A 57,671-nucleotide genomic window follows, 5' to 3' on the forward strand; every position below is an offset into this window, starting at 1 on the left:
TTATGGAGGCGAACCCGGGGAACTGAAACATCTAAGTACCCGGAGGAAAAGAAATCAACCGAGATTCCCTGAGTAGCGGCGAGCGAAAGGGGATTAGCCCTTAAGCTCTTTATGTTTTAGTGGAAGGTTCTGGAAAGTACCGCGATACAGGGTGATAGCCCCGTACACGAAAAGGCATTTAGAGTGAAATCGAGTAGGTCGGGACACGTGTTATCTTGACTGAATATGGGGGGACCATCCTCCAAGGCTAAATACTCCCAGCTGACCGATAGTGAACCAGTACCGTGAGGGAAAGGCGAAAAGAACCCCGGAGAGGGGAGTGAAATAGAACCTGAAACCGTATACGTACAAGCAGTAGGAGCCCTTCGGGGTGACTGCGTACCTTTTGTATAATGGGTCAGCGACTTATTGTCTGTAGCAAGGTTAACCGCTTAGGGGAGCCGTAGAGAAATCGAGTCTTAATAGGGCGTTTAGTTGCAGGCAATAGACCCGAAACCCGGCGATCTATCCATGGGCAGGTTGAAGGTTGAGTAACATCAACTGGAGGACCGAACCCACTAATGTTGAAAAATTAGGGGATGACCTGTGGATCGGAGTGAAAGGCTAATCAAGCCGGGAGATAGCTGGTTCTCCTCGAAAGCTATTTAGGTAGCGCCTCGCGTCTCACCCTCGGGGGTAGAGCACTGTTTGGGCTAGGGGGTCATCCCGACTTACCAACCCCATGCAAACTCCGAATACCGAGGAGTGCAATCGCGGGAGACACACGGCGGGTGCTAACGTCCGTCGTGGAAAGGGAAACAACCCAGACCGCCAGCTAAGGTCCCAAATACCAGTTAAGTGGGAAACGATGTGGGAAGGCCCAGACAGCTAGGAGGTTGGCTTAGAAGCAGCCATCCTTTAAAGAAAGCGTAATAGCTCACTAGTCGAGTCGGCCTGCGCGGAAGATATACCGGGGCTAAAACTGGTAACCGAAGCTGCGGATGCTCTTAGGAGCATGGTAGAGGAGCGTTGTGTAAGCCGTTGAAGGTGGATCGGGAGGTCTGCTGGAGGTATCACAAGTGCGAATGCTGACATGAGTAACGACAAGGGAGGTGAAAAACCTCCCCGCCGGAAGACCAAGGGTTCCTGTCCAACGCTAATCGGGACAGGGTTAGTCGACCCCTAAGGCGAGGGCGAAAGCCGTAGTCGATGGGAAACAGGTTAATATTCCTGTACTCGCTATTGCTGCGACGGAGTGACGGAGAAGGCTAGGCCGGCATGGCGATTGGTTGTCCATGTTTAAGGTTGTAGGCTGGGGACTTAGGCAAATCCGGGTCCCTAAGGCTGAGAACTGATGACGAAGCCCACTTGTGGGTGAAGTGGTTGATGCCCTGCTTCCAGGAAAAACTTCTAAGCTTCAGGCAATAGTGAATCGTACTCTAAACCGACACAGGTGGTCAGGTAGAGAATACCAAGGCGCTTGAGAGAACTCTGGTGAAGGAACTAGGCAAAATGGTACCGTAACTTCGGGAGAAGGTACGCCGGTTTTGGTGATGGGACTTGCTCCCTAAGCTGAGGCCGGTCGAAGTGACCAGGTGGCTGCGACTGTTTATTAAAAACATAGCACTCTGCAAACTCGTAAGAGGACGTATAGGGTGTGACGCCTGCCCGGTGCCGGAAGGTTAATTGATGGGGTTAGCTTCGGCGAAGCTCTTGATCGAAGCCCCGGTAAACGGCGGCCGTAACTATAACGGTCCTAAGGTAGCGAAATTCCTTGTCGGGTAAGTTCCGACCTGCACGAATGGCGTAACGATGGCCACGCTGTCTCCACCAGAGACTCAGTGAAATTGAAATCGCTGTTAAGATGCAGTGTACCCGCGGCTAGACGGAAAGACCCCGTGAACCTTTACTACAGCTTTGCACTGAACTTTGAGCCTACTTGTGTAGGATAGGTGGGAGGCTTTGAAGCAGTAACGCTAGTTACTGTGGAGCCGTCCTTGAAATACCACCCTGGTATGTTTGAGGTTCTAACTCTGGTCCGTTATCCGGATCGAGGACAGTGTATGGTGGGTAGTTTGACTGGGGCGGTCTCCTCCCAAAGAGTAACGGAGGAGTACGAAGGTGCACTCAGCATGGTCGGAAATCATGCAATGAGCATAATGGTATAAGTGCGCTTGACTGCGAGACAGACATGTCGAGCAGGTACGAAAGTAGGTCATAGTGATCCGGTGGTTCTGTATGGAAGGGCCATCGCTCAACGGATAAAAGGTACTCCGGGGATAACAGGCTGATACCGCCCAAGAGTTCACATCGACGGCGGTGTTTGGCACCTCGATGTCGGCTCATCACATCCTGGGGCTGAAGCCGGTCCCAAGGGTATGGCTGTTCGCCATTTAAAGTGGTACGCGAGCTGGGTTTAGAACGTCGTGAGACAGTTCGGTCCCTATCTGCCGTGGGCGTTGGAAATTTGAGAAGAGTTGCTCCTAGTACGAGAGGACCGGAGTGAACGAACCTCTGGTGTTCGGGTTGTCACGCCAGTGGCATTGCCCGGTAGCTATGTTCGGACGGGATAACCGCTGAAAGCATCTAAGCGGGAAGCCTCCTTCAAGATTAGATTTCCCTGACTCCTTGAGAGTCCTAAAGGGCCGTGGAAGACTACCACGTTGATAGGCTGGGTGTGGAAGCGTTGTGAGGCGTTGAGCTAACCAGTACTAATTGCCCGTGCGGCTTGACCATACAACAGAGATGGTTACTAACGACTAGCTAAGCTAGCGGATTGTGGAATGAAAGACACACAATGATCGCTTGCGGTGTATTACTACAGATTGTTTTACCGACTTATTTGGGGTTATCGCCGGTCAGCAGACCGAGGCAAACAGCGATAACGCGGCAGGCTAAGCAAAATTGCTTATAAGACCAACGCCAACCCAAGCCAGTTTGCCTGACGACAATAGAGTTGTGGAACCACCTGATCCCTTGCCGAACTCAGAAGTGAAACGCAACATCGCCGATGGTAGTGTGGGGCTTCCCCATGTGAGAGTAGGTCATCGTCAGGCTTCTAATCCGAAAAGGGCCACCCAATAGGGTGGCCCTTTTTTTATGTACAAAAATATTGAATGCATAAAAAAATAAAAACAGAGAATAAAAAATAAAATTCAAAATACAGAAAAATAAAAAGCCCAATCGAATTTTTACTCGCAACACTCCCGCCGAAAAATCCAACTCGGAGAAATCCAATTAAAAAAAGCGCAGGCTCTAAAAAGCTCCGAAGAGCCTTCCCTCCTATAAATAAAGCACTTTCTTAAATTTTTTCTGTAAGGAAAAAATGGAAATACAAAAAAATAACGCGCTTTAGTTAATCTGCACCTCAAGCACCACCAAAAAAACACCTGAAATTAAAAAGTGCTCTTTAACCTAGAAAAATCATTGCGTTGAAAAAAACGGCGCAGAAATACTAATAAAAATACCGGTGATTTTTTGCACGTTTTAATGAACCTGTGCAACCACGGGGCCTGGCGCGGATATACCGCAGTTATGCACAAGTCTATCCAGACTTTCTGTTAATAACGCCAAGCGCTGGAAAGTGGATAAATGGCTGGTGTTTTTTTGCCCGTTGAAAAGAGCCCCGCGGAAACAGGGGCCTGAGCGTGGATATCCCTGAGTTATACACAGCTCTATCCATGGATTCTGTTAGTAATTAGCTCAAATAACACTAGATCTTATAAAACTATACAGTCAGAGCCTGTTTCTAGGCCCTAGCCAGAGGGTGTCTTGCACTTTTAACTATACTGACAGGTCATAGGCGCCTAAATAGTTGTGCCGTGTGAATAACTTGCAGTTGGGACCAAGTGGTGAGGTGCTCTAATGCGCTGGTCGATTCTTTCTAGCTTGATTCTCCTGAGCCTGTTTCTGGGTAGTTTCACTTTTGCGAGTACCCTAATAGTGGGCAATAAATATGAAGGGACAGTCAGCTTTATTGACTTGGAAAATGGGAAGGAAATCAAGCGAACGGAAACTGGTGGCTCTCCACATGAACTTATTTTGTCCCCGGATAAATCAAAGGTTGTGGTGGTTTCCTATTTGGAAGATGGCTACGTTGGCGAAGAGTTAAATGTCTTTGATGTGGCTACGGGCAAACGCTTGAGCATTATCGATATTAGCCCGCATATGGGCCCTCATGGAATTGCTTGGCTGGGAAGCGGTGATGACCTTATCGTGACCACGGAAGAAACTCATGATGTGATTAAAGTTGATACTGTCACGGGCAAGGTGCTCGGTTCTGTATCAACAGACCAGATAGGAAGTCACCTGCTGGCTTTATCTCCGGATACTAAAATTGCATATGTTACCAGTCGTGGTTCGGATACTTTCAGCGTGATCGATACGGACACTATGACCTTAAAAAAGACTCTTCCGGCTGGTGATGGTCCTGAGGCGGTATGGGTCAGTCCCGATGGGAAAGAGCTATGGATAGGTAATAATCGCTCAAAAAATATTTTTATCTTTGACACGGCTAGTTTAAAAAAGAAGGATGTCATTGATGTTGGTTACCTTCCCATTCGCATCAGTTTCCATCCAGAAGGGAAGCTGGTTGCAGTTGCGGATCTACAGGGAAACCGGGTGGTGATTTACGATGCGGCAACCCGCAAAGAGCTTAAGAGTATTGACTTAGGCGCTGCCTCTGCACGGGAACCGGCTTCACTACTCTTTACCCCCGATGGTAAGTATCTATATGCAGGATCACAGAGAGACGGGAAGGTGGTCGAAATAGATACCGGCAAATGGGAAATCAAGAGAATTTTTAAGGCTGGTCAGGGGGCTGATGGCTTGGAGTGGAGTCCGGTAACGATTCAGCCCGAGTAAATTCGATATAATATTTTTTAATGGTGGATGTTGTTAGAGGGCGACGGTGTAGATCATTAGATCCTGGGACTTTCCATCGATCGTAAGGTATGCGGGGATGGTGCTACTGTGGATTCCACCGGCCCGTCTTGCAACCGCAATGCTAGCGGTATTTTCAGAAAGGCAGTGTATTTTTATCTGGGCTACACCAGCTTGTCTTTTTAGTTCTTCGCAAATCCTCGCCACAACTTTCGCCATTACACCTTTGCCCTGGCAGTGAGCCGAGAGCCAGTAGCCAATTTCGGCACTCTTTTTTTTCTGATCAATTTCTTTGACACCGATTATTCCGGAGAGTTGGTCATTAAAAATGATCTTGTACCAGGCAGAGCCATTGTGTTTGCTATAAATACGCTGGCAAATATATTGTTTGGTCGACTCCATATCCTGTACAGACTTTGCCCAGTACAAATATTTTTCCAAAAGTGGGCGGTTATCTTCTATTAGATAAAAAAGCTCCTGGGAATCTTTCTCCTGTAGAAATTCCAGATAAATATCTTCTGTTACCGTTAACCGCATGCGGTTTTTCTCCTTGGTGGTGGAATCTCTCAAGTGAGACGATTTTATAAAAATGTAGTTTTTACTTAATAAGTTTACGAGGATTTGCCCCGGCACTTCAGACTTAGCGAATGAAACTCTTAAGGACTTTAGGTTTCCAGCATAAAGGTAACCGGGCCGTCATTGAGAAGAGACACCTGCATATCTGCGGCGAAGATTCCGCTGGCTACCGGTGTAAATTCGGCATTAGCACGCTCAAGAAAATAATCGTACAGGCCCTCGGCATGTTGTGGGCTGGCGCCGCGACTGAAGCTGGGTCGAAGGCCGCGTTCAGTTTCAGCGACTAGGGTAAACTGGCTTACGACAAGGAGCCCACCAGCGGCCTGTTGCACATTGTGGTTCATACGGCCGTTTTCATCGGGAAAAATCCGATAATTCAGTACCTTATGCAGTAATTTGTCTGCGCTTTCACGGTTGTCTTTAGACTCCACTCCCAACAGCAAGAGTATACCGTGCTCAATAGCACCCACCGACTGGCCAGACACGTCTACGCGGGCGTGGCTGACCCGTTGGATTAATCCTTTCATCTCAGACCTCTCTGTCTCTCTGGAACCCTGCGAGTAAATCGCCTAGATTAGCGGACTGATTCATGCAGAGAAACCGAGAATACCGTATGAAGAAACAGTTAATGGCACTCCTGGTTGGGGCTCTGGCCACAGCCGCTGTGCAGGCGGTGGAAACCTACCCCAAGAGTCAGACTATTGAGCACATAGATGAATACTTCGGTGTTGAGGTATCCGACCCCTTTCGTTGGATGGAGGATATGTCTAATGAAGAGGTTAAGGAGTGGGTCAAGGCACAGAACAAGCATGCGTTACCTCGCCTGAAGGATCTGCCAGGCTGGCAGAAGATCAACGATCGCCTCACTGAATTGTGGCGCTACGAGCGCTATGGCGTGCCCTATAAGAAAGGCGATAACTACTACTACGATTACAACAACGGCGACTGGGATCAGAACATTTTCTACCGTGCCGGGGAGCTTGCCCAGGATGGCAAGCCTATGCTGGACCCACGCAGCTTGAGTGAGGATGGCACCATCGCAGCGAAACGACTTAAGGTCAGCCCCAAGGGGCGTTACCTGGCCTATGGAATTTCGGATGGTGGCACGGACTGGACAGACTACCGTATTCGCGACTTAAAGACCGGCAAGGACCTAAAGGAGCAACTGACTGGGATCAAGTTCAGTGATGCCAGCTGGGCCCCAGATGAATCGGGCTTCTATTACAGTCGTTACCCATTCAACAAGGATGGCAGTGCCGATGATAGCAAGCAGGTCGCTGTCTATTTCCACCGCCTGGGAGACTCCCAGGAGCGCGACCAATTGGTATACCGTATTACCGATCATCCCACTCGTAACCCTGATGCCGAGGTAAGCGATGATGGCAATTATCTGCTGTTCACCATTTTCGATGGTTATGATTCCAACGGCTTTTACTATCGAGATTTACGCGATGACAGCGGCAAAGTCATCAAGCTGCTGGATGACTGGGATGGCCTCTATCAGTTTCTCGGTAATAAGGGCAGTACCTTCTTCTTCGAGACCAGTGCGGGCGCACCGCTGGGTCGGATAATTGCGATCGACCTGGAGAAGCCACAACGGAAATACTGGCGTGACCTAGTGCCGCAGGCAGGCAGCGCTCTGCAGAGTGCCAGCTATATTGGCGACCGATTCGTGCTGCACTATTTAAAAGATGCTAAGTCGCGAGTGCTGGTGACTGACACCAATGGTAAGAAGCAGTACGAGCTGAAATTGCCCGGCGTGGGCTCTGTGAAGGGTTTTTACGGTGAGCCGGATGAAGTGGAGACCTTTTATTCTTTCTCCAATTTCATTACCCCACCGAGTATTTATCACCTGAATGTGCAGACCGGTGAAAGCAAAATATTTAAGCAGCCGAAATACGCTGCAGACTTCTCTGACTTAACCGTGAGCCAGCACTTCTATAAGAGCAAAGACGGCACCCGTGTACCTTTATTCTTGGTGCATAAGAAGGGTATGAAGCGCGATGGCTCCAACCCCACACTGCTGTATGGTTATGGTGGTTTCAACTCCGCTCAGTTGCCGCGCTTTTACAACCGCTTTGTGGGTTGGTTGGATATGGGCGGTACCCTGGCGCTGGCCAACCTGCGTGGGGGTAGCGAGTACGGTGATGCCTGGCATCAGGCGGGTACCAAGACCCAGAAGCAGAATGTCTTCGATGACTTTATCGCCGCAGCCGAGTGGCTAATCGCGGAGAAAGTTACCTCTCCAGAGAAGCTGGGTATCAGTGGGCGCTCCAATGGTGGATTACTCGCCGGCGCGACCCTGGTGCAGCGTCCGGACTTGTTTGCCGCGGCACTGCCGGTAGTGGGTGTGCTCGATATGCTGCGTTACCACACCGCTTCCGCCAACGCACGCCAGTGGTCCAGTGACTACGGTCTGAGCGAAAACCGCGAGGAATTTAAGGCGTTGCATGCATACTCCCCGGTTCATAATACCCGTGAGGGCTCTTGCTACCCTGCCACCCTGATCACCACCGCCGATCGCGATGATCGTGTAGTGCCCTGGCACAGCTACAAGTTTGCGGCCGCCCTGCAGCGGGACCAGGGCTGTGAAAAGCCGATATGGCTCGCGGTGGAGACCCGGGCTGGCCACGGTGCCGGCAAGCCGGTGTGGATGCAGGTGGAGGATTTCGCCAACCAGTGGAGCTTCCTCGCCCACCAGCTGGGAATGAAAATCGAGTAACCTTTCCCATCGACTCAATGTGTAGATAGTGGGGGCCGTGTTGGTGCCCCCGTTCAGACACTGCGGATTGGGTTTAACCCTGGGGCTGCATCAGCAACAGTGTTGGTGCACAGCCCACCTTGTCGAGATTGTAGTACTGCCTGCGGTTTACCCTCCCGGGGTGCGGAAGTCTTGGCAGAGGCTATCACTGGGTATGAATAACAAAAAATAATCATCCGGTGGATCTATGAAACATGCATTTGTGACCGGGGGCAGCGGCTTCCTCGGTACCAACCTTGTCGAGCAACTGAAAGCCGATGGCTGGCGGGTAACCGCCATGCATCGCAAGACCTCCAACACAGAGAGGCTGCGCAACATGGAGGTGGAGCTGGTTGAGGCCTCCCTGAACGATTCAGACTCACTGCGCTCAGCTATTCCTGACGATGTCGATGCCCTTTTCCATATGGCGGCCAATACCAGTATGTGGCGCGGTGGCAATGCACAGCAGTGGAAGGACAATGTGGAGGGGGCGGCGAATATTGCAAAGGTTGCGAGGGAGAAAAATGTTGGCCGTATGATCGTGACCAGTTCGATCTCCGCCTACGGTTACCACAGGGATACGATCACCGAAGAAAGTGAAAAGCGTGCAGACGATCCCCGCCATCATTATCTGTATACCAAAAAGCGTGAAGAAATAGCGGTGCGCAAAGAGATTGACAAGGGATTGGATGCGGTATTTCTCAATCCTTGTGCAATCGTGGGGAAATTCGACACCAGTAGTTGGGCGCAGACATTTTTTCTAATCGATAAAAACCAATTGCCTGGCGTGCCGCCGGGTTGGGGGTCTTTCTGTCATGCCGGGGCGGTGGCTCGGGCGCATATTGAGGCGGTCGAAAAGGGTCGCTGTGGAGAGAATTATATCCTCGCCGGCACCGATGCCAGTTTTCTGGAATTTTTTGGCAAGATAGCCGAGCTGCTGCACAAGCCTGTGCCGAAGCGTACAACTCCCGCCTTCGTTATTCAGTCTATCGCCTGGTTCTCTGATGTATGGTCGCGTGTGAGTGGTAAGGAACCGGTAATTACCCCGGAAAAGGCCACCCTGGTGACACGCCGGGTTGTAGCTAGCAGCTCCAAGGCAGAACGCGAACTCGGTTATCAATCAGAGGTGACATTGGATGCCATGTTGTGCGAATGTCGCGATTGGTTAGTAGAGCAAAAATTATTGGAGATAAAGTGAATCGCAGTAATATTATTTTTATCCTGGTTTCCTTGTTGTTGGTTCTGCAGTTGATTCAGCACTATTTCTTTTCCGGAGCTCAATAGCGCTAGTCCTCTCCTTTTTGCTGGCTGTGCTCGGTATTGTTACCGAGCGCCGTCACTGCTTGAGATTAAGGAAAATAAATTTTAGGAACCTATTATGGAAGAGAAACGCTGTGGCTGGTGCCTGTCCACCCCGCTATATCAAAGCTACCACGATGAGGAATGGGGTCGCCCGGTAACCGATGAGGCCACCCTGTTTGAGTTTCTGCTGTTGGAGGGGGCCCAGGCCGGGTTGTCATGGATAACCGTATTAAATAAGCGGGAAAACTATCGCCGTCTTTTCGATAATTTCAATGCAGAAAAAATTGCGCGCTATACGCCGCGTAAGATTGAAAAGTTACTGCAGGACCCGGGGATCATACGCAACCGTCTCAAAGTGGAGTCTGCGGTTAAAAATGCCCGCGCAACTCTGGCACTGCGAGAGAAAGGGCAAACACTCTCTGACTTTCTCTGGCAATTTACCGACGGCAAGGTGATCGTGAATAAACCCCGTTCCCTCAAGCAGGTACCGGCCAGTACAGCGGAATCTGATGTAATGAGTAAAGCGCTTAAAAAAGCTGGCTTTAGTTTTGTTGGCTCTACCATTATGTACGCTCATATGCAGGCCACGGGGATGGTTAATGACCATTTGCACACTTGCCCTGCGCGTCAGCGCTGCCTGGATGAAGCCGAGGCGGCGGGACTACTTTAGAAAGTAAATAACCGCTGTGGTTAGTCGGTTCCGATCTTTATTATCAGCGCGTTTGCCAATGAACAGGAGGCCCCTATGAGTCTTGATGGTATTGGTGAAAGTTACTGGCCCCTTTTCACTGCTGGCTTTTTACGGATTGCGGCCGCAGTGCTGGTTATTGCAGTGACTCTGGGGGTGGGCCACTTGGCGCGAAGCGCTATAAATCGATTAACCAGCCGGCTCGATGCGACACTGGTGCCGGTGCTGCGCAATATTGCGACCTGGGCCATTTATATTGTCGGGGCGCTGGTGGTTCTGGATGTGTTTGGGATCAATACCACGAGTCTGATCGCCTTACTCGGTGCCACCGGTTTGGCGGTGGGACTGGCCTTAAAGGATACCCTGCAAAATATTGCGGCCGGTTTTATTTTGCTGAGTTTGCGCCCCTTTCGTGTCGGCGATGTGATTCAGTTTGGCCAGACCATGGGCACAGTGCGTCAGGTGGGTCTTTTTACCACTGCATTGGATACTAGCGATGGCCTGCGAATTACAGCACCGAACAGCACCATTTGGGGACAGACTCTCACCAATTACAGCCACAATCAGACTCGTCGTGTCGAAATAGTGGCGAGCATCGCCTACGGAGACGATATCGAGGCGGGTATACAAGTATTGCGCCGACTAGTGGCAGATGAACCGCGAATTCTATCGGAGCCGCAGCCGAGCTTCGCGGTTCGCGCACTGGGGGATAGTGCGGTGAACCTGCAAGTTCGGATTTGGACACCGACTGTTGAGTACTGGGATGTCTATTGGACTCTCATGAAGCGCTTGAAACCCGCCCTGGAGGGCGCGGGTTTAACGATCCCCTTCCCCCAGCGGGAGCTGCATATTGTGCAGAAGCCCGAGTGGCCCGATCCCAGCTCCCCCGAGACGAAGACATAACACAGAGTCCCAATGGTCCGCCATCTTAGGCGGAATCCTCACAAGACTGCTCGTCTCGACGCGCAGATATAGCGTTTGAAAGAGCCTGAATCGACAGTTCAAAGATTTCGTGTCAAAGTTAGCGGCGTTTTTTTGTACAACTTTTGACCGAGATAGGAAAATGCCGATTAAGCTGAACAACCCTTTGATCCCCAGCCTGCTGGCTGTCGCTATCCTTGCGGGCTGTCAGGGCGAAAAGAGCGCTCAAGCAGGAGCGAATGCCGACAAAGCTCAAAGTGCCGTTGCCGAGGCCCCTGTAACCGTTGATGCGGTGGCTGAGACCAAGCGTCTGACCGAATGGCTGGATGCGCGTTACGAAGAGCAGCTGCAGTTCAGCCCCATGCAGCTGTCCTATCTCGGCCGCAAGGAGCAGTACGACCAGATCGACGATATGAGCGAAGCCGCTGAGGCGCGCCAGCTGGCCTGGATGGAAAAGGCCGTTGCAGAGCTGAAGAAGAACTTCGACTACGACAAGCTGAGTCAAGAAGGGAAAACGTCCTACGATATCTGGGTTTACCAGTTTGATCAGGCCAAAGCCGCCGAGCCCTTTAAGCGCCATGGCTATATTTTCGAGCAGATGGGCGGCGTGCAGTCGCAACTGCCCAACTTTCTGCTGAACTTCCACAAGGTGGACAATATCGAGGATATGCAGGCGTATATCGCCCGTATCGGCGGTATTTCCCGGGCTATCAATCAGCTGCGCGAGCGCGCTGAGCAGTCTGCCAAAGAGGGCATTCGCCCACCGCGCTTCGCTTACGAGGGCGCGATCGAGCAGTCCAGCAAGCTGATCGACGGTGCTCCCTTCACCGATGGTGAGGACGCCCCCCTATGGGCCGGAGCCAAAGGCAAAGTCGCTGAACTGTTGGAAGCCGGCAAGATTGACCAGAAGCAGGCCGATAAGCTGACCGCAGACGCGCGCAAGGCCCTGGAGATTGAGTTCCTGCCAGCCTATAAGACCCTGATTACCTGGCTGGAGAAAGATGTGCAGAAGGCCTCTGCAGAGCCTCAGGGTGCCAGCAGTCTGCCGAATGGTATGGCCTACTATAACCAGCGCCTGGCAAATACCACCACTACCAGCCTGACCGCCGATGAAATCCACAATATCGGCCTGAAGGAAGTAGCGCGTATTCGCAGCGAGATGGAGACCATCAAGAAGCAGGTGGGCTACGAGGGCAACCTGCAGGAGTTCTTCACCTTTATCCGTGAAGATGGCCAGTTCTACTACCCCAATACTGACGAAGGCCGCCAGGGTTACCTGGATGATTCCACGGCTTTCCTCGACGACATCACCAAGAAACTGCCGGACTACTTCGGCCTGCTGCCCAAGGCGGAGCTGGTGGTTAAGCGGGTGGAATCTTTCCGCGAGCAGGATGGTGGTGCTCAGCACTACTACCCGGGCACTCCAGACGGTTCTCGCCCTGGCATCTACTATGCGCACCTGTCTGACATGAGCGCCTACTCCACGACCGATATGGAAACTGTGGCTTACCACGAGGGCAACCCCGGCCACCATATGCAGATTTCCATCGCGCAGGAACTGGAGGATATCCCACAGTTTCGTACCCAGGCGCACTTCACCGTATATGTCGAAGGCTGGGCCCTGTACTCTGAGAAACTGGCTAAGGAGATGGGTGCATTCGAGGACCCCTACAACCTGTTTGGCCATCTGACCGCAGAAATGTGGCGCGCTATCCGCTTGGTAGTGGATACCGGCATGCATGCCAAGGGTTGGAGCGAGGAGCAGGCGGTAGAATACTTCCTGGAAAACTCCGCGATTCCTGAAACAGCCGTGCGCTCCGAAGTACGCCGCTATCTGGTGTGGCCGGGTCAGGCTACCGCCTACAAGATCGGGATGCTGAAGATTCAGGAGCTGCGCAAGCAGGCCGAGGAGCAGCTGGGCGACAAATTCGATATCCGCGGTTTCCACGACACCGTATTGGGTGGCGGTGCACTGCCGGTACCAGTCTTGGAGAGCCGAGTGACTGCTTGGGTGGACTCAATTAAGAGCGCTTAAAAGCTAACTTGGTTGTTGAATTAAAGCCGGGCAAAGCCCGGCTTTTTTTATGAGGGTGACTCTTACCTTCCCCGTTTTTTAATTTTTTGGCCAAAGAGAAAAAATTAAAGCTCTCATTGTTCATTAAACCTTAAGAGTGCATCGGAACTGCTGGGTAAATTTTCAAGCCAAAACCGTTGGGAAAATTTGATAATAAACTATATGGGGTGGTAGGAGTTAAAGAATTTTTTTCCCATAATTATTAGGTTGACTTAAGATTTTCTCAGCTTTTTAGTTTTTTAAGATAGACGTTAATCCATGCGGCTGAGGTGTCGGATAATGTTTCTTATGCTGCATTTATTCTCGTTAATTAATTTTTCTGAATAATATTTTAGGTGATGCAACAGGTCATAGTCGAATATGCCCACGAAAGGCTGGTCAATATCCACGTTGAGAAAATCGTATTCGATACGCCCCTTTTGGGAAAGAATTTTGGCAATCTCTAGAGTGTAAAGTTGGTTTTTATCCATAGAGCGCTGCATGTTGGTAAAAGCATCATGAGCCCAGTGAATGCGTCCCCATTTTCTCAGCGAGTGGTACTTCATACTTGAGCTTAGTAGTTTTGGATATCCAGAGCACAAGACCAGTATGTAGTATTTTTTTTCTGGGAAGTCATGAATAATGTCTCTCAGAATTAAACTAGACGGGTTGTTTATAGCTATAGCCGCATCTGCAAATACACAACAAATATCCTTTTCTTTATCTGCTGGGTAAATTCTGAAGGAAGATTGAACGTTGGACTTCATCGATTCAAAAGAGACTGGAGGAAAAGCCGTCTCGGCACTAGCAGCAGCTGTAACCAGTTGGTATAGGCTATTAGTGGGTAAATCTAGAGCCGCATCTCCTCGATTTTTGAATAAAAATATTTCTCCGCTATCTATGTTTAACGTTGGAATAATAACGTAGTTATCTAAATCATTAAATTTTAGATCTTTTGTATAGTATTTTTCCATGATCTCATGTAGGCGTCTGCCGAAATAGGCTGGTGAGAAGAGCCCAGCCCCAGTGAGCAGCTTGTGATACCAGGGGGATTTAAAGATATAAGTCGTTTCATCTTTATAAATATTGATTAGGTAGTCTAGGTGAGAAATATTCTTGCCATAGTGGTCTGGAATAGCAGTACCTGGGATGTTGATTCCAGTTGTTATAACGGCTCCAGTGGATACTCCGGCAAAAACATCAAATACTTCATTAATCGGTTTTCCTAGGTTTTTCTCGATATATTGCAGGACATAGAGGGGGATAAGTCCGCGAACGCCCCCACCCGTAATGATTAGTACTTTGATTGTGTCTTTATCTTGTAGATGATCTAAGTTTCTAACAAATCTTTTTGAGATAAATTCTCTGTTAAAGGTGACTGACTGAGGAAAGCATTTGTTATAAATATAGGCCGTAAGGGCGTAAGCTCCAGATAAAGCTGTTAAGGTGAAGAATAGCTTTTTTGTTAGCTGACCGGCTAGTTTCAACATAAAAAGAAACCATGTTTGTTCAGTAACTAGTCCTTAAGCAATGCACCTTTCTCACCGCGAAAACTATTGTAATGTAAAATTTATACCTAATTTGAAAATCGTTTGGTTTTGATTTATATGGCCCCAAAGAGGAGAATGTCTTTTGATATCACCTGTTGGAAGTAAGGTGTCTAGCTTATGGAAGGAATTAGAACTTAAAAAAAGGCTGAGTATGAAAAAAATTATTATTATTTTATGTTTTTTAATTGCCCAATTAGTTGCTGTTCCACTTTGGGCCAAGACGGATACTAAGGTGGTTTCTACCGAAATTACCGTGCGTGCCAAAGCCAAGGATGCCAAATTTATCGGTTCCTCCATTGGGGGTGCCATGGTCATTATCCGTGCGGCAGATACTGGGGAAATTCTCGCACAGGGCCTGACTCAGGGGAGCACCGGCGATACTGGTAAGATCATGAAGACCCCACGTGAGCGCTATGTGCCTATCGCCGAGGGGGCCGCTAAATTCACCGCTAATCTGGATATTAGTGAGCCAGTTTTTCTTACCATTGAGGTGCTGGCCCCCTACATTAAAAAGCAGGCCCGCGTGGTGGCGCAGACCCAGACCTGGTTGGTGCCCGGCAAGCCTATTGGTGGCGAGGGCTTGATTGTGGAAATCCCCGGCATGGTGGTGGACCTGCTCAGTCCTCAGACTCACCTTTACACCGGTTTGGATAAGAGTCCATTCGAGATTCGCGCCAATGTGGTGATGATGTGTGGCTGTTCCTTCACCGATGGTGGCTTATGGGATGGCAGCAAGATTGAAGTCACTGCGATAGTGAAGCGAAATGGAGGCGAATTTGCCACAGTGCCACTGAAAATCCAGGACACTATGAATACCTTTAGTGCGCCCTTCGCCACAGATTTACCCGGTGTCTACGAAATTCTGGTTTACGCTTATGACGCTAAAACCGGAAATACCGGTGTCGATAGGGGCAGTTTTATCGTGAAATAAACTGGATTGGCCGGGGCCAAGGCAATGAGCGGAAATCGGATAGGGGACTATGAGGTGTTTATGCGCGGTATGGATACGCGAGTCCCCGGCTTTTATAGCTCCGCTGTAAACCCCGGTCAGGTGCTCCTGCTGGGCCTCTGCTATGACGGGGCGTGAGCAAAAGGGAGCGATGTCCCGGCGCGAGCTGCTTGAGGAGCACCGCCCAGAGCGGATCCACGCCCGCCTGGGGCGAGAGCCGAAATCTCAACGGGTCTCCGATTTTGTTCTGGGGGCCATCGATGGCTGCGTTACCACCTTTGCCATAGTGGCCGGTGCCTTCGGCGCGGGTTTTTCCGAGTCGGTGGTGTTGGTCATGGGGTTCGCCAACCTGATTGCGGATGGCTTCAGTATGGCGGTGAGCAATTACGAGGCCGTCAGCGTGGAGCGTGAACAAGCTGCGGCGGCCACACGTATCGAACGCGAGCATATCGCACTGGTACCCGAGGGAGAGCGAGAGGAGATTCGCCAGATATTCCATCGCAAGGGATTTCGCGGGCAGGTGCTGGACGAGATCGTCACTACCATTACCGCCAATCGCCAGCTATGGATTGAGACCATGTTGGCGGAGGAATACGGTATCAGCCGCACCAAACGCAAACCTCTGGGCAGTGCTTTGGTGACCTTCTTCGCATTTATTGGCATGGGTACCGTGCCGCTGTTGCCCTACCTTCTCTCGCCACTGAACTCTTCACAACAGTTCTACAGCAGCGTTATTCTGGCGGCTTTAACCTTCTTTGCCATCGGTCTGTGCAAGGGCCTGGTATTCTCCCAAAAGGTTTGGATGGCGGGCTTCAAGACCCTGGTATTTGGTGGCGGTGCCGCCGCGCTGGCATTCGCTGTAGGCTTCTTCCTGCGCGACCTTATCACTTGACCTAGGCGGCTACTACTCGGTTGCGGCCGCTGTTCTTTGCCCGGTACATACGCTTGTCTGCCTCCGCCAGCAGTTGGTTGTGAGGGTTGCCGCTCCCCTCTACCACGCCAAAACTGATGGAAACTTTTACCGGCTGTACGTAGCGGCGGCTCAGGGCCTCGACCTTGCGACGCAGTTTTTCTGCCAGCACCCTGCCGCCGCGCACATCGGTATTGGGCAACAGCAACAGAAATTCCTCTCCGCCCCAGCGTGCAACAACATCCTCTGTGCGGGTGTTTTCCCCGAGGATTTTCGCTACGTCCTGCAAGATGCGGTCGCCAAAGCCGTGGCCGTAGGTATCGTTAATGCTTTTAAAGTTGTCCAGGTCGCCAATCAGTATCACGTAGCGGCCCTGTAACTCCTTGTTGCGCCGTTCCATATCGTGGATAGCCCGGTAGGCCTCTCGGCGGTTCGCCAGCCCGGTGAGAGCATCGGTGGAGGCGCTTTTTTCCAGTTCACCGGTGAGGCGTTCGAGTAGCTGTTGGGTGTGGTGGCGACTGCTGTCGAGTAGTGCGGTGAGAGCGGTAAGAGCGCCAAAGACCGCAATAAAACGTGCGCGATAGGCGGTGTCATATTCCGCCTTCAGGCCGGGGAAATCCGGGTAGAAAAGAGCCGTAGCGGTGACTAGGCCGATGGCGATCAGCGCCACTGTGCCGGTCTTATAGCCGTATAAATTGATAAATCCTGGCACCAACATCACCGCCCACATTAGGCCAGTGTTGTTAACCCCGCCGGATAACAGCAGATAAAAGTAGAGTACCAATAAAAGAATGCCTACCAGTAGCGGTGTTTTTTGGCTGGGGCCCATCACATTGATGGTGACATAGGAGCAGAGTATCACTACTGCGGCGGCGGAAAGGGTCGTGGCCTGCAGAATATCGGCGGCGCTCAGGGCAATAACCGCCATGGCACCGGTTACTGCCATGGCAAAAATTAACATGTAGGAGGAGGCCATGATACGGCGGCGCAGGTCGATGCGCTCCAGCTCCGCCACCGGTGTGCCTAGTGCGGTGTGATGCTTGTTATACCCTGAGTTCATAGTCGTCTCTGTTCCTGTACAGACTCCAACTTCCGTCGGTCGTAAGCGCGATTACTGTCACTTATTTCACCGGCAGAGTGAAGCTGCGCCGAGTATAGGAGGATTCGCCCGATGACCAAAGCCGCGAGCTACAGTATCTGTAAAGCAAACGTTAGAACTGAGAAACCGTGACACAAATTCATCTGACTTGGGGCAATATCCTGACATTACGTGGGGACGCACTGGTGTGCCCCGCGCACAAACATCTTATTCGCGGGCGCGGCCTTTCGGCGCAGATTTATGCACAGGGTGGCGTTGAGCTTGCGACTCAGTGTGGTAGGCAACTTAAATGTGCCGTAGGTGAGGCGCGGCTAACTAATGCCTACCATCTGCCGGTGGATTATCTGCTGCACACGGTTACGCCGCAGTGGAGCAGTGGTGATCAATGGGGCGCTTTGGCCATTGGCCAGCTACGGCGCTGTTATGAGAGTGTATTGTGCCTTGCGAGGGAGAAGGGGTTGAAGCGTATTCTCTTTCCCGCATTGGGTGCGGGTACCAATCGATTTCCCCATGCCATTTCCGCACACCAGGCCCTGGAAGTTCTCAATGAGTATTCCGGTGAATTTGATCAACTGACGGTTTGTTTACATTCTCCCGCCGCTCTTGGAGAGTGGGAGAGGGTTGAGCGGCGTTTCTACACGGTGTGAGATTACCTGATCACAAAAGTGTACTTTCGTGCTTATTTAGTAAGGGCTAATTAGGCCTTTTCACAATGCCCTTGAAGAAGGCTGAAGAAGTTGTTCCTTAACTAGAAGTTAGGCACTTACAAAGCTGAGCGCGAGGAGAGAATAAAGCTTGAAAAATCGCCCCGTGAATTTCAAGCCTCCCTACCCCGCATGGGAGCTAGAGCTTCCCTCTAACCATTGGTATGTCCAGTGCCAGGTTGGCTTACAGTTTGCGAGTGGACAACGTGACGATTCGCTATTCCGATTGTTGGCCAGGTTTTTATCCAGTGCTAAAGGCTTGCTGCACATTGAGCGGGCGGGACACATCGATGTTCAGGGAGCTTATAACGATATTGCTATAGCCTATTGGGACAACGATGAATCAATGGGGAAATGGCTTGGGGAAGAAGCTACTGAGTTACGGGAAATTATTCAGAGTAAGTCGGGATTTTGGTATGAGGCGTTAGCCGCTCCACGCTCACACTTTGAAGTATCTTCCTCCACACCTGTGGCTGACTGGGGGATTTTTCGCCACTTTGATATTTGTGAGCAGCATGAACACGCTTACTGGGGTGCGATGCGGGATCGAATTAGTGCGGCGGAGAATGATGGGCTTCCGGGCCAACTGCAAACCCTGCGGGCAATACCGGTTGGGAAACAGTCAGATACAGAAATATCTCTTCCCGGTAATTTATGTATGATTCGTACAGTTCAAGGGTACTCGGCAGCCAGTTCCGCGGAGCGGCATGCCTACCGGGAATCTCTGTGTTCCGAGTATGAACAGGGGGTGCATTATTTGCAGTTAAACCCAATAGAATCGCGCTGTCTTAGTGCTCGCCTGTTAAATGATGAGCATCCTGCACTGGGCAGGCCGGACACTGAAACTATTGCTTGGTTTGCATCCCTGGCGGATTTGGAAAACTGGGTACATCACCACCCTACCCATAAAGCTATTTATGCGGCTGCGCAGTGTTATGCGAGTCGCTTCGCCTCTGGGATGCAACTTTTGTTGAGTCACGAAGTGGCAGTAGTGCCGCATGGCAAGGGGCGGGCTTTTTATCAGGGCTGCCATCCTGATACAGGGTTGAAGCGTTTTCTCAAGTAAAAGTAAAGTGTATCTGTAGCTCTCAGAAAAGTGATATAGACACCTTAAAATAAAAGCAGTGAAGTTATTTTAATGTGTTATTGCATGGCAATTAAGTCGGTTCCATACGAAATTGATGACATTATTCGCAAGGTATATAAATACTCTGATTTGGGTAATTATCTCGATGAGGAGAATCGTTTTCTAAGAAATCTGGTTTCCGAGGGATCAACGCTTATAGATTTTGGTTGCGGTAATGGTCGTCATCTCAGGCTATTAAACGATCGTCTTGAACTCGGATTGGGAATAGATAATGACCATGGGCATATTGCGAGTGCACGAAATTTGAGTAAAGGAATAAGAAACCTCCAATTTTTACTTGCAGATGCCAAGACATTTACATCGGAGCGTAGGTACTCTATCGCCATATCTATGTATAACACGGTTGGTAATATTTACCCAGCGAGTAGAGTCATCGAAGTAATGCAGAGTGTATGCCAGCGTAAAGGGAAATTGATTGTCAGCGTTTTCTCAGAACAATCTATCGAAGAAAGAGTGGTGTTTTATCAGAAAATTGGTTTTGGTATAAAGCGGGTATCAGAGAATTCCATTCTGACAGACAAAGGTGTGGAGTCCTCTCATTATAGCAGGGTACAACTTTCTAAGTTGATTCCTGAGGCTGAAATTATACCCTGTAGCAAATTTGGATGGCTGGCGGTTAAGTCAGTTTAAATGAATTTGTTGATCGATTATCTCTTGTTAGATATTTCTTGCTACTGGGTTTTTAACCATATAACCGTACACTTTGTTAAAAAGTTTGTGCATCTAAAACTCGAAATTATCAACACCTTCAAGGGATTTATGACTGGCATGGTCTTCAATTGATAAGTCGGTCATATCCCAAAATCCTGTGGCTACTAGGGTGGCTTCCCCAGAGGACTTTATTTCTTTTCTGGATGATACAAGCTCTAGAAGGAGGTCATTTTCGAGTTTTTTAGCATGGTGAATAGCGAGTACCTTTGATTCTTTGTTGCTTTCATTAAATTTAAGTATCTTCATGGGGTTTAGTTTTAATTTATTGTTGTCAGGAAGGCAGCTGCCTCGGAAATTGTAAAAACTACAAGGTATTAATGTTAATGAAGGTAATTGTTGTTTCTGATATTTGGGGGCGGACAGAAGCCTTGGACGCCCTTTGTTTGCGAACTTTTGAGGATTATACAATCCTGGATCCATACTCCGGTAGTGAGATGAACTTTGAGATCGAGGGGGATGCATATAAATATTTTATCAACGAATGCGGCCTGGAAAGGTACTATTCCTATGTAAGCAGTTACATTAAAGAGCAGCGTTATAGTTATAATCTGCTGGGATTTAGTGTGGGAGCAACAGTCGCTTGGATGTTAGCCTGTAGTGATCAAGCTGAATTTATTAAAAAAACAGCCTGCTTCTATGGTTCCAGGGTTCGCTATCTTCTCAATGAGAGGCCAACCCGAAGTGTAGACTTTTTTCTGGCAAATAAAGAGCCCTCCTTTAATGTTTTGGAGTTCTCCCGCGAACTCTCCAATATACCGATGGTGACTTTACATAAAACACGGTTTTCTCATGGATTTATGAATAGTTGTTCTGAAAATTTTAATCCTGAAGCTTACAGGCACTACCGTGATTGGCTGAAAAGCTGGGCTAATGGTGCCTAGGCAACAGAGTGCGGAGAAGAAAAGGGTTGGAAGCTGAGGTCTGAAAAGGGAGGGCTAAGAAAAAAGGTCTGAATATTTTATGTAAAAAATAAAAGGACCCGAAGGCCCTTTTATTTCCTGGAAAAGTAAAATCTTAAAGATATTTACTGACAGGAGCTCGCTTTCCAGTACTGCGGCGCTGCAGCCGGAGACCACCAGTTCGGTCCGAAGGTAGAGACGTATACCTGGCCTTCGAAAGTTACCTTATCGCCAACTTCGTAGCCGGCATCACCCGCGTAGGGCTGCTGGAACACTGGGCAGGAATCTGCCGAGCCCTCATCGCCATTGTCGCCATCAGAATTTCCGTCTGTGTTGTCACCGGAACCGTTATCTGTATTGTCGCCAGATCCATTATCGGTGCCGCTGTTATCGCCTGACCCTGTACCGGAATCGTTGCCAGAGTCGCCGCCGCTTGTTTGACAGGTGGTTTCATTCCACAGCGATGGTGCCGCACTCGGAGACCACCAGTTTGGCGCATGAGTGGATTCGTAGGCGACACCTTCGAAGACAACAACATCACCGACCGCATAGCCTGGATCGCCAGCATAGGGTTGCTCAAACGCTTCGCAGGCAGAGTTTCCGGTGCTGCCGCTATCGCCAGTGTCTCCAGTATTTCCTGTGTTGCCGCTATCGCCGGTGTCACCCGTATCTCCGGTGTCCCCGGTATTACCAGTATCCCCAGTGTCGCCGGTATTTCCAGTATCACCCGTGTCGCCAGTACTTCCAGTGTCTCCGTTGCCATCATTCCCAGAGCTCGATCCGCCTTGCCCGAAGACCTCCAGCGCCGCATCCAGAAGTGGGTACTGGTATTGGTTATTCTCGCGCAGCATACCGCCCCGGAGCTGCCAGATCATTACACCGCCCAGGTCTTGCTCGACCACGTAACGAGACCGCTCGGCGATTGAGGTAGTGTCCTCGAAGGAAATGAAGCCGCCATCCGGGAACCACCCATAGTGAGTGACTGCTTCTGGGTCGTAGGCGGTCTGGAATGATGCATCGCTCTGCATTTTCTCAACGATCTGGTAGTAACGCGTCTCGGTGTCGGAACCCCAGTGAGCGACATCCTGCCCCGATGCGGCTTCGCCGATCGCGGTGGCGCCGGCGACACTGCGGCCGTAGTGGGACATGCCCAGGATGATTTTTTCTGACGGGATATTGCCTTCAGTCATCCACATATTGCGGCAGCTGTCCGCGTCGAAGCCCTCATTGACTTGGCCGGCATAGGGGTAAAGTGGCGAGGTGTGCTGGGCTACTGAATCCCAGTCGCCACCGAAGTCGTAGGTCATCAGGTTGACGTAGTCGAGCGTTGCACCGACCTCGGCGAAATCGTAGCCTTCTTGTGCAATCGATTGGCCGCAAGCGACGGCGGCGGTTAGCTCCAAGCGCTTGCCGGTCTCGGCTTCGACTTCATCGAAGCGCGCACGCAGCTCCTTCAGTAGTGTGGTGAAATTTTCTTTGTCGATCGAACGGCCACCGTTGGGTGCATAGCCCGGATATTCGAAGTCGAGGTCGAGTCCATCGAAGTCCCAGTCGGTTAGCAGGGTTACCGCATTTTCGATAAAGGCCGCACGTGTGTTGGCGCTTTCCATCATCTCAGAGACTTTATGGGAGAGAGTCCAGCCACCTACGGAGAGAATCGCCTTGGCACCATCGTCGTGTACCGACTTTACGAAACCGGATTCGTGATCGTTCCAGCTCTGGCAGACTGCGTCCTGCTTGCTTGCATCGTACTGGCTGTAGGGATGCCAGAACGGCGGTGAGCACTTGACCGGACCATTGCCGGCGCCGCCGGAGAAAGATTGAGCCCCCATTCCGTAAAAGACATAGGGATCAGTAAAGTAGATGGTGCCCTCTTCGTCATTCCAGGCAAAGGCGTATTGCACATGGGTCAGTTTGGAAAAATCCACATTGTCGTGGGTGAAGGAGGAGTCGGCCCAATACTCCCAGTCGGCCCAGTAAGCGGAAACACGTTTGGTCTCCTGAGCGCTGACATTGGCACTCAACACGAGCGCCGCAGCAAGTGTTGCTACTTTTTTAAATCCGAGTCCGCGCTCATTGCGGCCCCCCTCCAACATCCCTGTTCGATCCTGAGATTGCAGGAAAGAAAACATTACAGTGACCTCCCATGGGCCTTAATTACGATGAAACTTAGCGTTATAGAACTAAACTTTATAGTTGAGGAAATTGGAAAAAAACCGGGGGATAAAAGTTCCATCTGAAACTGAGAGTACCATCGTGACTAACTCATTTTTCCCGATAAATTGTGCAAGAAAAGTGAAAGAATCAAGATGTAAACCGCTTTTTACAGGATAAAATCAGTTTCTATGGCATAGGGGTTAATGTGATAAATATCTGGTGGTGATGGTCGAATTATTAGAGTTATTTAAGAATTAATTTTTATGATATGAGCAAAAAAAATAAAAATAGTATTGGTCTGGATAATACCCAAGGGCAGTTGCCTAGGTGTCGATGTCAGCGCTTTCCAAAAATAAATAGCAATAAACGCTGGCTGCCCGGATAAAGTATTTTTCCTAGTTTGCTTAAGTTTTCGGTGTAGGTTGTCACCAAGTGTGAAAAATAAAAAAGGGCCCTACAGGGCCCTTTTTAAGCTGAAGAAAATTTTAATTATTTCTTCGTGCGCTTACGCATATTTTCCTGCAGGATTTTTTTGCGTATGCGGATATGGTTGGGAGTCACCTCAACCAGCTCGTCCTCTTCGATAAACTCCAGCGCCTGCTCCAGAGTATGGCGGATGGGCGGAGTGAGGGTCAGGGCTTCGTCGGTGCCGGCGGCGCGAATATTGGTGAGCTGCTTACCCTTGGTGGGGTTTACCACTAGGTCGTTGCCGCGGGAGTGGATACCGATAACCTGGCCTTCGTAGATATCTTCGCCGTGGCCGAGGAACAGGCGTCCACGGTCCTGCAGGGCGAACAGAGCGTAGGCCAGAGTCTTGCCGTTCACCATGGATACCAGTACGCCGTTGATGCGCTTGGCCACTTCACCCTGTTTTACCGGGCCGTAGTGGTCGAAGATGCTGGTCATGATGCCGGAGCCGCTGGTCAGGGTCAGGAACTGGTTGCGGAAACCGATCATGCCGCGCGAGGGAACGATAAAGGTCAGGCGCACACGGCCTTTGCCGTCCGGCTCCATATTGGTCAGTTCGGCTTTGCGCAGACCCAGCTCTTCCATAATCGGGCCCTGGTGCTGGTCTTCAACGTCGATCACCACCTCTTCGTAGGGCTCCTGGATCTCGCCGTCCACTTCTTTCTGCACCACTTCCGGACGGGAGACACCTAGCTCGAAGCCTTCGCGACGCATGGTTTCGATCAGTACCGACAGGTGCAGTTCGCCGCGACCGGATACGCGGAATTTGTCCGGGGAATCACCTTGCTCAACGCGCAGGGCTACGTTGTGGATCAGCTCTTGATCCAGGCGCTCCTTGATATTGCGCGAGGTAACGAACTTGCCATCCTGGCCGGCAAAAGGCGAGTCGTTCACCTGGAAGGTCATACTCACGGTGGGCTCATCCACGCTCAGGGCCGGCAGGGCCTCCGGAGTGTCTGGGTCGCACAGGGTATCGGAGATATTCAGTTCGCCCACACCGGTAATACACACAATGTCGCCGGCGCTGGCCAGTTCCACTTCGGTGCGCTCAAGGCCCAGGTAGCCCATCACCTGCAGAACCTTCGCCTTGCGGGAGTTGCCTTCGCGGTCCAGTACCACCACCTGCTGGTTGGGGGCCAGGGTGCCACGGGTGATACGGCCAACACCGATAACACCGACATAGCTAGAGTAATCCAGGGCGGAAATCTGCATCTGGAAGGCGCCTTTCGGGTCTACCTTGGGCGGCTCAACCTTGTCTACGATCATCTGGAACAGCGGCGTCATATCGTCGGCCATATCGGTATCGTCGAGGCCGGCGATGCCGTTCAGAGCGGAGGCGTAAACAACCGGGAAGTCCAGTTGCTCGTCGGTGGCGCCGAGGCTGTCGAACAGGTCGAAGACCTGATCCATCACCCAGTCTGGGCGTGCGCCGGGGCGGTCGATCTTGTTGATCACCACGATGGGGTTGAGGCCTTGCTCAAACGCCTTTTGGGTAACGAAGCGGGTTTGCGGCATGGGGCCGTCCACCGCATCTACCAACAGCAATACGGAGTCGACCATGGACAGTACGCGCTCTACCTCACCGCCAAAGTCGGCGTGCCCTGGGGTGTCGACGATGTTGATGCGGTAGTCGTTCCAGCGAATGGCGGTGTTCTTGGCGAGGATGGTAATGCCGCGCTCTCTCTCCTGGTCATTGGAGTCCATGACCCGCTCGGCGCCTTCGTCGCGACGGTCGAGTGTGCCGGACTGGGACAGCAGCTTGTCCACCAGGGTGGTTTTGCCGTGGTCTACGTGAGCAATAATCGCAATATTGCGCAGATTCTCTATCACTGGGGGCCTCTGGGCGTTAAATCTTGGTAAATCGGGGCGGGGGCCTGCGGGGTTTCTACAGCAGCATTCCGGCCAAAGGCGGCGATTATAGGGGGGCCGCATGACAATTGGGAGTGATTTTGAGTAAAAAATCACCGGTCGCGTTCAGAATGGCGACCAGAAGAACAGAGCAGGTAGGGCGCGGGCGAATCTGCCGCCCGCGCCGGGCAATTATTTCTTGATGCCGTCGGGGCGGTGCGGGATCTGTGGGCGCAATACGCCCACATTGCGGAAGCCTTCATCCAGCAAGTGAGAGGCATGTAGGCGGCTCATCACGCCGCGCGCACAGTAAAGCAGGTACTCGCGCTCCTGATCCAGCTTGGCGAAGCTGTTATTGAGGCGGTAGAAGGGGATAGTCTCTACTTCGACGCCCTCTAGCTCCAGCGGGTCCATTTCTTCTTCATCCGGGTGGCGGATATCGATGATTACTGCGTTGCCGGCCTCCTCACGGATTTCCACTTCCGGTGCTTCACCGTCCACTTCTTCGATGACCTCGTCGATATTCTGAATCGATCGGTTGCCGATGGCGCGGTCAAGAATAGTGAAGTCAAAGCGGTTTTCCTCGGATTCCACTTTTTCAATCTTGGCGCGGGTGGTGGGTTTTACCGAAATTACACCGCAGTATTCGGGCATATTTGCGGCGAATTCCTCGGTGCCGATGGCCCGGGAGGTACGGATAATATCGGTCTTATCGGTAGTAATCAGTGGTCGCAGTACCAGGGTGTTGGTGACGCTATCGATTACTGACAGATTCTTCAAGGTCTGGCTGGAAACCTGGGCGATGGCCTCACCGGTTACTACTGCATCCACTTCCAGCTCTTTCGCGATAACGTCTGCGGCGCGCAGCATCATACGCTTGAGAATCACGCCCATGTGGGAGTCGTCTACGCGCTCGAGAATTTCTGCCACCACTTCGTCGAAGGGCACGGTGATAAAACGCACCCGGTGGGAGGCGCCGTATTTGTTCCACAGGTAGTAGGCCACTTCCTTAACGCCCAGTTCGTGTTGGCGCCCGCCCAGGTTGAAGAACAGGAAGTGAGTGCGGATACCGCGTTTCATGGTCAGGTAGCTGGCCACGGTGGAATCGAAACCGCCGGAAACCAGCGATAGCACCGGGTCCTGGGTGCCCAGGGGGAAGCCGCCGAGGCCGGGGTGCTGTTCCTCGATCACGTTGAGTTTGTCGTGGCGGATCTCCAATTTGACCGTGATATCCGGGTTTTTCAGTTTCACCCCGGCCGCCCCGGTATTCTTGTTGAGGCCGCCGCCCACGTACTGTTCCACATCGAGGGATTTGAAGTCGTGGTCGCCGGTGCGTTTTACCCGCACGCAGAAGGTCTTGTCCTTGAGGGCTGGGCCCCACACCGACAGGGTCTTCTCGTACATATCGTGCAGGTCGCCCAGGGGGAACTGGCGCACGCGGGAGAAGTTGGCAATGCCGGGGGTGTGAGAGAGTACCTCTTCAATGCGGCTGCCAAGATGGGCCACGGCGTCCGGGGCGATCACATCGATCTTTTCCCAGTCTTTGCGCACCTGGATACGGTCGTCCAGCTGGCGCAGCAGGCGCTGTAGGTTGTCCTTGAGCTGGCGCGACATACGTTTGCGCACCGGATTGCTCTTGATGGTGATCTCGGGAAAAAATTTGACGACAAAGTGCATGGGAATCCGTGGGGTACCGCATGTTGATAGAAGGTGCGGCATTATAAACTAGCTGGACGCAAGTTGGTTGTGCACTGTTTGCGAGCAAGCTGGAGTATAAATGTGCCATTGTGGTGCATTTAGTTATGGCTGCACAGCCACAATACATCTATCCTGCCCCAGTCGGCCCAGTACTGGGGCCCGCACCGGCACCAGCCGCCGCTGCGACGCCACTGCCCTAATTTGGCACACTCTTTGCTTTATTTCACGCCAGGTAAAGAGCGAATGCCAGCAGTATAGGCATAGCGACCAAATACTTTTCAAGACCTGGAGGACAGCAATGTCAGCGAAAACGCTCGGTTTGATTAATGAGAGTGAAGCTAAGTGGATAGACCTGCGCTTCACCGACACCAAGGGTAAAGAGCAGCACGTATCTGTGCCCGTGTCAGAGATTGATGACGAGTTCTTCGAAGAGGGCAAGATGTTCGATGGCTCCTCTATCGCTGGCTGGAAGGGCATTAACGAGTCCGACATGATCCTGATGCCGGATGACGATACCGCTTTCCTCGATCCCTTCACCGACGAAAGCACCGTAATTATTCGCTGTAATATCGTCGACCCGATCACCGGTCAGGGCTACGAGCGCGACCCGCGTTCCATCGCGCTGCGCGCCGAGGAATACCTGAAGTCCACCGGTCTGGGTGACACCGCACTGTTCGGCCCAGAGCCCGAGTTTTTCGTTTTCGACGATATTACCTGGGGCGCCGAAATGGGTGGCGCCTTCTACAAGATCAACTCCGAAGAGGCGGCTTGGTCTTCCGGTCATAACTTCAGTGAGGGCAATATTGGTCACCGCCCCGGTGTGAAAGGCGGTTACTTCCCGGTGCCCCCGGTTGACTCTCTGCACGATGTGCGCGCCGCTATGTGTTCCGCTATGGAGCAGATGGGTTTGCGTGTTGAAGTACACCACCACGAAGTGGGCACCGCTGGCCAGTGTGAGATCGGCGTTGCCGCCAACACCCTGACCAAGAAGGCGGATGAGGTGCAGATCCTCAAATACGCCGTACACAATGTGGCCCACGCCTACGGCAAGACTGCGACCTTTATGCCCAAGCCGCTGGTAGGCGATAACGGCTCCGGTATGCACGTGCACCAGTCCTTCACCAAGGATGGCGTTAACCAGTTTGCCGGCGATGCCTACGCGGGCCTGTCCGAGACTGCCCTTTACTACATCGGCGGTATTGTGAAGCACGCGCGTGCCCTGAATGCGATCTGTAACGCATCTACCAACTCTTACAAGCGTCTGGTTCCTGGCTTCGAAGCTCCGGTTATCCTGGCGTACTCCGCGCGCAATCGCTCTGCGTCTATCCGTATCCCTTACGTGACCTCTCCTAAGGGCAAGCGTATCGAGACCCGCTTCCCGGATCCGACCGCCAACCCCTATCTGGCGTTTGCTGCGCTGTTGATGGCGGGCCTGGATGGTATCAAGAACAAGATCCACCCTGGCGATGCCGCCGACAAGGATCTCTACGATCTGCCGCCGGAAGAGTTGGCCGAGTACCCGACCGTTGCGGCGAGTCTGGAAGGCGCCCTGGATGCTCTGGATCAGGATCGTGCCTTCCTTACCGAAGGTGGTGTATTCACCGACGACGCCATCGATGCCTACATCGACCTGAAGCGCGAAGAAGTAGAGCGCCTGAACATGACCACGCACCCGGTCGAGTTTGATATGTACTACTCCGTGTAATGGCGAGCGGCATCACGTCGATGCCGTCGAGTCGTTCTCGAAAAGCCCGCACCCTACTGGTGCGGGCTTTTTTATTGGAGGTACACTGATTGGGTTGGTTGCTTTTGCCGTCTATGGTCGATTTTGTATCTCTTGGACCCAAAAGCCCGCCCCTTTGAGACTGCGGCCCCCCGTATTGGGCTGAGACAAGGACTACCGCTTCGCGGCTGAGTGAGTGATGGAAAATATGAAACTGCTTCAGGCCCTTTTCCTTGCTGTTCCCCTGGTGGCCTTTGCCGGCACCGATGGTGGGAATACCTCCAGTACTATTTACAAGGTCGTCGGCCCCGATGGTCAGGTGACTTTCAGCGATACGCCACCACCCAATGGGCAGGCGCAGGAGGTGCAATTGGCTCCCATCAATGTTCAGCCCATTGCCCTGCCGCGAACCCTGCCAACTCGAAAATTGTCTCCAAAAGATGAGACTGACACCGGCAAGGAGGGCTATACAGGCCCGGTTTCTATCCAGATAGTGAGCCCCCTGGATGGCGCCACCATCCCGCCGGGGCAGCGCTTTATTCCACTACAGGTAGATGTGCAGCCGGTGTATCCAGAGGGGGCGAGTTTCTTTGCAGTGGTAGATGGCAAACCTTGGCAGGGTAGCTCTTCTGGAGCGGGCCTGGATATCTCCCTGCTCGAGCGCGGCACTCATACTGTGCAGGCGGTACTCACCGACTCCAAGGGCCAGGTATTGGCACAATCTCAGGTGGTGACTCTCTATGTGAAACGTCCGGGTGGCAGATTGCCTGAAAACTCGGCACCGCGTGCACCGCAAGCCCCCAGGGCTCCGGTTGGGCCGGGTATCCCCCAAGCCCAGCCCAGCCCCTAAATTTGCCCCGCCCTCAACGCCCTCACCGATAACTTCTTTTTTGGTGGGGGTCGCCGTTTTTATCCTTGCTGGTTGAGTTTTGTTTCGCGCACTAAAATGGTGCGCATAGGGGTAAGCTATCTCAATTGCTTCGGTGCATGTGTCAGCTGAATCGTTTAAAACCCCTAAGACCGAGTGGGTTGGGCAGTGCCTCTCAACAATTCCGTGCGCCATTTTGGTTTGCTTTTTGCACTGGCTAGATACAAGGGGTTATCGCGCCGGGCATAGGAGATTGTCCCGGCCCCTCGATGAAAAGCGGAAACGATTGAATGCTCAATGATCGCCAGTTGCGTCAGCTACTAGACAGCCTAACTTCAGCGGTACTGGTACTGGATGACCAGTTATCGCTTTGCTACCTGAATAATGCCGCCGAGGATCTGTTGGCTGCCTCCAATGCAAGGGTTGAGGGTATGCCTCTGCAGGAGGTGGTGAGGGAATCTAACGCCGCACTAAAAGCACTGCACAACGCGCTCCTCACAGGGGAAAAATTCACGGTGCGGCGCGCCCGCTGGCGCTTGCACAACCTAAAAACGCGCACCGTAGATTACTCCGTCAGCCCCGTACCGGAGCTGGGGGTATTGCTGGTGGAAGTGCAGCCGATGGATCGTTTGCTACGCATTGCTCGCGAGGATGCGTTGCTCAGTACCCAGGAGACCGCACGCAATTTGGTGCGGGGTATGGCTCATGAGGTAAAGAACCCCCTCGGAGGGATTCGCGGTGCCGCACAGTTACTGCAGCGCGAACTGCCTGACGCCTCCCTGGAAGAGTACACCCAGATCATTATCGAAGAGGTGGATCGCCTGCGTAATCTGGTCGATCGACTACTGGGGCCCCGCCAGCCGGTACAACTGGTGCCCAGCAATGTGCACGAGATCCTAGAGCGGGTGGCACAACTGGTCGAGGCCGAATGTGGGGGTGAACTACTGATTCGCCGGGATTACGACCCCTCTATCCCCGATGTGCCGGCAGACCCCGAGCAGTTGATCCAGGCCTTGTTGAATATCGCCCGCAATGCCATGCAGGCCATTGATGAGAGTATTGGTCTCACCAATGGCGAAATGGTGCTGCGTACGCGGGTACAGCGCCAGTTCACGATTGGTCGGCGCCACTGCCCGCTGGTTTGCCGTATCGAAATAGAAGACAACGGCCCCGGTATTGCCGAGGAGATCCGCGAGCGTATTTTTTTCCCGATGATTTCCGGGCGCGCCGAAGGCTCGGGACTGGGGTTGTCTATCTCGCAAAACATCATCAACCAACACCGTGGCTTAATTAAATGCGACAGCCGACCAGGCCGCAGTGTATTCCAGATTTATCTGCCACTTGTTACCGAATCAGCCAATACAGGAACCTAGAGAATGAGCAATCGCGTTTGGATTATTGACGACGACCGATCAATCCGCTGGGTACTGGAGCGAGCGCTGTCACGGGAGGGGATTGAGACCCAGTGCTACGAGAGTGGTGATCGCGCACTGGATGATTTTTACAGCGACTCCCCGGATGTGGTGATCAGTGATATCCGCATGCCGGGCTCCGATGGCTTCAAATTACTGGAGAGATTCCAGGCGGAACGGCCGGGCCTGCCGATTATTATCATGACCGCGCATTCGGATCTCGACAGCGCCGTGGCTGCCTATCAGGGTGGGGCCTTCGAATATTTACCCAAGCCGTTCGATATCGACGAAGCGGTAGCGGTTACCCGTCGCGCGCTGGCACACGCCAAGGAACAAGCCCAGGAAGAGCGTGCGGAGCCGGATAATGGCGCAAGCAACAAAGAAATTATTGGCGAAGCGCCGGCCATGCAGGAAGTATTTCGTGCTATTGGACGCCTTTCTCATTCCAATATTACCGTGTTAATCAACGGTGAATCTGGAACCGGTAAGGAGCTGGTGGCTCAGGCCCTGCACAATCACAGCCCGCGCCGTAACAAGCCGTTTATTGCCCTCAATATGGCCGCGATTCCCAAAGACCTGATGGAGTCGGAGCTATTCGGACACGAGAAGGGTGCCTTTACCGGCGCCAGCGCTCAGAGGGCGGGTCGTTTTGAGCAAGCCAACAGCGGCACCCTGTTTTTGGATGAAATTGGCGATATGCCGGCGGATACACAGACGCGTCTGTTGCGTGTGTTGGCAGATGGTGAGTTTTATCGAGTAGGTGGCCATACACCGGTAAAAGTGGATGTGCGTATTATCGCTGCCACTCACCAGAACCTGGAGGAGTTGGTGCGCGAGCATAAATTCCGCGAGGATTTGTTCCACCGCCTGAATGTGATTCGGATTCATATCCCGCGCCTAGCGGACAGGCGCGAGGATATTCCACGGTTGGTACGTCACTTCTTTAATGCCGCCGCCGCCGATCTCGGCGTAGAGCCGAAAATTCTCAGCAAAGATGCGGAGGAGTACCTCTCCGGTCTCGACTGGCCCGGCAATGTGCGCCAGTTGGAAAATACCTGTCGCTGGATTACCGTGATGGCCTCCGGCCGTGAAGTACATATTGAAGACCTTCCGCAGGAATTGCATCAGCAGGGTAATGAAATCGAAACGCCACTGGACTGGCAAAAAGCCCTGCGTATCTGGGCCGATCAGGCACTGAGCGCCGGGCGCAAGGAAATTCTCAGTGAGGCCGTACCGGCCTTCGAGAAGGCCCTGATAGAAATCGCCCTAAAGCACACCGCTGGACGCAAGCGGGATGCTGCGGACCTACTGGGTTGGGGCCGCAATACTCTGACGAGGAAGTTAAAGGAGTTAGAAATTAATGGAAGTTAAGAATTTCTCAGCGCTTAACTTAAGGAAAAGCTTTATAAATAATTAAGCGGATATTTCTTTTAAATCTTAATCGCTGAATAAGTACATACTTTTTTTGGCTTCTCTACCAATATTAATTTATTCCACTTAAATGTATTGATAGAAGCCTGGAGAAAGTTCATGACTGCTGATGAGTTAAGTGTTCTCGATAGTGTGCCATTCCTATTCTGGGTAAAAAGTAGAGATGAGCAGTATTTATGGGGAAATCGAAAAATTTGTGAATTGGCTGGTGAGGATGTAGTGGGAAAGACCGATGACCAGCTGGTTTGGGCTGAAAATGCCTCAGCACTGAAGGCGGCAGATATTCGTGTTTTTAATTCCGGTAAGCCAGATTATTTACTTGAGCATGTGGTGAAATCCAGCAAGGGTGAGGAAACCCTTAGCGTTTGTAAGTGGCTCGATGATTTTGAGGGGCAGCAGTGTTGTTTTGGGATCTCTTTTGTTATCGAGTGAATTATTAACGGCCGGTTATTATGGTCCGGATTTTATAAGCAATCCGGAGCTTCCCTGGAAAATAAATTAATTAGGGTTCTGTTCTTTCTGCCTTTTCCACGCCGAGTTTCTCTAGGTTTTTGACGATATCTTCAGCCGTAGTGGCGGGGTTGATATCTCTGTCTATTTTCAGAATGGTACCATCTTTACCTATATATACATTCACCCGCCGGGCGAGTTTTATAAAGGGGATTAAGACATCGTAGGCTTTGGCGACTTCTCCAGTGGGATCGCTTAGCAGGGGGAAGTCAGCAGAATTGTACTTGGCAAACCGGACTTTCTCATCGAGTTCATCGGTGCTAGCCATAAAATAGGCAACGTTAAAGGAACGAATTTGCTCACCGTGTTTAACTAGGGATCTACATTCTATTGTGCAGTTCTTGGTAAAGACTCTGGGATACCAGGCGATTACTACCGCACTTTTTCCAACGTAGTCCTGTAGCGAGTGGGTTTTTCCATCTGTGCCCTTTAAGGAGAATTCGGGAGCTTTTTGCCCGACCTCTAACGCCATCAGCGGTACGCTGAGTATTATGGCGACAATCAGGGTAAGCCAATATTTCATAGGGTCATCCGCTCCGGCAAAGGTGGCGTCTATGCTATTGCCGCTGTGTGCTTCCAACAATTATATGACGCTTGCAGGGTGAGGACCCTCTGTAACTGTCATCTTTGCCAAGAGTGACTGAATAGTGCCCACTGTGTGAGCCAGACTTTTCTGATATGGAGGGCGAGCTCTTATGCATTTGTGCGATAAGGCTTATGGACTTTCCTTGTCGCTGCTTTAGCTGTTTATCGTGCGGCTAGTGTTCTTCGCCTTAGCTTTGGCAGTTAGTACAGAATCATATTATCAGATGCTATAAGGCCGACTATTTGCGAGCTACACCGCGTCTGATTGGTAGTAGGGTTGCAGTGGTGAATTCCCGCACCGCTGTGGTTGGGATTGTACTTTATGACAGTGCTAGCAATGCTTGTTATTGGTTTTTAGTTGGGGGCTTGCCGTGCTGGTTCGGACCGGATGGTGCTGGCTATGGCGCAGACTTTTGCAAGATGATTCTGTTGATTGCGGATCTAGACAGGGTCAACGGGGAAGTGCAGATGATGGATCAGGGACCGATGAGTAAGCTCAACCAGTGTCTCAGGGCGCTGGGAGAAGACCGGTCCAGGACTCTCGCAGCGCACCAATAATAAGAGGGTCTTAATTACGCATTATCTTTTTTATGCTGCATCAGCATATCTTTGCTTTCCGGTTTAGGGGGCATCAGCATATCTTCCGGATGGACAAATTCCCGCATAAAGATTTCCCAGAAAGCCAGGAACAGGGCTGCTAACAGGGGGCCCATGGCGAAGCCACTGATACCAAACAATATCAGGCCGCCCACGGTGGAAAATAGCACCAGGTAATCTGGCAGCTTGGTGTCCCGCCCCACTAGAATAGGGCGCAACAGGTTGTCGACCAGGCTGATAACGGTAAACCCATAAGCTAACAGAATGGTCGCCTTAACCGGCTCGCCGATACCGTACAGATAGATCGCTGCGGGAAACCAGATGAGTGCTGCGCCAACGGCGGGTAACAGCGACAACAGGGTCATTAGCACGCCCCAAAGCAGTGGCGCGGGCAGGTCAAGGACCCAGAAAATAATACCGCCTAAGCTGCCCTGGGTAATCGCGACAACCAGGTTGCCTTTAATTGTGGCGCGAGTGACTTCGGCAAATTTGGCCAGCAGTAGGTGCTCGCGCTCATCCCCAAGGGGCAGTGCGTGAATGATTAAATTGACCAGCCTGTCGCCATCGCGAATCAAAAAGAAGGTGAGGTAGAGCATCAGGCCGAGCATGACAAAAAAGTTAACGGTGTTCTGCCCAACTTCTATGGCATTTTTTGCAATAAAGCTGCCGGCATTCATCACGCCACCGAGAAGGCGCTGTTTTGCCTCATCGATGTCAACACCGATACCCTCGAGCATATCGTTCACTCGTGGGAAGGCATTGCGCACTTGCTCCAGGGATTTAGAGACATCAATTTGCCCTTCCTGTACCTTTTGATAGAGGGTCACTGCTTCATTGATAAAAGAAGTGGCCACCACCAGCACCGGTATTACCAACAATATGACGCACATAAAAAGCGTCAGCAGAGCCATAGAATTGGGGGAATTGGGAAAGCGCTGCATCAACAGCCGGTATACGGGATAAAAGATCAGAGCGATGGCACAAGCCCAAAAAATTGGCGTAAAGAAGGGCTTAATTAGTACTAAAAAAGCTACTGATACCAATATCAGCGAAAGAATAAATGAGCGCCTTTCTAATTTTTCCTGCACTGGGATTCCCTCTACTTCTGCAAAGCCCTGTGGTATCGGGCGCCTAATTTGCGATCTATCTAAGCAGAAGCAGGGGGGATTTACCAGCGCCTGTAACCGCAGGTGTCAACGTGAAAGCGGATACCTTTATAGATTCCCAGCCCCATATTCCATTCCTTGCCTTTGTGCTTGTGGATATCTCTCAAGACAGGAACCAACTGCTCGCGGGTAAATTTATTTTGCGGCACTACGTCCAGGCCACAAAAGCGCAAATGTTTACTGCCTTTGGAGCCACCGGCCTTACTGTTGTAACTGGTGGTACGCCAGCCAGAGACCACTGTAACAGGGCCGATACGCGGTACTATCTCCCGCTGCAGCACCCTGAGGGTGTAAATCATTGAGCCCCAGTTTTCCACCGGAGGAATGGCGAAAGGGGGCTCATCCAGATCCCGCCAGTCGCTGCCCTGGCGCAGGAGCTCAAACGGGCTTACTACCTGGTCCACTCGGTTGATCTGTAGAAAGTTCTTTAGCTTGTCGAACAGAGCCTGGTTTGCATTTTGTTTTAGGAAGCGGCTGAACACTCGCTCGGAGGCAGCTGGGTAGCCCTGGATATCGTAAACCTCGGGGATCCCCGGCAGCGGCAGGAGTTCGATAGGACTGATGAGCCGTTCTCCCAGATCCCGTGTTTTCTCCGAGGTGAATAACAGCACAATAATAATGGCGATGAGCAGTAGCCCTGCCAGAAGTATTAACCTGCGCCGTTGGTTTCGGGTATTGCCTGTCTGACGATCACTGTTGTCTTGTATAGCCATGCTTCAATCCACCAGTTGCCATGTGCGGTAGCCACAGGTGTCGATATGGAAGAGCAGCTCTTTACCGAGACCCAGGCCGAAATTGCTCTCCGGGCCCATGCGTGCATGCAGAGCTTGCAGTTCTTCCGCGAGTTCACCTTGGCTAATGTGGGAGGTTGGAATCAGGTCGAGGGCGCAGAATGCCCGGTGGCGAGATTTGTCGGTGTGTTCCAGCTCGCGGTTGTAGCTGTCGCTACGGAAGCCGGAAATTACCGCCACTGGACCGATTAAAGGCACTATCTCATCGCGCAGTAGTTTCAAAGTGGAGACCATGTTGGCCCACTCACCCTGCGGCGGAAGCGCGAATGGTGGCTTCTCGAGCTCCAGCCATTCGCGACCCTGGCGTAGGAGGTTGCTCACTGCAGTCACTTCGCCTACCCCTTGGCTCTTTAGGTAGTCACTGAGTGCCTGTACCCGCGTACGGTTTTCACCATTGCGTAAGAAATGATTGAAGCTCTCTTCACTGGCGATACGATAACCGCGGGTTTCGACATAGGGTTTCTCCTGCGACTTCAGCCATAGCCACAGCCACAATGCAGCCAACACTGCGGCGAGTAGCAGCGTCAGGCTGGCCACCACCACAAAATTGATTCGCCGGCCGGGCGGCCGGTGGGGGTAGAGTGTCCTGAAGCGGGTAAAAGAGTTGCCTTCAGTCATGGGGTGCGGCTACAGCTCCGAAATATGCCTGAGACATGAAAGTCTTCGTGCCGACGCCTATTTCGTCGGCGCTTCTTTAAACACTATAGCCGCAAAAATCGACCTCTTACTGGGGGATTGAAAAACAAAAAAAGCCCCGGCACCTTGCGGTGGCGGGGCTTTTGCGCCTCTATAAAGAAGGCTATATCCAGACGATCAGGCCTTTGGACCGGCGTTTTTCACATCATCGCTGACATTGAATTTTTCAATGTTTTCGGCGAACAGCTTGGCCAGCTTACCGGCTTGGTCGTCGTAGGCAGCCTTGTCTTCCCAGGCTTCGCGCGGGTTCAGGTAGGACTTGTCGACGCCCGGTACTTCCAGAGGAATATCCAGGTTCAGGGTTTCAAGATGCTCGGTGGCAGTACCTTCCAGTGCACCGCTCTGGATAGCCGCAACTACTGCGCGGGTTACAGGGATCGGGAAACGCTTGCCGTTGTCACCAGAGCCGCCGGTCCAGCCAGTGTTTACCAGGTATACCTTGGAGCCGAAGTCCTCGATGCGCTTCATCAGCAAGTCCGCATATTCACGCGGGGCGCGCGGCATAAACGGAGCGCCGAAGCAGGTGGAGAAAGTCGGGTGAATACCGGCCTCTGCACCCAGCTCGGTAGAGCCTACGCGCGCGGTGTAGCCAGACAGGAAGTGGTATGCCGCAGCCTCTTTGGAGAGGATGGATACCGGGGGCAGTACACCGGATACATCGCAGGTGAGGAAGACGACGTTCTTCGGCTCGCCGGCGCGGTTTTCCAGCTGGCGCATCTCTACGTGCTCCAGCGGGTAGGAGCAGCGACCGTTCTCGGTGAGGCTGGTGTCACAGTAGTCGGCGGTACCATTCTCGTTGGTGACTACGTTCTCGACGATAGCGCCGAAACGAATAGCGTCCCAGATTACCGGCTCATTCTTTTGGCTCAGGTCGATCGTTTTGGCGTAGCAGCCACCTTCCATATTGAATACTGCACCTTTGCTCCAGCCGTGTTCGTCGTCACCGATCAGGTAGCGCTCAGGGTCTGCGGACAGGGTGGTCTTGCCGGTGCCGGACAGGCCAAAGAACAGGCAGGTATCGCCGTCTTTGCCAACATTGGCGGCACAGTGCATTGGCATCACGTCTTTTTCCGGCAGCAGGAAGTTCTGTACGGAGAACATCGCCTTCTTCATCTCACCGGCGTAACGCATACCTGCCAGCAGCACGCGGCGCTGGCCGAAGTTGATGATGACGCAGCCTTCGGAGTTGGTGCCGTCGCGCTCTGGCTCACAAACGAAGTTGGGAGCGTGCAGGATGCGCCACTCTTCCTTCGCCTTGGGGTTGTACTTTTCGGCGCGGATAAACATGTTGCGGCCGAACAGGTTGTGCCAAGCGGTCTGGGTAGTTACGACAACCGGCAGGTAGTGGTCTTCGTCCTGGCCGACGTGTAGGTGCTGCACGAAGGTGTCGTCACCGGCTACAAATGCCTCTACGCGGTCCCAGAGTGCGTCGAACTTGTCCTGTGGGAAGGGGCGGTTCACATTGCCCCAGGCGATGCTATCGGCGGTGGAGGGCTCTTCTACAACAAAGCGGTCCGCCGGGGAGCGGCCGGTGCGGGCACCAGTTTCAGCCACCAGCGCGCCGGTGTCGGAAAGTTTACCCTCGCCGCGCTTAAGAGCCAGCTCTACCAATTTTGCTGGTGAAAGGTTTTTATAAACCAGCGCGGTGTCGTCGATCTGTGCCATTCGTCGATTACCCGTGAATGTTATGTTGGATAGTAAAAAATAGGAGCCGTCCAAGTATTAGACAGCCAGGCAAAATTTGGGGGGCGCATTATGGCAAAATTCAAAATAAGCGGGTAGCAAACACGGTCACTTTTTGCGCTTTGACAGCGCTGTCACCCCAAATTAAGGCATTTTGAATTCACAAAATCTATGTAGTATTTTTACCTTATAGATTTTGTGAATTTTTGTGTTCTAAGTTGCGAATTGCCAGTAGCTGAGGCTGCTCAGCACTGGCATTAATTTCCCTAGTGCAGGGTGTGGGGCGGGGCATTGAGCAGTGACTCTACCTGCTCGCGATCAAAGCGGTATTGGGCATTGCAAAACTGGCAATCGCTGACAATTTCGCCATTTTGCTCTTCCAGTAATTTGTACACGTCCTCGGCACCGAGGGAGACCAGGGCTCGTGCGCTGCGCTCTCGCGAGCAACTGCACTTGAAGCGGATAGTGTCAGTACCCAGGGTGGCGGGTTTCAGCTGGTGGAACAGGCGATGAATCAGCTCGTCGTGGGGCACCTCGTATAGCTCCTGGGCGGTCACGGTGTTCGCCAGGTGCAGGGCGGTTTCCCAGGCATCGCGATTTTCTTCGGCGCTGGCGGCATTATTGCCCGGTAGCACCTGCAGCATGATGCCGCCCACATTACTGCCATCGCACTCCAGCCAGAAGCGTGTCTCCAGTTGTTCCGATTGGGCAAAGTAATCCTCGAGGCACCCGGCCAAGCTCTCTTTTTCCAGCGGGACCACCCCCTGGTATCGCTCGCCGCGCTTGGGCTCCAGGGTAATAGCGATGACGCCACGGGGGCCGATCATGTCGCTCAGGCTGGCATCTTCACTGATTTGTGCGCCTTCGGCGATACGGGCAATGCCGCGCAGATCACTGTGGTGGGTACACTCGGCCATAATCAGCGGCACATCGCCCTCGCCGCGGGCCTGCAGGCTCAATATGCCCTCAAATTTCAGGGTGGTGGAGAGCAGGCAGGCGGCGGCGAGAAACTCTCCCAGCAGATTTGCTACCGGCGCAGGCAGGGGATTGTGCTTTAGCACTTCGCGGTAGGCGTCGGTGAGGGTCACCATCTGCCCGCGAATATCGTGTTGGGAGAAGATAAAGCGTTCCAGCTGATCGGACATAGATCGAGTGCCTCGGTATTAAAACCGCGGGATTTTAGAGGTGGATATGTCTAAATGGTAGCCGGCGCGAGTAATTGTGGCGCCGGCACCTGATTATGAAGGCTGAGGGGAAAGGGTTATCCGCAGCGATTAGCGATTTCCCGCTTTAGTTGTTCGGCCATTTGCCGCCGCTCTCGCTCTGAATAGCGAACCTCTTTGCCATCATTGTCGATAAAGGCCACTCGCCCGTTGAGTGAGCGCAGGCGTTGGCGCGCTTTCGTGCAAATGCGTTGTTGCTCCTGTTGGCGTGCGCGTTGCTCTTGTTGCTGACGTTGCTGATACTCCCGTTCTGGGGCGCTGGCTTTTGAAGTGATCAGACTCCGCTGAACCCGAGTGGCTTCGGCAGAATTGATAGGGCTCAATTGCCCAGAAATATCCTGGGCCTTACCCTCGGCCGGGGGACGATCACTAAAATGTACTCTGCCATCGGCATCGACCCAGCGATAGAGCTCACCGGCGTTGGCGCTGGCAGCCAGCAGTAGGCTGCCGACTAGGATTCCTCTCAGTTGTTTCACGGCTTCTCCATAGCCCACACAGCGGGCCTTACTCCTCTTTATTAGCCAGTCTGCTGAACAGCCCCCGTGAGTGGCGCTGGGGTATATGGTAGGTCTGCAGAATCATTGGCTCCTGCTCTTGGGCTTCGGCGTGATCGAGCACCATACGATAGCCGGAGCGGTCGCGCAGCTCCACAAAGTTTTCCTTGTTGGTTTCCATCAGTTGAGCAAATTCATCGAAGTCCGCGACATTGTGGCCATTCACTGAATCGATAATCCAGTTTTTCCAATCGTGGTAACCCAGGTTGACGTTGGCGGGCAGGACCTTGAGCGCAACCACCAGCTCGCGGCGGCTCTCGTCACTCCACTGGTTGCGTGCATAGAGATAATCGATTGGCGCCTTGGAATGCCAGCTCTTGCCCCACCGCTTGATCAGGTTCATGTTCAGAGGCACGAAGACCACGCCGCCATAAATGTAATAGCGCGGCTGCTGGTCGAATTGCTCACCCACCACCAGGGCGCGGGAGGGTGGCGGTGCTGCCAGGGCCACTTGCGCACTTTTTTCTTCACCATTGCGGGAAAAGCGCACCGGTAATTTGTCGCCGACATGATGGCGGTCCACCGCGTAGTGGTAGTTAGTACGCTGATTTTCACGCCATTCGACGGTGCGATCGGCGGCAACCTCGAAGCCATCAACTTCCAGCAACACGTCGCCGGGTTGGAAAATTTCAGCAGCGGGGGAGTCGCTAAATACCTTGACGATCATTGCGCCGTCCTGGTCCTCGCTGAGACCGGCAGCCTTCTTCATGGAAGGGCTCTCCAGGCTCTGGGTCACCAGGCCCAACTCGGGAAAGCCCTGGTGTTCGCCGTCTTTGGCGTCTTCGAGTACATGGGCGATTACGCTGGGAGGCACAAAATAACCCAGGTTTTCGGCGCTCTGGTTGGTCTGCATGGCCACACCGACGATATGACCACCGGAAATGACCGGGCCGCCGCTATTGCCGGGGTTAATGGCTGCGTCGATCTGGCCGGCCATCAGATAGCTCTCGGCGTGGGCATAGTACTGGTGTTCCACCCTGGACAGTACGCCGCGGGTGATCGACAGGGACTTGCCGCCAATGGGGTAGCCGTACACGGTGACCTCTTCTTGCAGGTCCGGCAGTGTACCCAGTGTCAGTGGGCGGGTGTCTTTGAAGAAGCTGTCATCATCCACGGTGAGCAGAGCCAGGTCGGCGTCGTGGGAGACAAACTTCACTCGGGCGCGGAACTTCTTGGCGTCGCCGTGGCGTTGCACCTGAATAAAGCTACCGTTGGCCACCACGTGGGCGTTGGTGAGGATCTGCTTGTTGCGGATAACCGCGCCGGAGCCAGATAACTGCTTGGGATTAAGCAACGCCCAGGGATTGAAGTAGTCCGGGGCGGCGGCAGTGGTGTAAATTTTGATTATCGAACGCTTGAGCTGCTCGTGTTCGCGGCTATCGGCGAGGGCCGTCTGCATTCCGAGCAGAAGCAGCAGGGAGATGGCGATCAGTCGTTTCATCGTGGCTGTTTTCTATCGGGTTAAGTGGGGGCAGTTTAGCAGCTATAGACAAAAATGGCGGAATTTTCACCACTTTTGTCATTTGAGCCTACTCCTGCTCGCGCAGGAAGCGGTGGATCTGGCGGCGCTGCTTTTTATTGGGTCGCTCGCGCTGAATCCCCGCATTGGCTGCCTGGCGTTCAGTGCGCTCCTTTTCGCGCCGGGCGATGCTGTCCTCGGTCTCGCGGTACAGGGTGCGGGCGATATCGGCACCGCGACGCTGGTCGGAGAGGGCAATAACCTCCACCTCAATCAAGTCCCAGCCTTGGCGGATACTCAAAAGCGCGCCAACGGTGAGATCTTTGCTGGCTTTGACCCGCTGTCCATCGGCGTGCACTTTACCACCTTCGATAGCCTGTTTGGCGATACTGCGGGTCTTAAAGAAGCGTGCGGCCCAGAGCCACTTGTCGATACGTACTTTTTCCATCGAATCCTGTTGATCAATATAAACTTGGGCCCGGGTTATGCGGGCTTATTGTTACTGCGCTTTGTTACTGCGTTGCAGTGACATAATTTCATCGAAGTGATGAATCGCCGGGAAGTCGCTGATCTGCCGTTTGGGGCCGCGGCTGTCCGGCTGGCGGATACACAGCAGGTGGGCGATGCCATAGTCCTGTGCGGCGGCCAGCACACTCTGGTTGTCGTCAACAAACAGTGTGCGCTCCGGGTCGAAGGCCACCTCCTCGCGCAGGGCGTGCCAGAAGCTTCCACTCTCTTTGGCATGTCCATAATCGTGGGAGGAAATAATGTCGTCAAACCATGGCTCGAGGCCGGTAATTTGCAGTTTGTGGTCGAGTCCATGGCGGTGTGCATTAGTGACCAGATAGGTGGGCTTACGCAGTTGTCGCAGTCCCTGCAGGAAGGCCTCGGTATGGGGGCGCAGGGCGATGCGCTCTTCGATCTCGCGCAGTATCGCGAGGATATCCAGCTTCAGAGTTTCCGCCCAAAAGTCCAGGCAGTACCACTCCAGAGTGCCGCGGCGTGCATCAATTTCCCGCTGCAGCTCTATTTGGGCCCGCTCGGGATCGAGACCGTGTACTTCGGCGTAGCGTTTGGGTAGATGGTCGAGCCAGAAATGGTTGTCGTAGTGCAAGTCCAGCAGGGTGCCGTCCATATCCAGCAGTACGGTGTCGATACTTCGCCAGTCGAGCATGGGGCCTGTCTACCTCTCTGTGGTGGGGATGGGAAGCCAAATTGTAGCCTTCCCAAAATATCCCCTGTATGAAGGTGGGCATTATGCCTGGGCACGGCGTATGCCGTACAGGATGGCAAACTGAGCACCGTAATAGCTGAGCATAATTGCTGTGTCGGCTAGAGGTAGCGGTGCTATGAACTTATTCACAGCTATCAATGCGTCGGACAGCATAAAAGTGAGTGCACCGGCGAATAGCAGCCCGGAATTGCCCCGATGAGCCCCGGCGCCTAGGGCCATGGCGACAATGGCAAGCAAGTAAAGAAGCACTGCTGGCGCCAGCTCCCCCGCAGCGGGAAGTATCCAGCGGGCCAGTCCCACTGCGGCCAGCAGAACAGGCAAGATACGTATCAGACTGCGGCGTTTGCGGAAGTCGGCAAAACGCAGGAAATTGGCCGCGTAGAGAAGTTGTGCCACCAGGAAAGCACCCAGGCCAAAGATAAACTGGTGGGCAAACCTCATTTCCAGGAGTACATCGCCGAGTGCGGAAAAAGCCAGGGCCGCAAGTGTCAGAGTGCGAGTGAGCCCATCCAGGTGCCGCATCGCCATCAGGGCGAGAATGGCGATTGGCAGCGCTTTCAGCGAAGCCATCCACAGCCCTTGAATTGCCATGCTGTCGAGGAGCATAAAAAGAGCGGCAAAGAATATAAATGCTACAGGCATAAATAGGCTTGCTTGGGTTGCATCATGGGCATCGGAGGTCATATTCGGATTCATGGCAGCGCCTTTATTTTTGGTTTTATGTTTATCGGAAAGAAGCCAGTCACTAAATGTGGCACAAAGACGTGTTACCACCAACCGGATCGCCATGAATTCACAACTCCGTGTGAAACCAGTTCCTTGTGAGGGCGGCGATTACTTGCAGAGGAATTTATACGTGTGTGCCATTGGGATTTCCTTGTGGGTCTCTTGGGGCGGCGTACATCTGGGTTACTATCTGCGCACAGGAAATTATAAATCGGTGGACTGCCTGTCTGCCGTGAGAGCCATTAACGGAGAGCTTCATCAATGAAGGCAGCCAATATTCTGGAAACCATCGGCAATACCCCGCATGTGCGTATCAATCATCTGTTTCGCCCAGATATCGAAGTGTGGATGAAGGTGGAGCGTTTTAACCCCGGCAGCAGCATCAAGGATCGTATTGCCCTGGCGATGATAGAGGATGCAGAGCGCCGCGGTGCTTTGCAGCCCGGTGGTGTGATTATCGAGCCCACCTCCGGCAACACGGGCATCGGATTGGCCATGGTGGCTGTGGTTAAGGGGTATCGATTGATTCTCACCATGCCGGAATCCATGTCTTTGGAGCGGCGCCAGGTGATGAAAGCTATGGGGGCTGAGTTGGTGCTTACTCCCAAGGAGCAGGGTATGGGCGGGGCTATCGCTAAAGCCGAGGAACTATTGGCGCAGCATGAAAACAGCTGGATGCCGCAGCAGTTCTGTAACCGTGCCAATGCCCAGGTGCATCGTGACACCACCGCCAAAGAAATCCTCGCAGATTTCCCCGAGGGGCTCGATTACCTGATTACTGGGGTTGGCACCGGTGGCCACATCACCGGTTGTGGAGAGGTACTAAAGGAATCCTTTCCCAAGTTGCAGGTTTTTGCCGTCGAACCGGAAAATTCTCCAGTGATCAGCGGTGGTGATAAAGGGCTGCACCGCTTGCAGGGGATTGGTGCCGGTTTTATTCCCGAGATACTCAATACCAAAATGCTGGATGGCACCATTTTGGTAAATGGAGAAGACAGTTTTGAAATGGCGCGTAAGTGCGCTTTGAAGGAGGGGATTTTTGTGGGTATTTCCTCTGGAGCGAGCCTGGCTGCGCTGAAAAAGCGTGAGGGCGAATTTGCGCCCGGTAGCCGCGTATTGATTTTTAGTTATGACAGCGGTGAGCGCTACCTGTCGGTGAAGGACCTTTTCCCCTCCTGAGACTTTATACTCACCACACCTGAAAAATAAGGGAGTTTTAATGAATAAGGCATTATTGGAGCAGGTGATTGCAATCTGCAAAAACGCCGGTGAAGCTATCTTAGAGGTTTATCACAGCAGTGCTGAGCTGGAGGTGGACACCAAGGCGGATGACTCGCCGGTTACAGCCGCGGATTTAGCGGCACACAAAATTTTAGCCCCTGCTCTGGCGCAGCTGATTGATGGTGTACCGGTATTATCGGAAGAGCAGGAAATGCCATCATTTGCCGAGCGCAGCCAGTGGCAGCGGTACTGGATTGTGGACCCGCTGGATGGCACCAAGGAATTTATTCGTCGCACTGGTGAGTTCACCGTTAATGTGGCACTTATTGAAAATGGCGAACCTGTGCTAGGGGTGGTGCATGTGCCGGTACTGGATATCACCTATGCTGGCGGCAAGGGTGATGGCGCCTTTAAGCGCACGGTATCCGGCGATACAGAAATTCATGTGCGCCCGCTGAAGCCGCGCCTGGAAGCTGGCGATGCAGTGGAATTGGTTGCTAGCCGCAGCCATGGTGCCGGCGCCGTGGATCAACTGGTAGAGCGTATCGAATCCAAATTGGGTGCGGTGGTCTGTAAAAACATGGGTAGCTCTCTCAAACTGTGTCTGGTGGCTGAAGGGGCCGCTGATCTCTACCCGCGGCTCGCACCCACTTGTGAGTGGGATACAGCCGCAGCCCAGGCGGTGGTTGAGGCTGCCGGTGGCACAGTGGTGGACGATTCCTTCAAACTGCTGCGTTATAACGGCAAAGACTCCTTGCTGAATCCGTTTTTCTATGTGATCGGTGATGCATCTTACGATTGGCAGGATTTGCTAAATGCAGAGTCTCCAGTGAACTAAGCTTGCCATGCCCCCACTTCGGTGGGGGTTCTATTTATTTTTTTATCAATCTTTAAAACCAGCACAAAAGGCCGGTGTTATGCCTCTTCAGGTGAGCCGCAAAGCTTCAGATCTGAATGAAACCCGCTGTTTACGCAGACAGCTGGAACAGGAGATTGCCTGGTTACAGCGGCAGCAGGATGCCCTGGTGGAGCCGGAGGCAGAAAATCAAAAATTCCTATGGCGCACTCTTAACGGCATGATTTTTTCCCGTAGGGCACTTCTCGGAAGAATGCCGCGCTAAATTTTTCGTCGTTCGCACCTTGATAAGGTTTAAATGTCGCAGTGGTTAGGTTGTTTGGCGTCGCCCCTCCAACAACCATTCCGGTTAAATAATGCAATCCCTCGCAATGAGGTTCAGCTCCAACCTAGACAATAAATTCAAAAATTAATTATTCAGCTTTCGGTTTATTCTGAAGTAATAGGTGCGGTTGCGCAGGGTTTATTTTATTGGGGAATTTGTTGATTTTCCTTGCCATATTTCGTTCGCTGTTTTGAAACCCGTCTACGCTTTGGAAAGCCAATGTATAAGAGAATTTTCTAATGCGCTATCCGGTTGTGCTTCACAACATTGAATACGCCGGCTTTGGTGCCATAGCACCCGACCTGCCGCATTGTCACTGCTATGCAGAAACTCTGGATGCCGCTCTACAAAAAATGGCGGAGACTATTTTTCAACGCCTGGAAGAATTACGGCAAGCTGGAGAGCCGATGCCGCAGCCTCAAGACGTCGACAATTTGCGGGATAACCCAGCATTTGCCGGTGGTATCTGGGCCATTATTGATGTGGAAAGCCTTTAAGGATCATTATCCATATAAATTTGGCATTCGATTCGGATAAGTTTCTGAGGTGGATAACCATGACAGCTAAGCTTTGGTAAGGGGGATGAATTAAAAAGCGTCGTGCTGCAAGGATGGATGTAATGAAGACGGTGTTATGTGTCTTGGCCTTACTGTTATCACCATTGGTCACTGCAGTCGAATGGAATAATCCTTTCGATGGTATTGAGTCGGGTGAATATCGAATTATTACCACGCTGGGACTGGGTTCAGGGGAATTACAGCTCAATGATCAACGGGATTTTTTTGGTTATGTCAGCGTTGGCGTGACACCCGCCGTGGGTGTTTGGCAGGTGAATTTACAATTTTCCCGCTTTGATGATAATCACGTGCGAATTAATCAGGTGGGGCTCAATTTTAAAGTGGATTTTACCCTGAATTGTTACGTTCAGTGTCTCTACTGGATGGCGGGGTGGAATTATGCCGATGTTGATCTGAATGATGTGCGTAAATATGGTTATTGGTATCACAATAAAGACAAGTGGCACCTGTATGATATTTATGACAAGGATAAAGACTGGTATTACGACGGCCATTATTACCATGTGATCGATGCCAGTGGCAGCGATTCTTTCTGGAATCTTGGGGTCGGCTATCGGTTTATGTGGAACCAGGATTTTGATACTTCCATAGAATACAACTACAACGATATTAATTCTGTCTACCGAGTGAACCTTGGGCACTTACGTACTTTAAGTCTTAATTTTTCCTATCGCTTTTAACTATAAATTTATGTTAAGCGGAAAATTTGAGGTGTTTCCCGCTTAACATACTATGTCCGGTTTTTAAGACCAGTTAATTAGTCATCGTGTTTTAAATACGGTAAATGGTTTTTATCCATAAGGTCCTACCGGGCTCATTAACCCTATCCAACTGTGGGAAGTTGGGAATTTCCGCACCCGCACGGCTGACATGTTCTGCATAGGTTTCATCTAGTAAGTTATCGACCCCTGCAGTGAATAGCAGCCGTTGGCTTGGGCGCCAACCTGCGTTAATTGACAATACGTCGGCGGAATCCGTGGGCCCAAAGTCCTGTCCGATAATGTTACCCTTACCGATATCGACGCGATCCTGGCTGGCAATAGCCCGCCACAGAATACCCGCCGACCACTGAGCTTGCTCATAGTGCAGCCCCAGGCGTGTTTCCAGTGGGGGCAGTTGGGCCAGGGTGGTATTGTCTGTGTCGTTGGCACCACGCACTGAAGTGACCGTAAATTCGGTGCGCCAGTTTTCGTTTAATTGATAGCTGGCATCTAGTTCTAGTCCCCAGGTGCGCGCCTGAATATTGCGAATTACCGCAGCGGTACGCTTATCCCCAGGCTCCCCCATATCCATTGCGTTGCCCATCGAGGACATGGTGCCCATGCCTGACATCACCGCAGCCTTCTGGTAATCATTCTGTACTAATAGGTAGTCGCGGACATCACTGGCGAAAGCGGAAATACTGGCAGACAATTTTTCAGTGCGATAGATAATGCCGATATCCAGTTGACTGGTTTTTTCTGATTCTATATTGAGTGCGCTATAGGAATCTGCTGCTTCGCGGGAAAATATTTCCCAGTAATCCGGGAAGCGCTCACTGTAGCCGAGCCCGGCGTAGAGGGTGGCAGAGCTGGTGGAGGTACTTGGCAGCGCCAATTCATAGCGTATAAAACCGCTGGGCAGTTGTTCTGAGCGGCTCTCACCAGCGGTGGGGTTATCGACCGAGGACATCATCGATAACGAAATCGTCTCGCGCAGGTCGCGTACTTCCCAGTCATCCAGTCTGGCGCCGGCGATCCAGCGTTGATCCGGAGCGAATTGCCAGCTGGCTTCGGAGAAAATGCCCAGTTGGGAAAATTCCGCATCCGTATTCCAGCTGCGCTGGCGGTAATCAACCATCGTCTGGTTCATGCTCATGCGTCCGCGGTGACGGTTTTCCCAGGTATCCAGGCCTGCTGTCAGCTCAAAGTTATCCGCAGGATTCAGCTGCAGACTCAGCTTGGCACCAATGGTTTCGCTGTCTAAATTCATGACGACTGGATTGGCAGCCATTCCCGAGGGATTACGCAGGCTGTAATTATCCATGATGTGATCGACATAGTTGTAATAGATCTGCACTTCGATGGTATTCAGCAGAGCGCCGATATTGCTGCGCCAGTATTTGGCTTTGTAGCTCTCGCGTGCAAATTTACTGCCATCTACTCCACGGTCGGCATAGGCCGCTTCGGCATCGCTAAAAGCTGTTTCGAATTCCAGGCGGTTGTCATCGTCGGGGGTCCAGGCCAGATTGGCTTTGCCACTCCAGCGCTCATAACCGGAGTGCACCCGATTGCCGTCGCCATCCTCATAATCATCCGCAGAGGCAGAGGTTGCCGAACCGCGCAGGGAAAATTCTGGAGTTTTGTAAGCCAGGTCAAAGAGCCCGTCTTTTCGATCGGCGCTGCCGCCAAGCAGGCTCGCATGCATATCCCATTCGGGTTCGCTCGGGCGCTCCCGCTGTTGGTTGAACAGCACTACCCCGGCGGAATTGCCCGGTCCGTGAGTGACGCTTTGGGGGCCTTTAATCACCTCTATTTCGTCGAGGCTTTCGGGGAAAATATAGGCGGTAGGTGGGTCCATACGGCCGGGGCAGCCACCCATAAGAGACTCTCCATCCAATAACATGCCCAGGCGCGAGCCCCCCATACCGCGCAACAGCGGATCGCCACTGGTGCCGCCTTTGCGCACCACGGAAAAGCCGGGAATGGTATTTAGGTAATCGGCGCCGTCGTTAGCTGGTAGGGGCTGTCGAGGCATTTTCGGGTCCGTCAGTAGGTTGAGCGGCAGTTCGGTTTTTACTCCGGTGACCACCATCTGCTCCATTTCCCCCTCTTTTTTTTCATTTCCCTCACTGGCCATTAGGGAAAATGGAAAGGTGCAACCAGCAATAATTGCCAGGCTCAGTGGTGTGTGTAATGGCTTTTTCTTTTGGAGTTTAACTTTTCGCATTGTGACTTATCCGTTTCTGGGCCGAAGGTCAGGCACGGCCATGGGGAGCGCGGTAAAAATAGCGCGCACGGGTTTATTCCCGCCGGCTAAGCAGCGGGAATTCCAGTTTTTTTAGTGAAGCGGGTCTACGGCTGTTGCAATATCCCAACCAGAAAAATTACCGGCAAAGGTAGTGCAGCGAAGCGCAGAAACAGGCTTCGACTATTTAGTTTTTGAAAAATAAGAAAACCGAGGTTTTAAACTGGAGGGGCGCGGATAAGGGGACGGCTGTAGTATAAAGAAAGAGCGGTGTTAATGCCGTTGCTGAAAAGGGGGAGAATATTCCCCTCGCTGGCGAAATGCAGGTCTAAAGCAGGTACATGGACAAGACTGGCAGCGGCGGAAAAATTACAGTGATTGTCGGCAAAAGAATGCGCGGTCAGTGCATCGTGGTTGTGCCCACTGTGCCCACTGTGCCCACTGTGCCCACTGTGCCCACTGTGCCCACCACCATGGCTGTGATGATGGTCCTGAGCCTGGCTGGCCAGGGCATTTAATAACAGAGCGCTGCGGCTGTCGCCGTGGCAAAAATCGTAGGGGGTGCCCGCCGAAAAAGCGGCGGGCATAAACCCTGCGGGAACCAAACCACGGGCACTGAGAAACACCAGTAAAAACAGCAGTGCCTGCCACTGTGGCAGGTGAGGGCGGTTTTTACGGGTGCGCGGGCGACTCATAAATAAGGTTCTTGAAGTTACCGGGATAGACTTAATAAATTCCCGAAGGCAAGTGGCAACAGATTACCCGCTGGCTGTAAAAAGTGCCACTATCGGTAACAAATTTTTCTGTTTGCAAGTTAATTAATTTGTACAGTCGCATTCGGATAAAACTATTATCCGATTTTTTTTAACGCAAAAGAGATTTTAAGCGTGCGCTGATGCCATGAAAAAACTGATGTTTTTTCTTCGCTTTATCACCGCTTAAAAAATTGATTTGGATTGCCTGTCGTTTGCCGACAAAACTAGGGTAACCATGCCAACAATTATCCGTTACCTTAAAGGCCACCAGAGAGCCCGGTCCCGGTAGTAGTTCATCACTGTAGTCGTCCAGGCTCTTGCCGCTGCGCAGGATACGCAGGCGTCCAGTGGGCGCAGACCAGTCGTTGTTCAGATAGATCAATACGGTAATGAGTTTGGTTTTGGAATCCGTATGGATACGCCCATCTTTGGCTCGGGAGTATCCGCGCAGGGTGGCCATCATCGGTTTATCAGATAGATCCAGCGCAAATTTTTCACCGAGAATACTTCGCACCTCTGTGCTGCCAAATTGTTCGACAAAACTGCGCAAGCGTTCCGAAGTTTTGACATCCTCGATATTGAAGCTGCCGCCTTTGTCTAGAGGAGGGAAGTCTGCGATCAGGGCGCTGGCCTCATCGGAGGCCAGGGAGCGCTCTAGGTAGAAATGGGGGAAAGGGGAAGTCTTTACTTCGGCACTGCTGAGTCGCTCGATAGTGATTTGGGACATGGTCAATTTAAGCTCCCTATACTGTGGGATTATTTTTTTAGGACATCGTTAACATCACTCTTCGGTTACCTCTTACATCAAATACTTTGAATTCCCGGCTTTCATTACCGGTTAGATTTTGCCGCTGCGTTTCAAACGCCAGTAGGCTTCCACTAGCGCCTGGTGCAAAAGCTCCGGACGGGAATCCACCACTAGTACATTACAGGCTTGTAACTGTTGCAATAGGCGCGCACGGCGACGAAGAAAATCCCGTGCGGCTGCGCCTTCGACGGCCTCGGAAAAATCCCCGACAGGCTTTTGTGCCATTCGATCTACGGCGGTCTCCCGCAGGCTCGCCACCATCACTAAGTGATTGCGAGTGAGCAGCCGCACTGCGGTGAGCAGTTCACTGCTGTCTTCATCGCGCAGGTTGGTAATTAGAATCACCAGTGCGCGGCGCTTGTGGGCACCCAGCAGTTGCTGGGCGGCGCCGCTGTAGTCCGCGCTGCCAGTGCCGGAGTGCAGATCGTAGACATTGTTCAGCAACAGGTTGATGGCGTTCGCACCCTTTACCGGTGGCAGTTGCCCGCCGGAGCTGTCCTGTGCGGCGGCGAAGGCCTGCAGACCCACGGCGTCGCCCTGCTTTATCGCCACATAGGCGGATAGCAGCAGGCCATTGAGGGCATGATCAAAGTGACTCAGTTCGCCATCTTTGGCGCGCATGCGCCGACCGCAGTCGAGCATATAAATAATTTCCTGATCGCGCTCGTCCTGGTATTCACGGCTGATCAGTTTGTGCAGGCGTGAACTAGCGCGCCAGTCTACCTGGCGCTGGCTGTCGCCCTGGCGATATTCACGCAGCTGGCGAAAATCCATGCCTTCGCCGCGGCGCTGCTGCTGATGCAGGCCGAGGTGGCGCAGGGTTTGCTCGGTGGAGAGCGCCTGCAGGGAGGAAATGCCGAGAAAATTGGGGTAGACCTTTACCGACTGTTCGCGGCCGAGCCACAGGCGTGTTTGCCAGAGGCCCCAGGGTGAGTCGGCGAGTACCTCGATTCGGCCAAACTCGGCGCTGCCGCGGCGATGGGGCACCAGACTGTACTCAATGGCAACTTCCTGATCAGGCTCCAGCAGCGCCCGGCGTGGTAATCCGTTGCTGCCCAGCTGTTCTGGTACGTTGTCACATACCGATAGCTTCAGGGCCCTCTGGCCATGGTTGCGCAACTTCAAATGAGCGCAGTTGCGCACGCCCAGGGCCAAATTGCCAGGCAGTTTGCGCTCGCCCTCCAGGCCCAGAATCTTGCGTCCGGTGAGGAAATCCAACAGTGCCGCGCTGATCAGCAATCCCCCAACTGTCCACCAGAGGGACTGCAACAGCTCCGCAGATTGGGGTGCCCAGATGCGCGCGGCGCTCACCGTAAGCGCAGCTAGGCACCAGTAGCCGAGGAGCTTCACCAGGCGGTGGCTGGGCCCGGGCCTTCCGAGCTGAGGTTTTGCGTATGGAACCTCTGTCGCAGCGACATCCTGTGTCACAGTCGTGGCGCCTCGACGCTATCGATAATCATGGCCAGAGCACTGTCGGTGGTCTCGCCATCGATTTCCATATCTGGGGACAGGCTCACGCGGTGGCGCATGACAGGGATCGCCATTGCCTTGATATCGTCGGGCAGTACAAATTCCCGCCCCTGTAACAGGGCGCTGGCACGTGCGGCCTGCAACAGGCCGATACTGGCGCGGGGACCCGCTGGGCTGCGCAACTGGTTGGCGTCGCGGGTGGCGCGCACCAGGCGCACGGCGTAATCCAGCACCTGCTGGTCCAGGGCTACCTGGGGTACCAGGGCTTGCAGTTGTTGCAGTTGCTCCACGGTTATCTCGCCGGCGGACTTCTCTCGCAGGTGCTGCTCGATTCGGCCGCTGCTGGCGGCGGCGGCCAGTTTCAGCTCGGCCTCCAGGCTGGGGTAGTCGATCAGAACTTTGAGTAGGAAGCGGTCCAGCTCCGCCTCCGGCAGTGGATAGGTGCCCTCTTGCTCAATAGGGTTCTGGGTGGCCAGCACCATAAAGGGGCTGGGTACGGGAAATGCCTTGCCATCGATTGTGACCTGCTTCTCCTGCATCACCTCGAGCAGGGCCGCCTGGGTTTTGGCCGGGGCGCGGTTGATTTCATCCGCAAGCAGTAAGTTGGTAAATACCGGGCCGCGGCGCACTTCGAAGCGGCTTTCGCCCATGTTGTACATGGCATGGCCGGTCACGTCAGCTGGCATCAGGTCCGGGGTGAATTGGATGCGGCGGAAGTGACCGCCAAAGCAGCTGGCCAGGGTGCGCACCAACAGGGTTTTGCCGAGGCCGGGTACGCCTTCCAGCAGTACGTGGCCGGAAGCCAGCAAGGCCACCAACACCTGTTCGACGACCTGCTCCTGACCGATCAGCAGGCGGTTGATATTGTTGCGTAGCAGTTGCAGTTGGGCTGAGGCAGCCTGCCAGTCCGGTGCCTCGGTGTGGGTTTTTGGTTCTGGGTTCAGGGTGGTATCACTCATAGGACTGCCTCTATACGCTGCAGATTGCGCATTTGTTCGGTAAAGGTTTCTTCGCTGGTCGCCGGTGTGCCCCAAAGGCAGGCGACCAGTTTGGTTTCACTGAGGCCGGTGGCATCACTGAGGTGCTGGCACAGTTTGCGCTTGGTCTTGGCGTTGGCGTCCGCAGCGCCGAGCCGGCGCAGCAGCTCTTCGCGCTGGCCGCGCAGTAACCGTTCGCACTGGTCGTCGCGCCAGTAGTAGTGGCCGCAGGCGGAGATATGCTCCAACAGTGAGCGCCGGGCAATTTCAGGCGGTGGTTGCAACGGGCCAAAGCGGCGCGCATGTAGAACCAGCCAGCCGAGCAAGGCGAGTAGGCCGGAGATAAAAAACTCAGAAGCGTACTTTTTCGCTAAAAAACCCAGGGAGTCGAAACGAGGGCGGGTCAGAAAGACGAAATCGCCACTTCCGGCCAAAAGCTGCAGGAAATAGGCGTGGTCGAAATGGCCGATTCGGTGGGATTGCCAGATAGTGTTATCGGTCAGCAGGGTGATAACCCCTTGACCCCGCTCAAATTGCATAAAAGGCACGGCTTCGTCTTCGCGCCATACCTTGGCGAAGAACACCGGTGCGCCCTCAGCGCTGCTGTTATCGATCCCCTCGTGATAGAGCAGTTGGCCTGCGTCGAAATGTAATTGAATCTCAGCCCCACCGGCGGTAGGCAGAGTGATCAAGTCTTCCGGTTCAACATCAGGGTTGCGGGGTTTTTTCTTTTTGGTCTCGGCCTGCTCTTCGGCTTCGTCGATTTTGCGATTGTATTCGCGCATGGCCTCACCGGGGCTCTGCTCCGGGCTCAGTTCGGCATCTTCGCCCAACAGTGGCTGCAGGGGATGCTCAAAGCGATATTCCTCGTGGCCTTCTACGATGGAGACGCCCAGGTTTTCCAGCAGCCAGTCGCGTTCGGCACTGCCTCCTTCCTCGGAATCGAACCCTGCAGTACGTGCCACTACGATGGCGTGTCCCCCGCTTTCCACCCATTGCAGTAGCTCCTCAACCCGCTGGGAGTTGTATGCTTGGCTGGAGTTAGCGATAAACAGAGTCGCATTTGGGGACAGCCCATTCAGGATGGAGATATTTTCTGCCTGGCGCGGTTCCAGCCCCACTTGCGCCAAGTAGTGCTCGGCCGCCAGAAACAGATTGCGCCGCGCCTCAGGCCCCCAACCGCGATCCTTTTCTTCTGTGTAGCGTTCAAAAAAGGTGAGAAATAACCATACCAGTGCCGCACAGAGCAGCAGGGCGAAGCCAATTACTAGACGTTTAACGGTCATTGCCGAACACCTCCTGCCACTGTTGGCACAGGCCGCCCAGCTGCTCATCGGCGGGGGGGCGATGAGCATAGGCCAGCTGTTGCCAACTGCCGGTGAGTTGCTGCACAAACTGGCTCAATGGGGCGCTGACTGGGCGCAGCGCTTCCTGTGGTGATCGTTGGCGCTGGCTTACCAGCTGGGCACACTCGCTTTCGGTAAGGTGGTCGCCAAACTGGAACTGGAAATCCTCAATTAAATGGGACAGGGTGGAACGATACAGGAGGCCGAGACCGGCGCGTTGATCGCCGGTCCGCCACAGGCGCATCACTTCCGCGCATACGTCGTCGGGCAGGCTGGACTGACGTACATCGAGTCCGAACAGGGTTTCTGGCGCTACCGGTTTTGTTTTGGGTTTGTGTTGCCAGCGCAAGCTGTTGAGGATGGCTTCGCGGTGGCGCCACCCCAGATAGAGCAAGCCGGCAATCACGCCAATCCAAAGTAGTAACTCAATGGGCTTGGCGAGCAGTGCCCCCCAGTTGATGTCTGAGGAATCATCAGCCTCCTGAGAGTTTTGCATAAGCCATTTGAATAGCCATTCGAATAGCTCAATGATCCACTCGGGAATTTTTCCTCGCTCTTCTTCAATTTTTTTCAGGCGCCAGCCGCTCTCCTGCTCAATGCTGTGAAAATCCTCTCCGGCGAGAATCTCGTCAATATGTTGTTGCGCTTGAGCCGGGGTTTGCAACGTTTCCGCATAGGCCTGTGGCGCCGGTGCCAGGGAGGTGCCGGCCAGGACGCACAGTAACAACAGAGCGGCTAGGGGGGAGGTGCTAGTGGAGGTCTTTTTACCAGCCCGTTGAGTGTGTCGGTAGCGCTCGACCAAATCGCGGAATTGAATCTCGATATCCCAGCCTTCCAGCTCGATGCGCCGGCCGATATACAGGCAAAAGCCGCTGACGATATAAAACGGCGCCACCGCCGCCATAATAAGTAAACAGAGAATATTGGATGCCCATTCCAGTGCCAGGGTCTCGCCGCGAATCAGTGGAATCCATTGGATATTTGCCACAATCTGCTCGGGAATAAACAGATAAATCAAGATAAAGGCTGCGATCAGGAAGAAGGATTCCAGGTGAATACCAGTCAAGGTCAGCCAGGTGGCCGCACCGGAGTGTTTGCGGTGCAATACACTGATACGCGCGCTACGAGCCGTGCCTTTGGATTGCTCCAGTACAGTGACCGGCATATCAAAAGAGCGGGTCGGGCTCAGGCGACGGAGGGTGATCCAGGCGAGCCAGTCGGTGCGGTTGTGGCGGAAAAACTCTTTGAGTGCTGCCAGTGCAGATACCGGTGCGCCGAACAGAGTGCGGCTGATCATGAACAGCGGCAGGCGGTCAAACACCGGTTTTAACCACCAGAGAGCGAACAGTGACCAGCCGGGATGAGCCGGGAAGAACCAGGCTAAGGCACCCAGTACCAAAGCTGCCGGCAACAACCAGACCAGAAACATCGGCAGCCAGTGCTTGCGTGCCAGGGCGACACCCAGATCGATGGATTCCCAGGGTGAGCGCAGGCGTGCCCTTACCGCCATATTTTTAATTTGCATGGCTGGAATCCCCGCGCCCAGCCAGGGCGAAGTAAGCGAATACCAGCAGCCACAGCAGGGCGCCGAAACCTAACTTCATTGTTATGGGCGTGGTAGCGCTGGAGGACCAGAAGGCTTCGAGGAAGGCGGCGATCACCAGCATCAGGAAAGTGCCGTACATGATTTTCATGGCCTCGACACTGGCCAGGCGCAGTGCCACAGAACGGCGGTGTTGTCCCGGCTCTACCAGCGAGCGCCCTAACAACAGGCCAGCGGCGCCGGCCAGTACTATGGCGGTCAGCTCAAAGGCGCCGTGGCCGATCACAAAAGGGTAAAACGTGGAGACAAATCCCACTCGCGTGATATGCCCAAAAGCCGCACCGATAAATAGCCCATTAAAGACCAGGAAAAAGATGGAGCCGAGTCCGAACAATATGCCCCCGGCAAAAGTTCGGAAAGCAATGCCGATATTGTTCTTGATATAGAAGCCAAACATGGCCAGATCGGTATCGGAGCCGCGCTCGCGCCCCAGCACGCGGTTGCCGGGATCGTACATTGACTCCAAGGATAATACGTCTCCTGGCGACATCACCGCATAAATCAGTGCGTCGTTATTGTAGGTGCCGATGCCCATCACTAGGGCGGGCAGTAAAAACAGTGCCGTTGCCAACAACACTACGCGGCCATTGGCGCGCACCGCCTGGGGAAATCCGGCCAACAGATAGTGCAGCCAACCTTTGCGGCGCAGAGTTTGCTGGCGGTAAACCCGGTGGTGGGCCGCTGTAACCAGCTTGTTGAGGTGGTCGATCAGGCGGCTGGTATATTGACGCTCTTTGGCCACCGCCAGTTGCTGACACAGCTCCCGGTAGACGACCGGAAGATCCAGGGCGCTCGCCTGCGTGCTTTTGCTATCGCTTTTCAGCCAGGCTTCCAGCTGTGCCCAGCTG

51 protein-coding genes and 2 rRNA genes (2 of these 53 running past the window's edge) are annotated in these 57,671 nt (G+C 52.9%); 26 read left to right on the forward strand and 27 right to left on the reverse strand.

All coding sequences use genetic code 11. The features are described from left to right. The 3 genes from ACJJH9_RS00275 to ACJJH9_RS00285 all read left to right on the forward strand — a co-directional run. Positions 1–2,715: ribosomal RNA gene (locus ACJJH9_RS00275) — 23S ribosomal RNA — on the forward strand; it begins 166 nt to the left of the window's first position. A gap of 204 nt (positions 2,716–2,919) precedes the next feature. Then, positions 2,920–3,035: ribosomal RNA gene (gene rrf, locus ACJJH9_RS00280) — 5S ribosomal RNA — on the forward strand. Positions 3,036–3,843: 808 nt separating this feature from the next. Next, positions 3,844–4,842, forward strand: a complete 999-nt coding sequence (locus tag ACJJH9_RS00285; protein WP_444923919.1) for a YncE family protein — start codon at positions 3,844–3,846, stop codon at positions 4,840–4,842. Between the two features lie 33 nt (positions 4,843–4,875). Here the strand turns inward: ACJJH9_RS00285 and ACJJH9_RS00290 are convergent, their stop codons facing one another. Next, positions 4,876–5,397 carry a GNAT family N-acetyltransferase gene (locus ACJJH9_RS00290; protein WP_444910770.1) on the reverse strand — a complete coding sequence of 174 codons (522 nt, stop codon included), beginning with the start codon at positions 5,395–5,397 and terminating at the stop codon, positions 4,876–4,878. Between the two features lie 128 nt (positions 5,398–5,525). Beyond that, on the reverse strand, positions 5,526–5,963 hold the full coding sequence (gene dtd / locus ACJJH9_RS00295; RefSeq protein ID WP_444899553.1) for a D-aminoacyl-tRNA deacylase: 438 nt from the start codon (positions 5,961–5,963) through the stop codon (positions 5,526–5,528). A 62-nt stretch (positions 5,964–6,025) separates the two neighbouring features. Here dtd and ACJJH9_RS00300 point away from each other — a divergent pair, with 62 nt between their 5' ends. The 5 genes from ACJJH9_RS00300 (at position 6,026) to ACJJH9_RS00320 (ending at position 13,122) form a co-directional block, all read left to right on the forward strand. Next, a complete protein-coding gene (locus ACJJH9_RS00300) occupies positions 6,026–8,158 on the forward strand; it encodes a prolyl oligopeptidase family serine peptidase (RefSeq protein WP_444923920.1) in 2,133 nt (710 codons plus the stop codon). A gap of 226 nt (positions 8,159–8,384) precedes the next feature. Further along, entirely contained in the window at positions 8,385–9,374 is a 990-nt protein-coding gene (locus ACJJH9_RS00305; protein WP_444923921.1) for an SDR family oxidoreductase, read from the forward strand. 180 nt (positions 9,375–9,554) lie between these two features. Beyond that, on the forward strand, positions 9,555–10,148 hold the full coding sequence (locus ACJJH9_RS00310) for a DNA-3-methyladenine glycosylase I (protein ID WP_444887496.1): 594 nt from the start codon (positions 9,555–9,557) through the stop codon (positions 10,146–10,148). A gap of 75 nt (positions 10,149–10,223) precedes the next feature. Then, the gene (locus tag ACJJH9_RS00315; RefSeq protein WP_444887495.1) at positions 10,224–11,069 is read left to right on the forward strand and encodes a mechanosensitive ion channel family protein; all 846 of its coding nucleotides are present in this window, start codon (positions 10,224–10,226) and stop codon (positions 11,067–11,069) included. A 160-nt stretch (positions 11,070–11,229) separates the two neighbouring features. Next, complete coding sequence (locus ACJJH9_RS00320) at positions 11,230–13,122, forward strand: DUF885 domain-containing protein (RefSeq protein WP_444923922.1); 1,893 nt, start codon at positions 11,230–11,232, stop codon at positions 13,120–13,122. Positions 13,123–13,412: 290 nt separating this feature from the next. Here ACJJH9_RS00320 and ACJJH9_RS00325 read toward each other — a convergent pair whose 3' ends face one another. Then, complete coding sequence (locus ACJJH9_RS00325; RefSeq protein ID WP_444923923.1) at positions 13,413–14,630, reverse strand: patatin-like phospholipase family protein; 1,218 nt, start codon at positions 14,628–14,630, stop codon at positions 13,413–13,415. Between the two features lie 211 nt (positions 14,631–14,841). Here ACJJH9_RS00325 and ACJJH9_RS00330 point away from each other — a divergent pair, with 211 nt between their 5' ends. From ACJJH9_RS00330 to ACJJH9_RS00340, 3 genes are read left to right on the forward strand one after another with little or no spacing between them, the layout of a single operon-like run. Then, positions 14,842–15,621, forward strand: coding sequence for a hypothetical protein (locus ACJJH9_RS00330; RefSeq protein ID WP_444923924.1), 780 nt, complete (start codon positions 14,842–14,844; stop codon positions 15,619–15,621). Positions 15,622–15,645: 24 nt separating this feature from the next. Then, the gene (locus tag ACJJH9_RS00335) at positions 15,646–15,777 is read left to right on the forward strand and encodes a hypothetical protein (RefSeq protein ID WP_444923925.1); all 132 of its coding nucleotides are present in this window, start codon (positions 15,646–15,648) and stop codon (positions 15,775–15,777) included. Next, on the forward strand, positions 15,764–16,531 hold the full coding sequence (locus ACJJH9_RS00340) for a VIT1/CCC1 transporter family protein (RefSeq protein WP_444923926.1): 768 nt from the start codon (positions 15,764–15,766) through the stop codon (positions 16,529–16,531). Before ACJJH9_RS00335 ends, ACJJH9_RS00340 begins: the two co-directional genes overlap by 14 nt. Before the next feature lies 1 nt (position 16,532). Here ACJJH9_RS00340 and ACJJH9_RS00345 read toward each other — a convergent pair whose 3' ends face one another. Continuing rightward, the gene (locus ACJJH9_RS00345) at positions 16,533–17,609 is read right to left on the reverse strand and encodes a GGDEF domain-containing protein (RefSeq protein WP_444923927.1); all 1,077 of its coding nucleotides are present in this window, start codon (positions 17,607–17,609) and stop codon (positions 16,533–16,535) included. Positions 17,610–17,776: 167 nt separating this feature from the next. On the opposite strand from ACJJH9_RS00345, the gene ACJJH9_RS00350 reads away from it, so the two are divergent. From ACJJH9_RS00350 to ACJJH9_RS00360, 3 genes are all read left to right on the forward strand, one after another. Further along, complete coding sequence (locus tag ACJJH9_RS00350; RefSeq protein WP_252083731.1) at positions 17,777–18,295, forward strand: macro domain-containing protein; 519 nt, start codon at positions 17,777–17,779, stop codon at positions 18,293–18,295. Positions 18,296–18,443: 148 nt separating this feature from the next. Next, positions 18,444–19,418 carry a phenylacetaldoxime dehydratase family protein gene (locus ACJJH9_RS00355; protein WP_444923928.1) on the forward strand — a complete coding sequence of 325 codons (975 nt, stop codon included), beginning with the start codon at positions 18,444–18,446 and terminating at the stop codon, positions 19,416–19,418. Positions 19,419–19,502: 84 nt separating this feature from the next. Next, entirely contained in the window at positions 19,503–20,129 is a 627-nt protein-coding gene (locus ACJJH9_RS00360; RefSeq protein WP_444883097.1) for a class I SAM-dependent methyltransferase, read from the forward strand. Positions 20,130–20,222: 93 nt separating this feature from the next. Here the strand turns inward: ACJJH9_RS00360 and ACJJH9_RS00365 are convergent, their stop codons facing one another. Continuing rightward, entirely contained in the window at positions 20,223–20,456 is a 234-nt protein-coding gene (locus ACJJH9_RS00365) for a hypothetical protein (RefSeq protein WP_444923929.1), read from the reverse strand. 77 nt (positions 20,457–20,533) lie between these two features. Between ACJJH9_RS00365 and ACJJH9_RS00370 the strand changes: the two genes are divergently transcribed. Further along, positions 20,534–21,091 carry a dienelactone hydrolase family protein gene (locus tag ACJJH9_RS00370; RefSeq protein ID WP_444923930.1) on the forward strand — a complete coding sequence of 186 codons (558 nt, stop codon included), beginning with the start codon at positions 20,534–20,536 and terminating at the stop codon, positions 21,089–21,091. Positions 21,092–21,234: 143 nt separating this feature from the next. Here ACJJH9_RS00370 and ACJJH9_RS00375 read toward each other — a convergent pair whose 3' ends face one another. From ACJJH9_RS00375 to thiI, 3 genes are all read right to left on the reverse strand, one after another. Further along, complete coding sequence (locus ACJJH9_RS00375; RefSeq protein WP_444923931.1) at positions 21,235–23,241, reverse strand: glycosyl hydrolase family 18 protein; 2,007 nt, start codon at positions 23,239–23,241, stop codon at positions 21,235–21,237. A 514-nt stretch (positions 23,242–23,755) separates the two neighbouring features. Then, complete coding sequence (gene typA, locus ACJJH9_RS00380; protein ID WP_252083725.1) at positions 23,756–25,564, reverse strand: translational GTPase TypA; 1,809 nt, start codon at positions 25,562–25,564, stop codon at positions 23,756–23,758. Between the two features lie 210 nt (positions 25,565–25,774). Continuing rightward, positions 25,775–27,259: a tRNA uracil 4-sulfurtransferase ThiI gene (thiI, locus tag ACJJH9_RS00385; RefSeq protein WP_444923932.1), complete on the reverse strand. Its 1,485-nt coding sequence runs from the start codon at positions 27,257–27,259 to the stop codon at positions 25,775–25,777. A 319-nt stretch (positions 27,260–27,578) separates the two neighbouring features. On the opposite strand from thiI, the gene glnA reads away from it, so the two are divergent. From glnA to ACJJH9_RS00410, 5 genes are all read left to right on the forward strand, one after another. Beyond that, the gene (gene glnA, locus ACJJH9_RS00390; protein ID WP_252086040.1) at positions 27,579–28,985 is read left to right on the forward strand and encodes a glutamate--ammonia ligase; all 1,407 of its coding nucleotides are present in this window, start codon (positions 27,579–27,581) and stop codon (positions 28,983–28,985) included. Positions 28,986–29,211: 226 nt separating this feature from the next. Continuing rightward, positions 29,212–29,853, forward strand: coding sequence for a DUF4124 domain-containing protein (locus tag ACJJH9_RS00395; RefSeq protein ID WP_444923933.1), 642 nt, complete (start codon positions 29,212–29,214; stop codon positions 29,851–29,853). Positions 29,854–30,161: 308 nt separating this feature from the next. After that, a complete protein-coding gene (gene glnL, locus ACJJH9_RS00400; protein ID WP_252083722.1) occupies positions 30,162–31,244 on the forward strand; it encodes a nitrogen regulation protein NR(II) in 1,083 nt (360 codons plus the stop codon). 3 nt (positions 31,245–31,247) lie between these two features. After that, on the forward strand, positions 31,248–32,654 hold the full coding sequence (ntrC, locus tag ACJJH9_RS00405; protein WP_444889123.1) for a nitrogen regulation protein NR(I): 1,407 nt from the start codon (positions 31,248–31,250) through the stop codon (positions 32,652–32,654). A gap of 159 nt (positions 32,655–32,813) precedes the next feature. Next, a complete protein-coding gene (locus tag ACJJH9_RS00410) occupies positions 32,814–33,146 on the forward strand; it encodes a PAS domain-containing protein (protein WP_444887482.1) in 333 nt (110 codons plus the stop codon). 70 nt (positions 33,147–33,216) lie between these two features. Here ACJJH9_RS00410 and ACJJH9_RS00415 read toward each other — a convergent pair whose 3' ends face one another. Further along, complete coding sequence (locus tag ACJJH9_RS00415) at positions 33,217–33,747, reverse strand: peroxiredoxin family protein (RefSeq protein ID WP_444923934.1); 531 nt, start codon at positions 33,745–33,747, stop codon at positions 33,217–33,219. Positions 33,748–34,052: 305 nt separating this feature from the next. On the opposite strand from ACJJH9_RS00415, the gene ACJJH9_RS00420 reads away from it, so the two are divergent. Next, the gene (locus ACJJH9_RS00420) at positions 34,053–34,367 is read left to right on the forward strand and encodes a hypothetical protein (protein ID WP_444923935.1); all 315 of its coding nucleotides are present in this window, start codon (positions 34,053–34,055) and stop codon (positions 34,365–34,367) included. A 14-nt stretch (positions 34,368–34,381) separates the two neighbouring features. Here the strand turns inward: ACJJH9_RS00420 and ACJJH9_RS00425 are convergent, their stop codons facing one another. The 10 genes from ACJJH9_RS00425 to ACJJH9_RS00470 all read right to left on the reverse strand — a co-directional run bounded on the left by ACJJH9_RS00425 (position 34,382) and on the right by ACJJH9_RS00470 (position 44,001). Beyond that, complete coding sequence (locus ACJJH9_RS00425; RefSeq protein ID WP_252083715.1) at positions 34,382–35,494, reverse strand: AI-2E family transporter; 1,113 nt, start codon at positions 35,492–35,494, stop codon at positions 34,382–34,384. Positions 35,495–35,574: 80 nt separating this feature from the next. Continuing rightward, positions 35,575–36,285 (reverse strand): D-Ala-D-Ala carboxypeptidase family metallohydrolase, encoded by a 711-nt coding sequence (locus ACJJH9_RS00430; RefSeq protein ID WP_444923936.1) that lies wholly within the window; start codon positions 36,283–36,285, stop codon positions 35,575–35,577. Between the two features lie 3 nt (positions 36,286–36,288). Then, on the reverse strand, positions 36,289–36,981 hold the full coding sequence (locus ACJJH9_RS00435; RefSeq protein WP_444923937.1) for a M15 family metallopeptidase domain-containing protein: 693 nt from the start codon (positions 36,979–36,981) through the stop codon (positions 36,289–36,291). A gap of 195 nt (positions 36,982–37,176) precedes the next feature. Beyond that, positions 37,177–38,724: a phosphoenolpyruvate carboxykinase gene (locus tag ACJJH9_RS00440; protein WP_444903383.1), complete on the reverse strand. Its 1,548-nt coding sequence runs from the start codon at positions 38,722–38,724 to the stop codon at positions 37,177–37,179. Between the two features lie 284 nt (positions 38,725–39,008). Beyond that, complete coding sequence (gene hslO, locus ACJJH9_RS00445) at positions 39,009–39,887, reverse strand: Hsp33 family molecular chaperone HslO (protein WP_444923938.1); 879 nt, start codon at positions 39,885–39,887, stop codon at positions 39,009–39,011. Positions 39,888–40,003: 116 nt separating this feature from the next. Next, entirely contained in the window at positions 40,004–40,441 is a 438-nt protein-coding gene (locus ACJJH9_RS00450; protein ID WP_444923939.1) for a DUF4124 domain-containing protein, read from the reverse strand. Between the two features lie 28 nt (positions 40,442–40,469). Next, positions 40,470–41,960: a S1C family serine protease gene (locus ACJJH9_RS00455; RefSeq protein ID WP_444923940.1), complete on the reverse strand. Its 1,491-nt coding sequence runs from the start codon at positions 41,958–41,960 to the stop codon at positions 40,470–40,472. Between the two features lie 88 nt (positions 41,961–42,048). After that, complete coding sequence (locus ACJJH9_RS00460) at positions 42,049–42,426, reverse strand: Hsp15 family ribosome-associated heat shock protein (protein ID WP_444887474.1); 378 nt, start codon at positions 42,424–42,426, stop codon at positions 42,049–42,051. A 51-nt stretch (positions 42,427–42,477) separates the two neighbouring features. Further along, the gene (gene yrfG / locus ACJJH9_RS00465) at positions 42,478–43,152 is read right to left on the reverse strand and encodes a GMP/IMP nucleotidase (protein WP_444903379.1); all 675 of its coding nucleotides are present in this window, start codon (positions 43,150–43,152) and stop codon (positions 42,478–42,480) included. 81 nt (positions 43,153–43,233) lie between these two features. Beyond that, positions 43,234–44,001, reverse strand: coding sequence for a lysoplasmalogenase (locus tag ACJJH9_RS00470; RefSeq protein ID WP_444923941.1), 768 nt, complete (start codon positions 43,999–44,001; stop codon positions 43,234–43,236). A 198-nt stretch (positions 44,002–44,199) separates the two neighbouring features. Between ACJJH9_RS00470 and cysK the strand changes: the two genes are divergently transcribed. The 5 genes from cysK to ACJJH9_RS00495 all read left to right on the forward strand — a co-directional run bounded on the left by cysK (position 44,200) and on the right by ACJJH9_RS00495 (position 47,598). Beyond that, positions 44,200–45,117, forward strand: a complete 918-nt coding sequence (cysK, locus tag ACJJH9_RS00475; protein ID WP_252083705.1) for a cysteine synthase A — start codon at positions 44,200–44,202, stop codon at positions 45,115–45,117. A 40-nt stretch (positions 45,118–45,157) separates the two neighbouring features. Beyond that, positions 45,158–45,997 carry a 3'(2'),5'-bisphosphate nucleotidase CysQ gene (gene cysQ, locus ACJJH9_RS00480; protein ID WP_444923942.1) on the forward strand — a complete coding sequence of 280 codons (840 nt, stop codon included), beginning with the start codon at positions 45,158–45,160 and terminating at the stop codon, positions 45,995–45,997. Positions 45,998–46,076: 79 nt separating this feature from the next. Continuing rightward, positions 46,077–46,280 carry a hypothetical protein gene (locus ACJJH9_RS00485; RefSeq protein WP_444887470.1) on the forward strand — a complete coding sequence of 68 codons (204 nt, stop codon included), beginning with the start codon at positions 46,077–46,079 and terminating at the stop codon, positions 46,278–46,280. A 299-nt stretch (positions 46,281–46,579) separates the two neighbouring features. Next, a complete protein-coding gene (locus ACJJH9_RS00490; protein ID WP_252083702.1) occupies positions 46,580–46,837 on the forward strand; it encodes a type II toxin-antitoxin system HicB family antitoxin in 258 nt (85 codons plus the stop codon). A gap of 122 nt (positions 46,838–46,959) precedes the next feature. After that, positions 46,960–47,598, forward strand: a complete 639-nt coding sequence (locus tag ACJJH9_RS00495) for an outer membrane beta-barrel protein (RefSeq protein WP_444923943.1) — start codon at positions 46,960–46,962, stop codon at positions 47,596–47,598. Between the two features lie 91 nt (positions 47,599–47,689). Here the strand turns inward: ACJJH9_RS00495 and ACJJH9_RS00500 are convergent, their stop codons facing one another. The 8 genes from ACJJH9_RS00500 to ACJJH9_RS00535 form a co-directional block, all read right to left on the reverse strand. Then, positions 47,690–49,846: a TonB-dependent copper receptor gene (locus ACJJH9_RS00500; RefSeq protein ID WP_444923944.1), complete on the reverse strand. Its 2,157-nt coding sequence runs from the start codon at positions 49,844–49,846 to the stop codon at positions 47,690–47,692. Positions 49,847–50,082: 236 nt separating this feature from the next. Further along, entirely contained in the window at positions 50,083–50,559 is a 477-nt protein-coding gene (locus tag ACJJH9_RS00505) for a hypothetical protein (protein ID WP_444923945.1), read from the reverse strand. Positions 50,560–50,728: 169 nt separating this feature from the next. Further along, positions 50,729–51,346, reverse strand: a complete 618-nt coding sequence (locus ACJJH9_RS00510; RefSeq protein ID WP_444883072.1) for a 2OG-Fe(II) oxygenase — start codon at positions 51,344–51,346, stop codon at positions 50,729–50,731. A gap of 111 nt (positions 51,347–51,457) precedes the next feature. Further along, a complete protein-coding gene (locus ACJJH9_RS00515; RefSeq protein WP_444923946.1) occupies positions 51,458–52,855 on the reverse strand; it encodes a DUF58 domain-containing protein in 1,398 nt (465 codons plus the stop codon). Further along, positions 52,852–53,856: an AAA family ATPase gene (locus tag ACJJH9_RS00520; RefSeq protein WP_444889141.1), complete on the reverse strand. Its 1,005-nt coding sequence runs from the start codon at positions 53,854–53,856 to the stop codon at positions 52,852–52,854. Before ACJJH9_RS00520 ends, ACJJH9_RS00515 begins: the two co-directional genes overlap by 4 nt. After that, positions 53,853–55,160 (reverse strand): DUF4350 domain-containing protein, encoded by a 1,308-nt coding sequence (locus ACJJH9_RS00525; protein ID WP_444923947.1) that lies wholly within the window; start codon positions 55,158–55,160, stop codon positions 53,853–53,855. The genes ACJJH9_RS00520 and ACJJH9_RS00525 overlap by 4 nt, the downstream gene beginning before the upstream one ends. Further along, positions 55,150–56,745 (reverse strand): DUF4129 domain-containing protein, encoded by a 1,596-nt coding sequence (locus ACJJH9_RS00530; protein ID WP_444923948.1) that lies wholly within the window; start codon positions 56,743–56,745, stop codon positions 55,150–55,152. The genes ACJJH9_RS00525 and ACJJH9_RS00530 overlap by 11 nt, the downstream gene beginning before the upstream one ends. Beyond that, positions 56,735–57,671 carry the 3' portion of a stage II sporulation protein M gene (locus ACJJH9_RS00535; RefSeq protein ID WP_444910737.1) on the reverse strand. The gene runs 35 nt beyond the window's last position, so the window shows 937 of its 972 coding nt (coding positions 36–972); its start codon lies beyond the right edge, outside the window — the gene reads right to left on this strand; the stop codon is at positions 56,735–56,737. The genes ACJJH9_RS00530 and ACJJH9_RS00535 overlap by 11 nt, the downstream gene beginning before the upstream one ends.

This window comes from Microbulbifer mixtoriginis (SeqCode) (assembly GCF_052466715.1).

What these genes read in the sequence shown, in the direction of transcription:
- ACJJH9_RS00285 (WP_444923919.1), top strand. Translation starts at nt 3,844, where the DNA reads ATGCGCTGGTCGATTCTTTCTAGCTTGATTCTCCTGAGCCTGTTTCTG.
- ACJJH9_RS00290 (WP_444910770.1), bottom strand. Translation starts at nt 5,397, where the DNA reads ATGCGGTTAACGGTAACAGAAGATATTTATCTGGAATTTCTACAGGAG.
- dtd (WP_444899553.1), bottom strand. Translation starts at nt 5,963, where the DNA reads ATGAAAGGATTAATCCAACGGGTCAGCCACGCCCGCGTAGACGTGTCT.
- ACJJH9_RS00300 (WP_444923920.1), top strand. Translation starts at nt 6,026, where the DNA reads ATGCAGAGAAACCGAGAATACCGTATGAAGAAACAGTTAATGGCACTC.
- ACJJH9_RS00305 (WP_444923921.1), top strand. Translation starts at nt 8,385, where the DNA reads ATGAAACATGCATTTGTGACCGGGGGCAGCGGCTTCCTCGGTACCAAC.
- ACJJH9_RS00310 (WP_444887496.1), top strand. Translation starts at nt 9,555, where the DNA reads ATGGAAGAGAAACGCTGTGGCTGGTGCCTGTCCACCCCGCTATATCAA.
- ACJJH9_RS00315 (WP_444887495.1), top strand. Translation starts at nt 10,224, where the DNA reads ATGAGTCTTGATGGTATTGGTGAAAGTTACTGGCCCCTTTTCACTGCT.
- ACJJH9_RS00320 (WP_444923922.1), top strand. Translation starts at nt 11,230, where the DNA reads ATGCCGATTAAGCTGAACAACCCTTTGATCCCCAGCCTGCTGGCTGTC.
- ACJJH9_RS00325 (WP_444923923.1), bottom strand. Translation starts at nt 14,630, where the DNA reads ATGTTGAAACTAGCCGGTCAGCTAACAAAAAAGCTATTCTTCACCTTA.
- ACJJH9_RS00330 (WP_444923924.1), top strand. Translation starts at nt 14,842, where the DNA reads ATGAAAAAAATTATTATTATTTTATGTTTTTTAATTGCCCAATTAGTT.
- ACJJH9_RS00335 (WP_444923925.1), top strand. Translation starts at nt 15,646, where the DNA reads ATGAGCGGAAATCGGATAGGGGACTATGAGGTGTTTATGCGCGGTATG.
- ACJJH9_RS00340 (WP_444923926.1), top strand. Translation starts at nt 15,764, where the DNA reads ATGACGGGGCGTGAGCAAAAGGGAGCGATGTCCCGGCGCGAGCTGCTT.
- ACJJH9_RS00345 (WP_444923927.1), bottom strand. Translation starts at nt 17,609, where the DNA reads ATGAACTCAGGGTATAACAAGCATCACACCGCACTAGGCACACCGGTG.
- ACJJH9_RS00360 (WP_444883097.1), top strand. Translation starts at nt 19,503, where the DNA reads ATGGCAATTAAGTCGGTTCCATACGAAATTGATGACATTATTCGCAAG.
- ACJJH9_RS00365 (WP_444923929.1), bottom strand. Translation starts at nt 20,456, where the DNA reads ATGAAGATACTTAAATTTAATGAAAGCAACAAAGAATCAAAGGTACTC.
- ACJJH9_RS00370 (WP_444923930.1), top strand. Translation starts at nt 20,534, where the DNA reads ATGAAGGTAATTGTTGTTTCTGATATTTGGGGGCGGACAGAAGCCTTG.
- ACJJH9_RS00375 (WP_444923931.1), bottom strand. Translation starts at nt 23,241, where the DNA reads ATGTTTTCTTTCCTGCAATCTCAGGATCGAACAGGGATGTTGGAGGGG.
- thiI (WP_444923932.1), bottom strand. Translation starts at nt 27,259, where the DNA reads ATGCACTTTGTCGTCAAATTTTTTCCCGAGATCACCATCAAGAGCAAT.
- glnA (WP_252086040.1), top strand. Translation starts at nt 27,579, where the DNA reads ATGTCAGCGAAAACGCTCGGTTTGATTAATGAGAGTGAAGCTAAGTGG.
- ACJJH9_RS00395 (WP_444923933.1), top strand. Translation starts at nt 29,212, where the DNA reads ATGAAACTGCTTCAGGCCCTTTTCCTTGCTGTTCCCCTGGTGGCCTTT.
- glnL (WP_252083722.1), top strand. Translation starts at nt 30,162, where the DNA reads ATGCTCAATGATCGCCAGTTGCGTCAGCTACTAGACAGCCTAACTTCA.
- ntrC (WP_444889123.1), top strand. Translation starts at nt 31,248, where the DNA reads ATGAGCAATCGCGTTTGGATTATTGACGACGACCGATCAATCCGCTGG.
- ACJJH9_RS00410 (WP_444887482.1), top strand. Translation starts at nt 32,814, where the DNA reads ATGACTGCTGATGAGTTAAGTGTTCTCGATAGTGTGCCATTCCTATTC.
- ACJJH9_RS00415 (WP_444923934.1), bottom strand. Translation starts at nt 33,747, where the DNA reads ATGAAATATTGGCTTACCCTGATTGTCGCCATAATACTCAGCGTACCG.
- ACJJH9_RS00430 (WP_444923936.1), bottom strand. Translation starts at nt 36,285, where the DNA reads ATGGCTATACAAGACAACAGTGATCGTCAGACAGGCAATACCCGAAAC.
- ACJJH9_RS00435 (WP_444923937.1), bottom strand. Translation starts at nt 36,981, where the DNA reads ATGACTGAAGGCAACTCTTTTACCCGCTTCAGGACACTCTACCCCCAC.
- ACJJH9_RS00440 (WP_444903383.1), bottom strand. Translation starts at nt 38,724, where the DNA reads ATGGCACAGATCGACGACACCGCGCTGGTTTATAAAAACCTTTCACCA.
- hslO (WP_444923938.1), bottom strand. Translation starts at nt 39,887, where the DNA reads ATGTCCGATCAGCTGGAACGCTTTATCTTCTCCCAACACGATATTCGC.
- ACJJH9_RS00455 (WP_444923940.1), bottom strand. Translation starts at nt 41,960, where the DNA reads ATGAAACGACTGATCGCCATCTCCCTGCTGCTTCTGCTCGGAATGCAG.
- ACJJH9_RS00460 (WP_444887474.1), bottom strand. Translation starts at nt 42,426, where the DNA reads ATGGAAAAAGTACGTATCGACAAGTGGCTCTGGGCCGCACGCTTCTTT.
- yrfG (WP_444903379.1), bottom strand. Translation starts at nt 43,152, where the DNA reads ATGCTCGACTGGCGAAGTATCGACACCGTACTGCTGGATATGGACGGC.
- ACJJH9_RS00470 (WP_444923941.1), bottom strand. Translation starts at nt 44,001, where the DNA reads ATGGCGATCCGGTTGGTGGTAACACGTCTTTGTGCCACATTTAGTGAC.
- cysK (WP_252083705.1), top strand. Translation starts at nt 44,200, where the DNA reads ATGAAGGCAGCCAATATTCTGGAAACCATCGGCAATACCCCGCATGTG.
- cysQ (WP_444923942.1), top strand. Translation starts at nt 45,158, where the DNA reads ATGAATAAGGCATTATTGGAGCAGGTGATTGCAATCTGCAAAAACGCC.
- ACJJH9_RS00485 (WP_444887470.1), top strand. Translation starts at nt 46,077, where the DNA reads ATGCCTCTTCAGGTGAGCCGCAAAGCTTCAGATCTGAATGAAACCCGC.
- ACJJH9_RS00490 (WP_252083702.1), top strand. Translation starts at nt 46,580, where the DNA reads ATGCGCTATCCGGTTGTGCTTCACAACATTGAATACGCCGGCTTTGGT.
- ACJJH9_RS00495 (WP_444923943.1), top strand. Translation starts at nt 46,960, where the DNA reads ATGAAGACGGTGTTATGTGTCTTGGCCTTACTGTTATCACCATTGGTC.
- ACJJH9_RS00500 (WP_444923944.1), bottom strand. Translation starts at nt 49,846, where the DNA reads ATGCGAAAAGTTAAACTCCAAAAGAAAAAGCCATTACACACACCACTG.
- ACJJH9_RS00505 (WP_444923945.1), bottom strand. Translation starts at nt 50,559, where the DNA reads ATGAGTCGCCCGCGCACCCGTAAAAACCGCCCTCACCTGCCACAGTGG.
- ACJJH9_RS00510 (WP_444883072.1), bottom strand. Translation starts at nt 51,346, where the DNA reads ATGTCCCAAATCACTATCGAGCGACTCAGCAGTGCCGAAGTAAAGACT.
- ACJJH9_RS00520 (WP_444889141.1), bottom strand. Translation starts at nt 53,856, where the DNA reads ATGAGTGATACCACCCTGAACCCAGAACCAAAAACCCACACCGAGGCA.
- ACJJH9_RS00525 (WP_444923947.1), bottom strand. Translation starts at nt 55,160, where the DNA reads ATGACCGTTAAACGTCTAGTAATTGGCTTCGCCCTGCTGCTCTGTGCG.
- ACJJH9_RS00530 (WP_444923948.1), bottom strand. Translation starts at nt 56,745, where the DNA reads ATGCAAATTAAAAATATGGCGGTAAGGGCACGCCTGCGCTCACCCTGG.